General features: G+C 56.0%; 59 protein-coding genes, 1 tRNA gene and 2 pseudogenes (2 of these 62 running past the window's edge). 39 read left to right on the top strand and 23 right to left on the bottom strand.

The features are described 5' to 3' along the window. Positions 1-1,629: the 3' portion of a recombinase family protein gene (locus ACKXF9_RS14300; RefSeq protein ID WP_055262334.1), read on the top strand. It extends 42 nt beyond the left edge of the window; the window shows 1,629 of its 1,671 coding nt (coding positions 43-1,671); its start codon lies beyond the left edge, outside the window; its stop codon occupies positions 1,627-1,629. Between the two features lie 213 nt (positions 1,630-1,842). Here the strand turns inward: ACKXF9_RS14300 and ACKXF9_RS14305 are convergent, their stop codons facing one another. The 4 genes from ACKXF9_RS14305 to ACKXF9_RS14320 all read right to left on the bottom strand — a co-directional run bounded on the left by ACKXF9_RS14305 (position 1,843) and on the right by ACKXF9_RS14320 (position 2,947). Beyond that, positions 1,843-2,091, bottom strand: a complete 249-nt coding sequence (locus ACKXF9_RS14305; RefSeq protein ID WP_249258137.1) for a hypothetical protein — start codon at positions 2,089-2,091, stop codon at positions 1,843-1,845. A 13-nt stretch (positions 2,092-2,104) separates the two neighbouring features. Continuing rightward, the gene (locus ACKXF9_RS14310) at positions 2,105-2,527 is read right to left on the bottom strand and encodes a hypothetical protein (RefSeq protein WP_249258138.1); all 423 of its coding nucleotides are present in this window, start codon (positions 2,525-2,527) and stop codon (positions 2,105-2,107) included. A gap of 72 nt (positions 2,528-2,599) precedes the next feature. Next, positions 2,600-2,758 (bottom strand): hypothetical protein, encoded by a 159-nt coding sequence (locus ACKXF9_RS14315; RefSeq protein WP_154251260.1) that lies wholly within the window; start codon positions 2,756-2,758, stop codon positions 2,600-2,602. Between the two features lie 21 nt (positions 2,759-2,779). Continuing rightward, complete coding sequence (locus tag ACKXF9_RS14320) at positions 2,780-2,947, bottom strand: hypothetical protein (protein ID WP_154251261.1); 168 nt, start codon at positions 2,945-2,947, stop codon at positions 2,780-2,782. Positions 2,948-3,156: 209 nt separating this feature from the next. Here ACKXF9_RS14320 and ACKXF9_RS14325 point away from each other — a divergent pair. Then, a pseudogene (locus ACKXF9_RS14325) lies at positions 3,157-3,921 on the top strand (ADP-ribosylglycohydrolase family protein); the annotation flags it as partial. Between the two features lie 94 nt (positions 3,922-4,015). On the opposite strand, the gene ACKXF9_RS14330 reads toward ACKXF9_RS14325, so the two are convergent. Next, the gene (locus ACKXF9_RS14330; RefSeq protein ID WP_418266575.1) at positions 4,016-4,669 is read right to left on the bottom strand and encodes an NAD(P)H-hydrate epimerase; all 654 of its coding nucleotides are present in this window, start codon (positions 4,667-4,669) and stop codon (positions 4,016-4,018) included. Positions 4,670-4,871: 202 nt separating this feature from the next. Between ACKXF9_RS14330 and ACKXF9_RS14335 the strand changes: the two genes are divergently transcribed. From ACKXF9_RS14335 to ACKXF9_RS14360, 6 genes are all read left to right on the top strand, one after another. Continuing rightward, positions 4,872-5,855 (top strand): Gfo/Idh/MocA family protein, encoded by a 984-nt coding sequence (locus ACKXF9_RS14335; RefSeq protein ID WP_418266576.1) that lies wholly within the window; start codon positions 4,872-4,874, stop codon positions 5,853-5,855. Between the two features lie 95 nt (positions 5,856-5,950). Further along, positions 5,951-6,160, top strand: coding sequence for a hypothetical protein (locus ACKXF9_RS14340; protein ID WP_339395934.1), 210 nt, complete (start codon positions 5,951-5,953; stop codon positions 6,158-6,160). A 587-nt stretch (positions 6,161-6,747) separates the two neighbouring features. Continuing rightward, the gene (locus tag ACKXF9_RS14345; RefSeq protein ID WP_418266577.1) at positions 6,748-7,515 is read left to right on the top strand and encodes an EFR1 family ferrodoxin; all 768 of its coding nucleotides are present in this window, start codon (positions 6,748-6,750) and stop codon (positions 7,513-7,515) included. Positions 7,516-7,549: 34 nt separating this feature from the next. Continuing rightward, positions 7,550-8,176, top strand: coding sequence for an alpha/beta fold hydrolase (locus ACKXF9_RS14350; RefSeq protein ID WP_418266578.1), 627 nt, complete (start codon positions 7,550-7,552; stop codon positions 8,174-8,176). A gap of 377 nt (positions 8,177-8,553) precedes the next feature. Beyond that, entirely contained in the window at positions 8,554-9,312 is a 759-nt protein-coding gene (locus tag ACKXF9_RS14355; protein ID WP_112091591.1) for a cyclase family protein, read from the top strand. 25 nt (positions 9,313-9,337) lie between these two features. Then, on the top strand, positions 9,338-9,667 hold the full coding sequence (locus tag ACKXF9_RS14360) for a YbaK/EbsC family protein (RefSeq protein WP_418266579.1): 330 nt from the start codon (positions 9,338-9,340) through the stop codon (positions 9,665-9,667). A 212-nt stretch (positions 9,668-9,879) separates the two neighbouring features. Here ACKXF9_RS14360 and ACKXF9_RS14365 read toward each other — a convergent pair whose 3' ends face one another. Next, a complete protein-coding gene (locus ACKXF9_RS14365) occupies positions 9,880-10,716 on the bottom strand; it encodes a hypothetical protein (protein ID WP_418266580.1) in 837 nt (278 codons plus the stop codon). Positions 10,717-11,005: 289 nt separating this feature from the next. Here ACKXF9_RS14365 and ACKXF9_RS14370 point away from each other — a divergent pair, with 289 nt between their 5' ends. From ACKXF9_RS14370 to ACKXF9_RS14385, 4 genes are all read left to right on the top strand, one after another. Beyond that, the gene (locus tag ACKXF9_RS14370) at positions 11,006-11,788 is read left to right on the top strand and encodes a ZIP family metal transporter (protein ID WP_418266581.1); all 783 of its coding nucleotides are present in this window, start codon (positions 11,006-11,008) and stop codon (positions 11,786-11,788) included. Positions 11,789-12,034: 246 nt separating this feature from the next. Continuing rightward, positions 12,035-12,646 carry a class I SAM-dependent methyltransferase gene (locus ACKXF9_RS14375; RefSeq protein ID WP_418266582.1) on the top strand — a complete coding sequence of 204 codons (612 nt, stop codon included), beginning with the start codon at positions 12,035-12,037 and terminating at the stop codon, positions 12,644-12,646. A gap of 22 nt (positions 12,647-12,668) precedes the next feature. After that, the gene (locus ACKXF9_RS14380; protein ID WP_418266583.1) at positions 12,669-13,352 is read left to right on the top strand and encodes a class I SAM-dependent methyltransferase; all 684 of its coding nucleotides are present in this window, start codon (positions 12,669-12,671) and stop codon (positions 13,350-13,352) included. A 19-nt stretch (positions 13,353-13,371) separates the two neighbouring features. Then, positions 13,372-14,214 (top strand): class I SAM-dependent methyltransferase, encoded by an 843-nt coding sequence (locus ACKXF9_RS14385; RefSeq protein WP_418266584.1) that lies wholly within the window; start codon positions 13,372-13,374, stop codon positions 14,212-14,214. A gap of 83 nt (positions 14,215-14,297) precedes the next feature. On the opposite strand, the gene ACKXF9_RS14390 is transcribed toward ACKXF9_RS14385, so the two are convergent. Next, complete coding sequence (locus tag ACKXF9_RS14390) at positions 14,298-15,689, bottom strand: sodium-dependent transporter (protein WP_418266585.1); 1,392 nt, start codon at positions 15,687-15,689, stop codon at positions 14,298-14,300. A 149-nt stretch (positions 15,690-15,838) separates the two neighbouring features. On the opposite strand from ACKXF9_RS14390, the gene ACKXF9_RS14395 reads away from it, so the two are divergent. The 6 genes from ACKXF9_RS14395 (at position 15,839) to ACKXF9_RS14420 (ending at position 19,257) form a co-directional block, all read left to right on the top strand. Next, entirely contained in the window at positions 15,839-16,678 is an 840-nt protein-coding gene (locus ACKXF9_RS14395) for a LysR family transcriptional regulator (RefSeq protein ID WP_418266586.1), read from the top strand. 303 nt (positions 16,679-16,981) lie between these two features. Then, complete coding sequence (locus ACKXF9_RS14400; RefSeq protein WP_418266587.1) at positions 16,982-17,359, top strand: desulfoferrodoxin family protein; 378 nt, start codon at positions 16,982-16,984, stop codon at positions 17,357-17,359. Between the two features lie 184 nt (positions 17,360-17,543). Then, positions 17,544-18,071 (top strand): O-acetyl-ADP-ribose deacetylase, encoded by a 528-nt coding sequence (locus ACKXF9_RS14405; protein ID WP_418266588.1) that lies wholly within the window; start codon positions 17,544-17,546, stop codon positions 18,069-18,071. 3 nt (positions 18,072-18,074) lie between these two features. Beyond that, positions 18,075-18,740 carry a DNA/RNA nuclease SfsA gene (sfsA, locus tag ACKXF9_RS14410; protein ID WP_418266589.1) on the top strand — a complete coding sequence of 222 codons (666 nt, stop codon included), beginning with the start codon at positions 18,075-18,077 and terminating at the stop codon, positions 18,738-18,740. Next, the gene (locus tag ACKXF9_RS14415; RefSeq protein WP_418266590.1) at positions 18,737-18,925 is read left to right on the top strand and encodes a hypothetical protein; all 189 of its coding nucleotides are present in this window, start codon (positions 18,737-18,739) and stop codon (positions 18,923-18,925) included. Before sfsA ends, ACKXF9_RS14415 begins: the two co-directional genes overlap by 4 nt. Before the next feature lie 59 nt (positions 18,926-18,984). After that, on the top strand, positions 18,985-19,257 hold the full coding sequence (locus ACKXF9_RS14420) for a hypothetical protein (protein WP_044960098.1): 273 nt from the start codon (positions 18,985-18,987) through the stop codon (positions 19,255-19,257). 511 nt (positions 19,258-19,768) lie between these two features. On the opposite strand, the gene ACKXF9_RS14425 is transcribed toward ACKXF9_RS14420, so the two are convergent. Beyond that, positions 19,769-20,896: an SLC13 family permease gene (locus tag ACKXF9_RS14425; RefSeq protein WP_418266591.1), complete on the bottom strand. Its 1,128-nt coding sequence runs from the start codon at positions 20,894-20,896 to the stop codon at positions 19,769-19,771. Between the two features lie 93 nt (positions 20,897-20,989). On the opposite strand from ACKXF9_RS14425, the gene ACKXF9_RS14430 reads away from it, so the two are divergent. The 5 genes from ACKXF9_RS14430 to ACKXF9_RS14450 all read left to right on the top strand — a co-directional run bounded on the left by ACKXF9_RS14430 (position 20,990) and on the right by ACKXF9_RS14450 (position 24,138). Beyond that, the gene (locus ACKXF9_RS14430; RefSeq protein WP_418266592.1) at positions 20,990-21,148 is read left to right on the top strand and encodes a hypothetical protein; all 159 of its coding nucleotides are present in this window, start codon (positions 20,990-20,992) and stop codon (positions 21,146-21,148) included. A 326-nt stretch (positions 21,149-21,474) separates the two neighbouring features. Beyond that, positions 21,475-21,822 (top strand): DUF6054 family protein, encoded by a 348-nt coding sequence (locus tag ACKXF9_RS14435; RefSeq protein ID WP_339395950.1) that lies wholly within the window; start codon positions 21,475-21,477, stop codon positions 21,820-21,822. A gap of 1 nt (position 21,823) precedes the next feature. Beyond that, positions 21,824-22,183, top strand: coding sequence for a DUF2500 domain-containing protein (locus ACKXF9_RS14440; RefSeq protein WP_418266593.1), 360 nt, complete (start codon positions 21,824-21,826; stop codon positions 22,181-22,183). A gap of 137 nt (positions 22,184-22,320) precedes the next feature. Next, positions 22,321-23,256 carry a hypothetical protein gene (locus tag ACKXF9_RS14445; protein WP_418266594.1) on the top strand — a complete coding sequence of 312 codons (936 nt, stop codon included), beginning with the start codon at positions 22,321-22,323 and terminating at the stop codon, positions 23,254-23,256. Between the two features lie 66 nt (positions 23,257-23,322). Further along, positions 23,323-24,138, top strand: coding sequence for an alpha/beta fold hydrolase (locus ACKXF9_RS14450; protein ID WP_418266595.1), 816 nt, complete (start codon positions 23,323-23,325; stop codon positions 24,136-24,138). 144 nt (positions 24,139-24,282) lie between these two features. Here ACKXF9_RS14450 and ACKXF9_RS14455 read toward each other — a convergent pair whose 3' ends face one another. After that, positions 24,283-24,948 carry a Crp/Fnr family transcriptional regulator gene (locus ACKXF9_RS14455; protein ID WP_097772291.1) on the bottom strand — a complete coding sequence of 222 codons (666 nt, stop codon included), beginning with the start codon at positions 24,946-24,948 and terminating at the stop codon, positions 24,283-24,285. Positions 24,949-25,047: 99 nt separating this feature from the next. On the opposite strand from ACKXF9_RS14455, the gene ACKXF9_RS14460 reads away from it, so the two are divergent. The 8 genes from ACKXF9_RS14460 (at position 25,048) to ACKXF9_RS14495 (ending at position 33,113) form a co-directional block, all read left to right on the top strand. After that, positions 25,048-25,770 carry a 4Fe-4S binding protein gene (locus ACKXF9_RS14460; protein ID WP_418266596.1) on the top strand — a complete coding sequence of 241 codons (723 nt, stop codon included), beginning with the start codon at positions 25,048-25,050 and terminating at the stop codon, positions 25,768-25,770. Positions 25,771-26,143: 373 nt separating this feature from the next. After that, positions 26,144-28,990, top strand: a complete 2,847-nt coding sequence (locus tag ACKXF9_RS14465) for an ATP-binding protein (RefSeq protein WP_418266597.1) — start codon at positions 26,144-26,146, stop codon at positions 28,988-28,990. 88 nt (positions 28,991-29,078) lie between these two features. Continuing rightward, a complete protein-coding gene (locus ACKXF9_RS14470) occupies positions 29,079-29,468 on the top strand; it encodes a C-GCAxxG-C-C family protein (RefSeq protein ID WP_418266598.1) in 390 nt (129 codons plus the stop codon). A gap of 36 nt (positions 29,469-29,504) precedes the next feature. After that, positions 29,505-30,443 carry a GNAT family N-acetyltransferase gene (locus ACKXF9_RS14475; protein ID WP_418266599.1) on the top strand — a complete coding sequence of 313 codons (939 nt, stop codon included), beginning with the start codon at positions 29,505-29,507 and terminating at the stop codon, positions 30,441-30,443. A 72-nt stretch (positions 30,444-30,515) separates the two neighbouring features. Further along, on the top strand, positions 30,516-30,662 hold the full coding sequence (locus ACKXF9_RS14480) for a hypothetical protein (protein WP_418266600.1): 147 nt from the start codon (positions 30,516-30,518) through the stop codon (positions 30,660-30,662). A gap of 62 nt (positions 30,663-30,724) precedes the next feature. Beyond that, entirely contained in the window at positions 30,725-31,126 is a 402-nt protein-coding gene (locus tag ACKXF9_RS14485) for an MmcQ/YjbR family DNA-binding protein (RefSeq protein ID WP_418266601.1), read from the top strand. Positions 31,127-31,177: 51 nt separating this feature from the next. Next, a complete protein-coding gene (locus tag ACKXF9_RS14490; RefSeq protein WP_418266602.1) occupies positions 31,178-32,212 on the top strand; it encodes an alcohol dehydrogenase in 1,035 nt (344 codons plus the stop codon). A gap of 430 nt (positions 32,213-32,642) precedes the next feature. Beyond that, positions 32,643-33,113: an Hsp20/alpha crystallin family protein gene (locus tag ACKXF9_RS14495; protein ID WP_418266603.1), complete on the top strand. Its 471-nt coding sequence runs from the start codon at positions 32,643-32,645 to the stop codon at positions 33,111-33,113. Positions 33,114-33,284: 171 nt separating this feature from the next. Here ACKXF9_RS14495 and fabZ read toward each other — a convergent pair whose 3' ends face one another. From fabZ to acpP, 10 genes and pseudogenes are all read right to left on the bottom strand, one after another. Further along, positions 33,285-33,761 carry a 3-hydroxyacyl-ACP dehydratase FabZ gene (gene fabZ / locus ACKXF9_RS14500; RefSeq protein ID WP_339395225.1) on the bottom strand — a complete coding sequence of 159 codons (477 nt, stop codon included), beginning with the start codon at positions 33,759-33,761 and terminating at the stop codon, positions 33,285-33,287. A gap of 3 nt (positions 33,762-33,764) precedes the next feature. After that, the gene (fabF, locus tag ACKXF9_RS14505) at positions 33,765-35,003 is read right to left on the bottom strand and encodes a beta-ketoacyl-ACP synthase II (protein WP_097774745.1); all 1,239 of its coding nucleotides are present in this window, start codon (positions 35,001-35,003) and stop codon (positions 33,765-33,767) included. A 15-nt stretch (positions 35,004-35,018) separates the two neighbouring features. Then, a complete protein-coding gene (fabG, locus tag ACKXF9_RS14510; protein WP_097774746.1) occupies positions 35,019-35,768 on the bottom strand; it encodes a 3-oxoacyl-[acyl-carrier-protein] reductase in 750 nt (249 codons plus the stop codon). Positions 35,769-35,774: 6 nt separating this feature from the next. Further along, positions 35,775-36,698, bottom strand: a pseudogene (fabD, locus tag ACKXF9_RS14515) (ACP S-malonyltransferase); the annotation flags it as partial. Then, positions 36,695-37,762, bottom strand: coding sequence for an NAD(P)H-dependent flavin oxidoreductase (locus ACKXF9_RS14520; RefSeq protein ID WP_418266604.1), 1,068 nt, complete (start codon positions 37,760-37,762; stop codon positions 36,695-36,697). The gene ACKXF9_RS14520 and the pseudogene fabD, both read right to left, overlap by 4 nt. Continuing rightward, positions 37,756-38,691, bottom strand: a complete 936-nt coding sequence (locus ACKXF9_RS14525; protein ID WP_249237037.1) for a DUF561 domain-containing protein — start codon at positions 38,689-38,691, stop codon at positions 37,756-37,758. Before ACKXF9_RS14525 ends, ACKXF9_RS14520 begins: the two co-directional genes overlap by 7 nt. A 148-nt stretch (positions 38,692-38,839) precedes the next feature. Further along, positions 38,840-39,802: a beta-ketoacyl-ACP synthase 3 gene (locus ACKXF9_RS14530; protein WP_418266605.1), complete on the bottom strand. Its 963-nt coding sequence runs from the start codon at positions 39,800-39,802 to the stop codon at positions 38,840-38,842. Next, entirely contained in the window at positions 39,799-40,752 is a 954-nt protein-coding gene (locus ACKXF9_RS14535) for an acetyl-CoA carboxylase carboxyltransferase subunit alpha (RefSeq protein ID WP_249237035.1), read from the bottom strand. Before ACKXF9_RS14535 ends, ACKXF9_RS14530 begins: the two co-directional genes overlap by 4 nt. After that, positions 40,749-41,621 (bottom strand): acetyl-CoA carboxylase, carboxyltransferase subunit beta, encoded by an 873-nt coding sequence (accD, locus tag ACKXF9_RS14540; RefSeq protein WP_339395219.1) that lies wholly within the window; start codon positions 41,619-41,621, stop codon positions 40,749-40,751. The genes ACKXF9_RS14535 and accD overlap by 4 nt, the downstream gene beginning before the upstream one ends. Positions 41,622-41,632: 11 nt before the next feature. Further along, positions 41,633-41,860: an acyl carrier protein gene (acpP, locus tag ACKXF9_RS14545; protein WP_249237033.1), complete on the bottom strand. Its 228-nt coding sequence runs from the start codon at positions 41,858-41,860 to the stop codon at positions 41,633-41,635. 340 nt (positions 41,861-42,200) lie between these two features. On the opposite strand from acpP, the gene ACKXF9_RS14550 reads away from it, so the two are divergent. Together ACKXF9_RS14550 and ACKXF9_RS14555 are read left to right on the top strand one after the other, a co-directional pair. After that, entirely contained in the window at positions 42,201-43,109 is a 909-nt protein-coding gene (locus tag ACKXF9_RS14550; RefSeq protein ID WP_418266606.1) for a hypothetical protein, read from the top strand. 98 nt (positions 43,110-43,207) lie between these two features. Beyond that, positions 43,208-43,723, top strand: coding sequence for a nitroreductase family protein (locus tag ACKXF9_RS14555; protein WP_348583126.1), 516 nt, complete (start codon positions 43,208-43,210; stop codon positions 43,721-43,723). A 118-nt stretch (positions 43,724-43,841) separates the two neighbouring features. On the opposite strand, the gene ACKXF9_RS14560 is transcribed toward ACKXF9_RS14555, so the two are convergent. The 3 genes from ACKXF9_RS14560 to ACKXF9_RS14570 all read right to left on the bottom strand — a co-directional run bounded on the left by ACKXF9_RS14560 (position 43,842) and on the right by ACKXF9_RS14570 (position 48,232). Next, a tRNA-Ala gene (locus tag ACKXF9_RS14560) sits at positions 43,842-43,915 on the bottom strand. Positions 43,916-43,977: 62 nt separating this feature from the next. Then, the gene (locus ACKXF9_RS14565) at positions 43,978-44,805 is read right to left on the bottom strand and encodes a TrmH family RNA methyltransferase (RefSeq protein WP_418266607.1); all 828 of its coding nucleotides are present in this window, start codon (positions 44,803-44,805) and stop codon (positions 43,978-43,980) included. Between the two features lie 121 nt (positions 44,806-44,926). Then, entirely contained in the window at positions 44,927-48,232 is a 3,306-nt protein-coding gene (locus ACKXF9_RS14570; RefSeq protein ID WP_418266608.1) for an ATP-binding cassette domain-containing protein, read from the bottom strand. Positions 48,233-48,458: 226 nt separating this feature from the next. Here ACKXF9_RS14570 and ACKXF9_RS14575 point away from each other — a divergent pair, with 226 nt between their 5' ends. The 6 genes from ACKXF9_RS14575 to ACKXF9_RS14600 all read left to right on the top strand — a co-directional run bounded on the left by ACKXF9_RS14575 (position 48,459) and on the right by ACKXF9_RS14600 (position 55,354). Further along, positions 48,459-48,599, top strand: coding sequence for a hypothetical protein (locus ACKXF9_RS14575; protein ID WP_418266609.1), 141 nt, complete (start codon positions 48,459-48,461; stop codon positions 48,597-48,599). Between the two features lie 182 nt (positions 48,600-48,781). Continuing rightward, on the top strand, positions 48,782-49,087 hold the full coding sequence (locus ACKXF9_RS14580) for a hypothetical protein (RefSeq protein ID WP_418266610.1): 306 nt from the start codon (positions 48,782-48,784) through the stop codon (positions 49,085-49,087). After that, a complete protein-coding gene (locus ACKXF9_RS14585) occupies positions 49,077-49,814 on the top strand; it encodes a response regulator (protein WP_418266611.1) in 738 nt (245 codons plus the stop codon). The genes ACKXF9_RS14580 and ACKXF9_RS14585 overlap by 11 nt, the downstream gene beginning before the upstream one ends. 26 nt (positions 49,815-49,840) lie before the next feature. Further along, positions 49,841-50,686 carry a sensor histidine kinase gene (locus ACKXF9_RS14590; protein WP_418266612.1) on the top strand — a complete coding sequence of 282 codons (846 nt, stop codon included), beginning with the start codon at positions 49,841-49,843 and terminating at the stop codon, positions 50,684-50,686. 361 nt (positions 50,687-51,047) lie between these two features. After that, positions 51,048-53,987, top strand: coding sequence for an acyl-CoA dehydratase activase (locus ACKXF9_RS14595; RefSeq protein ID WP_418266613.1), 2,940 nt, complete (start codon positions 51,048-51,050; stop codon positions 53,985-53,987). 50 nt (positions 53,988-54,037) lie between these two features. After that, positions 54,038-55,354 (top strand): 2-hydroxyglutaryl-CoA dehydratase, encoded by a 1,317-nt coding sequence (locus tag ACKXF9_RS14600; RefSeq protein ID WP_418266614.1) that lies wholly within the window; start codon positions 54,038-54,040, stop codon positions 55,352-55,354. A gap of 99 nt (positions 55,355-55,453) precedes the next feature. Here ACKXF9_RS14600 and ACKXF9_RS14605 read toward each other — a convergent pair whose 3' ends face one another. Further along, a protein-coding gene (locus ACKXF9_RS14605) for a 6-phosphofructokinase (RefSeq protein ID WP_418266615.1) crosses the window boundary here: on the bottom strand, positions 55,454-55,661 show its final stretch. It continues 1,025 nt past the right edge of the window; 208 of the gene's 1,233 nt are visible here — the last part of the coding sequence; its start codon lies off the right edge, out of view; the stop codon is at positions 55,454-55,456.

Consider the following 55,661-nt stretch of genomic DNA (forward strand, 5'->3'; position numbering starts at 1 on the left):
GCACTTGCCGGGGGCTATCGTGCGGCGGTCTATTGCAGGCTGTCAAAGGACGATGACCTGCAAGGCGAAAGTGCCAGTATCGCCAACCAGCGGGATATGCTGGAAAAATACTGCGAAAAGCAGGGATGGGAGGTTGTGGCAGTCTATCAGGACGATGGCTTCACAGGTCTTAATATGGAGCGTCCTGATTTACAGAGGATGTTGAGAGCTATTGAGCGCAGGCAAATCAACCTTGTCATCACGAAAGACCTCAGCCGACTGGGGCGGAACTATCTGCAAACCGGGCATTTGATTGAGGACTTTTTCCCAAGAAACGGTGTCCGCTATATTGCCATGAATGACGGTATCGACACCCTGCGGGATAACAACGACATCGCCCCGTTCAAGAATATCCTGAATGAGATGTACAGCAAGGATATTTCCAAGAAAGTCCATTCCTCTTATCTTCTGAAAGCGCAGAAAGGACAGTTTACCGGGTGTCTTGCCCCGTTTGGGTATCGGAAAGACCCGGAGGACAAAAACCATCTGCTCATTGACGAGGAAACCGCCCCGATTGTGCGGCTGATTTTCGGATATGCCCTGAACGGTCATGGTCCGAACTATATCCGCAGACGGCTGGAGGAAGAAAAAATCCCCTGCCCCACATGGTGGAACCGGGAACGGGGGCTTCGCAACACCCGAACCAAATGGGAAAAGAAAGACCCGGAAAACGGGCGGTATATGTGGGACTTCTCCGTTATCAAAGACCTTTTGATGAATCCCGTCTACACCGGTGCGATTGCTTCCCAGAAAAAAGACTACCGTTTCAAAATCGGCACAATTGGGGAAAAGAAGCCGGAGGACTGGATTGTGGTGGAGGGACAGCATGAACCGCTGATTGACCGCATGAGCTTTGACATTGTGCAGAACAAGCTGAAATCCCGCCAGCGTCCGGGGCAGACCGATGAAATCAGCCTGTTTGCCGGATTGTTAAAATGCGGCGAGTGTGGGAAGTCGCTGACGGTACGCTACACAAACGCAAAACATCCCCAGCGGATTTATTCCTGCAAGACCTACAACGCCTTTGGAAAGAACCACTGCACCCAGCACCGGATTGACTATGACACCCTTTACAGCCATGTGCTGCGGAAAATCCGGGAATGTGCCAGAGCTGCCCTGATGGACGGGGAAGCGGTTGCCGACCGCCTGACCAATACCTGTGAAGCAGAGCAGCGGGAACAGCGGGAAGCAATGGAACGCTCCCTTACAAGGGACGAGGAACGGATTGAGGTTCTGGACAAAATGGTCATGCGGCTTTATGAGGATATGATTGCAGGGCGTATCAGTGAGCAGAATTTCAACACCATGCTGGAAAAGACACAGACCGAGCAGACGGAGCTTAAAGCAAAAGTGTCCGAGGGCAGAAAGCGGCTGTCTGATGAAGTCCAGCTTGCCAATGACGCAAAACAATGGGTGGAAGCCATTCAGGAATATGCCAACATCACAGAGCTGGACGCAGCCACCCTTAACCGCTTAATCAAAGAAATCGTCGTGCATGAACGCATTGACGAAGATAAAACAAGACACATTTCTATCGAAATTCATTTTAATCTCAAACCCATCCCGGAGGTGGAACAGGTCACTGCCTGACCTGTCCCGCCGGGACGGTTCTCTAAAAAACACCATATAGATTTTTTGTACGCCGCCGCCCGCCATCGAGCAGAGTTTTACACCTAATTGGGGATAAAACAGATTGTAGCCGGAGCGGGAGTTGCCGATGAAAAGTTCCCCGAAATCGTTCAGCCCACACGAGACACCGGTACGGCTGTCCTCTTTGAAAATAAGCATGAGACGAACCCTCCTTTACTGCACCTCTGCGACGCTCTCGTAACCCCAGCAGAAAACCCTGCGGCCCATCTTCTCGCAGCGGGATTTCAGTTCCCTCGCTGCGCTGTCGGCGGAGCTGATGCTCTTGTAACCGCACTCCACAACAGAACCGGCCGGAACCTTGCTCCCAAACGTGGAGCCGTTCTTTCCGGCGTACATCTTGAACTGGTTACCCGTCCAAGGCTCCTCGGCCTTGACGAACCCGAAATACCTTACCTGCGTCATAACGCGCACCTCCTTAATCTCTGTTCTCACGCTTCCACATGAGGAAGTTCTGGTAATCATCTTGACCCATCGAGACCGGCTTGCTCGTGTTGATGAAGTCGGGGCAACCGAAGCAGACGAGCTCGTCGGGGTTGCTGCGGGTCTGCGTCAGAACTTTGGCAGGGACGACGGTCTTCAGCGCCTTTCCGGACGGGACGCCCGGAACCTCAATGCGCCGGAGCAGCATATTGAAGTCGTAGTACCAGTCGAGATTCATGTACCGCTCCTCGCTGTCCGTGCTCTCGATTTCCTTGATGTACTCGGCCAGAGCACCGCGCACATCAAGACGAACCGGAGCGACGCTGTCGTCGTAGCTGTCGTAGAGGGTGATGGTCTCGGCCTTGCCGAAACGAACGGTCAGGGCGGCAACGCTGCCGGTGTACTTGTAGAGCTCCATAAAAACCTCCTACCCGAAACGGGTCTTACTGCTTGCTTGACGTCCCTAAAAGGGACACACGAAAGCAAATAATTAAGCGACCTCAACCATACCAGCCAGACCGTAGAGGAGCTCGTGGTCCTCAAAGGAGATGCGCTCTTCCTCGAATGCACGGTCAATCTGCCAGTAGCACTCGTCGCGGTCGTTTTCGTTCTGGATTGCGGCGATTGCCTTGACCAACTTTTTGAACATATCGTTACCCCCTATCGACCATCAACCGAAATACTTGCTTGCGAACTGAGCCTTGCTGAGGGTCTTCATGTCGTAGACGTACTCGACAGCGTCTGCAACGTCCATGTCGGCACCGGTGACGAGCTCATTGACCAGAGCGGTAAAATTGTTTTCGCGGATGAACTGCTTCATGGATTCGAGAGTTTTCATAATCTTCCTCCTACCCTTTTCGGGTCACGTTCGTTCTTACACCCTTATTATAGACCCTAAAAGGGACAATGTCAAGTAAAATCTGGCAATTTGTGGCAAAAAGTTTTCGAGAATGACGCTTTTTGCGGCATTATGCACGAAACGGCGGCAGAACAGAAAGAAAGCAGGAGCCCGGAGGCTCCTGCTGATATAGTTATCCTGTTTATCCTAATGAGTTTGACCGGAACAATCACAAGAGCAAGGACTTTCCGCTGCTGAGCGAAAAATCGCACTTCACCGATGATACGGTCATGACGGTCGCAGTGGCACGGGGCTTGATGGCAGGGCAAGGGGATGCACCGAAAACCTTTGCCGAGGTGCAGCACGAAATGCGGCGTTTGGGCAAGGCATATCCCGATGCCGGTTACGGCGGGATGTTCCGCCGGTGGCTGCGTGCGGAGCATCCGCAGCCCTACGGCAGCTTTGGCAACGGCTCCGCCATGCGGGTGGCGGCGGCAGGCTGGCTGTTCGATACGCTGGACAAAACGCTGGAGATGGCGAAGGTGACTGCCGAGGTCACCCACAATCACCCGGAGGGCATCAAGGGCGCACAGGCCACGGCGGCAGCGATTTTTCTGGCACGCACCGGCCATAGCAAGCCGGAGATCCGGCAGTATGTGGAGCAGACTTTCGGCTACGATTTGAGCCGCACCTGCGATGAAATTCGCCCGGGCTATCGCCATGTGGAGACCTGTCAGCAGACCGTGCCGGAGGCCATCATTGCCTTTCTGGAAAGCACCGGCTTTGAGGATGCCCTGCGCAATGCTGTTTCCCTCGGCGGTGACAGCGACACCCTTGCCTGCATTACCGGCGGCATTGCCGAAGCCTTTTACGGGATGCCGTCTGAATTGCAGCAGGAAACCTTGAAGCGCCTGCCGGAGGAGATGCGGGCAGCGTATGAGCTGTTCCGGCAGAACCTTGAGCGCAAGGTGTGACACCGTCGGTGCTGAGAGCTAGAGAGCCGCCGCACAGTGATTTGTGCGGCGGCTCTTTTGTGCACAGGTGCTTTTCCGCAGCGGCAAGCCCTCGTCAAAACTCCGGGTGCCATTCATCCCGGATGCCAATGTCGGCACAGACGATTTTTCCGCACAGCGGCGCAGAAGCTTCTGCGATATGCAAAGGCTTATAGCTGTCGAAGGTTACGGTCAAATCTGCATGGGCAGCACCTTCGGCAACCTCCCCGGTATCCGTATTGATGCCGCTGGGCAGGTCTACGGCCAACACAAAGGCACCGCCATTGTGCAGACGGCGTATCAGCCCGCAGGCGGCAAGGCCGGAAGGCCGCAATTCACCATGGAACCCGGTGCCGTAGAGGGCATCCACAACGGCAGCAAAGCGCTGAGTTTCCAGTACAGAACCGTCAGTGCAGATGTGCACCGGCAGGAAGTGCAGACGCTCAAAATTGCGGATGGCGTCAGCGGTTTTCGGCTCGCCCTCGGCCAGAAAAACGGTCACGTTCCAGTCGTCTTTTGCAGCGGCACGGGCAATCACGAACCCATCGCCGCCGTTGTTGCCCTTTCCACAGACCACCAGCAGCCTGCCGGGATGCGGGAACTGCTTTTGCAGTTCAGCGTAAGCAGCCAGTCCGGCATTTTCCATCATTTGCAGGTAAGGCAGACCGTGAGCATCCCCGGCCCGTTCGATTTCCTTCATCTGCGCAGCCGTCACAATGCGATGTTTCATGTTGGCACCTTCTTTCTATCTCTATTATAATGGATGCGATTTTTTGGAACAAGATGAAAGATACCGGTGCATAGAATCGTCCCCGGAGAGTTGGAACAAGCCCTCCGGGGGGCATTTTTGTTTTTCACTATCTTTTCCGCAGGGGAAAACCATGGTATACTGAACGCAACGAATCCAGAGGAATAAACCGGGAGGTACCGTTATGAAGTGGGGAATTTTAGCGACCGGCACCATTGCCAAAAAGTTTGCATCTACGGTGGAACAGATGGGCGCAGAGGGAGAGCAGCTTGTTGCCGTGGGGTCACGGCACATGGAAAGCGCACAGGCGTTTGCGCAGCAGTACGGCATTCCCAGCTGCTATGACTCCTACGAAGCCCTTGCCGCCGACCCGGAGGTGGAGGCCATCTATATCGCCACCCCCAACACCCTGCACTACGAAAACTGCAAGCTCTGTCTGGAGCAGGGCAAGCACGTTTTGTGCGAAAAGCCCTTTACCATCAGCCCGGAACAGGCGCAGGAGCTGTACCGTCTGGCAGAGGAAAAGCACCTCTTTCTCATGGAGGCATTCTGGATCTGGCTGCTGCCGCTGTACGACCGCCTGCGCGAGATCCTTGCGGCGGGCACCATCGGGGAACTGAAGCAGATCACCTGTCAGTACGGCTTTGTGGCCTCCGGTGCCCGGAAGGACCGCAAGTTTGATTCCGGTCTGGGCGGCGGTGCGCTGCTGGATATCGGCATCTACAATCTGGGCTTTCTGCGCATTCTCACCGGACAGGACCCGGAGAAGGTGGAGACCAAAGAGGTCCACATCAACGAGTACGGCACCGACGATTACAGCCGCCTTGTGCTGACCTACCCCGGCGGCTGCAAGGCGGAGTCTGTCCAGACCATCGGGCAGGAGCTGGAGCGCAATGCCCGTATCGTTGGCACCAAGGGCAGTATTTTCCTGCCGGATTTCCAGCACGCCGAGACCATGACGCTGGAAGTGGAGGGCAAAGAGCCGGAGGTCATCCGCTGCCCGGTGGACATCAACGGCTTTGAGTATGAGATCCGGGAAGCAAGCCGCTGCGTCAAGCAGGGACGTACCGGCAGCGACCGCTACACCCCGCAGGACAGCCTTGCCTTGACCCGCCTGATGTACGACACCCGCATGAGCTGGGGCATGAAGTTTGCGGGTGAGGTGTAAGCACACACCTTGCCGCAAAGGGCTTTTTGCGTGCGGAGACTATGGCATACGGAGAGCGGCAACTCGGAATTGATATAAAAAAGAAGGACACATAGATGAAAACAGTGGTTCTTTATAATATTATTTCTTTTATCATCCTCGTTGCTTTGATTTTTGTCTTAAGGATTGTTAGTAAGAGTAATTTAAGACAAAATCAACAACTTGTTATTAAAGTCATTGCAACTATTTTAATTGTTCGTGTGATAGCGTTCGTGCTTTTTATTGATGCAATAGCATTTGGCATTATAGGACCAGTTCAAGATTAACAATTCCAGTTTGACAAGGAAGTGCTTTGCATGAAAAAGCGTATATCAATGATTCTCGGCTTAATAATGCTAATTATAGCTATTGCATTTATAGTGTTTGCATTGAACCATCCAGAAATGAGTTTTCCTTGGAACAATACCATTACTTGGTTACTGTATGGTTTATATATTCTTGTGACAGTCATGTTGCTTATTGCGCCTAAGACGAAGAAGTAAACAATTCGCGTTTGTGGAGCGAAGCGGAACAATGAAAGCCCCAGTGGGGCTTTCAAGCGACCGAACGGTCCTGCGGCAGCAAGATGGAGGGGCCTCGCCCCGACAAGTTCGCGTTTGTGGAGCGAAGCGGAACAATGAAAGCCCCAGTGGGGCTTTTAAGTGACGGAATGGTCTTGCGTTAGCAAGATGGAGGGGCCTCGCCCCGACAAGTTCGCGTTTGTGGAGCAAAGTGGAACAATGAAAGCCCCAGTGGGGCTTTTAAGTGACGGAACGGTCTTGCGTTAGCAAGATGGAGGGGCCTCGCCCCGACAAGTTCCAGTTTTCCGGGCAGACAGGCAACTGAAAACCACACAAAAAACGAAGGAGCAGCCATGGTACTATATTTTTCGGGAACCGGCAACAGCCGGTATCTGGCGCGGCGCATTGCCGAAGGGTTGGAGATGCCGCTTTACGACCTGAACGCCTGCATCAAGGCAGGGAATACCGCCCCGGTGCAGACCGGGCGTGACGTGGTGCTGGTGACGCCTACCTACGCATGGCGTATCCCCTGGGTGGTGTCCGAGTGGCTGGGCAAGACCACGCTGACCGGGGCAGAGCGCATCTGGTTTGTGATGGATTGCGGCAGCGAGATTGGCAATGCGGCAGGCTATAACCGGCAGCTTGCAGCGCAAAAGCAGCTGCAGTATATGGGCACAGCTCAGATCATCATGCCGGAAAACTACATTGCCATGTTCAATGCACCCCAAAAGGAGCAGGCACGAAGCATCGTGGAGCAGGCAGAGCCTGCGCTTCAGAAGGTGCTGGCGCAGCTCAAGGCCGGGCAGGAATTTCCTCCGCCGAGAGAGAACCTCTACGACCGCTTTATGAGCGGCCCGGTGAACCCGGTGTTCTATCGCTTCTTTGTAAAAGCGGATGCCTTCCGGGCAACGGACGCCTGCATCGGCTGCGGTAAGTGCGTGGAGCTGTGCCCCTTGAACAACATCCGTCTGGAAAACGGAAAGCCGGTCTGGGACAAAAACTGCACCCACTGCATGGCGTGCATCTGCTACTGCCCCAAAGAAGCCATCGAGTACGGCAAAAAGAGCAAAGGCAAGCCCCGGTATCACTTTGAAGCGCTGGAAAAGCAGCAGGATGTATGAAGAAAAAAGGAAAAACGATGATGGTAAAAAGTAGATGAAGTATTTATACTTACATGGATTAGGACAAAAACCAGACAGTTGGGATAGAGTGATAAAAGAAACGACGGTCTCGGATAGAAGCGCCAGCTTGAGCTTGGCAGAGATGCTGGAAGGAAAAGCGGCCACCTATAGGGAGCTGTATTCTGCATTCTCAGAAGAGTGCAATAAGGAAAATGACGAAATCGTCTTATGTGGGCTCTCTCTGGGTGCTGTTTTGGCACTTAATTATGCAATAGACCATCCGGATAAAGTAAAGGCACTTGTGTTAATTGCGGCACAATACAAAATGCCTAAAAAATTATTGAAATTCCAGAATATGCTGTTCCGCTTTATGCCAAATGCAACGTTCAAGCAATTTGGATTCAAAAAAGCAGATGTGATCAGTTTGTGCGGCACGATGGCAGAATTGGATTTCAGAGATTCATTGTGTAAGGTGTCTTGTCCTGTATTGATCGTTTGTGGCGAAAAAGACGATGCAAATAAAAAAGCCTCAAAGGAACTTGTCAGCTATTTGAGCAATTCCTGCTATCGTGAACTTTTGAAAACGGGTCATGAAGCAAACATAGAAGCTCCGGAGGGATTAGCGGCAGTGTTACAGAGATTTTATGACAATATCGAATAAATCTGATTTATCAAAAGAGAGACGAAGACTGTCAAGCAAACTCGAAGAACAGGCAGCGCAGGCTGTTGCTTGGAAAGACCTGCGGTGCACGAATCAGCGCGGTGATGGCGGCAGGCAACCGGCGGACGAAAGGGCAGAGGTGTCTTTGAAAGTATAAACCTATTGACATGGTGCGAAAATAGGTTTATACTATCCCCAACACAAGGAAGGGAGCGCAGACAGATGAAACGTACAACAGATGCCCGGCACAGGCTGCCCGGGCGAATGCGCTGCTCCCAGACAAATTCCCGGCAGACAGACTGAGAAAAAACAGGAAGATGCCGTTGTCTGGGAGAAGTGCCCAAACATACATCGTTACAATAAAAGGAGAACCGACAATGGCTGATTATAAACTGTGGAACGCACTGAAGGATGCTAAAAAATATCGCTGGGTGGAACTTTCTCACTCGCTGAACAACGAAAGCCCCTACTGGTCCGGCATCCCGGAAGGCTCTGTGGAGCTGGCAAAGACCGTGTGGGACTGGGGCAAGCCGGAACTGGAATGCCTGATCCAGACCTTCAAATTCCCCGGACAGTTCGGTACCCATATCGACTTCCCGGGGCACTTCATCAAGGGCAAAGCATTGTCCGAAAAGTATGATGTGAACGACCTGATCTTCCCGCTGGTGGTCATCGATATTTCTGAGCAGGCCAAGAAAGACCCTCGCTACGCTGTGACAGTGGAGGACATCAAGGCCTATGAAGCAAAGTACGGTCCTATCCCGGATGGTGCGCTGGTGGCTCTGCGCAGCGACTGGTATAAGAAGTGGCCGGATATGGATGCGCTGTCCGGCATCGACGCAGAGGGCAAAGAAAATGCTCCCGGCTGGTCGCTGGAAGCATTGGAGTATATCTACAAGGTGCGCAATGCCGCCGCCAACGGCCACGAAACGCTGGATACCGATTCCTCTGCGGTGGCGGAGGAAAAGGGCGACCTTGCCTGCGAGCGCTATGTTCTGGACAACGACAAGCTGCAGGTGGAGGTGCTTGCAAATCTGGATAAAGTGCAGCCGGCCGGTGCAGTGGTCATCGTTTCTTATCCCCGCATTGAAGGTGCAACTGGTCTGCCTGCGCGGGTCTGGGCCATTACCGAATAAGAGCGGAGAAGTGGGAAAATGTCCTTTGAAAAAGCAAAAGCCGGTGCTCATTGTCACCGAGGGCACGGCAAAGCTGGACAACCACAAGTACAAGAGCCTGTTCCACATGAAGGCCAAAATGATCCCCTACGATGAGGTGGAAGCCTATGTGGGGCATGCACCCGGCGGTGTGTGCCCCTTTGGAGTGAACGAGGGCGTGGCGGTCTATCTGGACGAGAGCCTGCGCAAGTTTGATACCGTCTACCCGGCGGCGGGCAATGGTCACACCGCCGTCAAGCTGACCTTGCAGGAGCTGGAAGTAGCCGCCGGAGCCGAGGGCTGGGTGGATGTCTGCAAGGAGCCGGAAGGCGAATAAAAAGGGCCCATCCCGCAGTATTGCTGTTGGATGGACCCTTTTGTGATTCGCAGAGTAATGCCGGCAATATTGATTCCATATTGCAGACGTAAAAACTGTTGACCCTGCGATTGGGCTCCATCTGCAATAAAAAAGGGCAAAGCCGCCTGCATTCAGGAGACCTTGCCGTTTTGTATTATATTTTACAATAAATTAGGCAGTTTCCCGTGTATTCACAGCGCCACATTGACCGGCAGGACATACACGCCGTCGGCGGCGTAGAAGGTGATCTGAGTAATCGTCTTGCCGATGATGGATGCAAAGTAAGGATCATCGGCATTGAAGCCCAGTTTGGTACCATGCCAGATGTTGGTCACATGATGCAGGCCGTACTCACTGCCATCGGCGGTGGTCAGAACTACGCCGTAGACCTTGTTGGCCTTGTAGTCCAGATCAAAACCGGAGATTTTCATCTCGTAGGTGGCGCGGTGACCGTTGGTATTCAGCTCCACAGTGGTGCCCTCTACGGTGGTCTCGGTGGCGTGGACCTTGCCAAACTCCCACTTGCCGCTCAGCAGGTTATACCATGAGGTGATATAGTAGGCAGGGGTCTCACTGAGCTTGTAGTAAGCGTAGCTCTCGTTCTCAAACAAGGCATCTGCGCCGGTGTAGGTGGTGGTGGATTCCTTGCCCTTCAGGGTAACGGTAATGTCGTAGCTGTCGGCATCGGTGACCTGCTTTGCATTCTTCAGCGCCCACGGGGTCAGCACCTTGACCGGGAAGGAAACGCCGGTGATGTCGGAGCCGTCCGCGTTGACGTGGTAGGAACCGGCGGCAAGGTTGCCCGCACGGGTCTTGTTCTTGGTGGCGCTGGTCACAGCGTCGATCTCAGATGCGTTGTCCACACCGGCAGCCTTGTAGAAGTCGGCGTAGGGGATGTTCATCTGGACATAGCTGGAGGGCAGGCAGTTTTCCTGTTCCACCTCTTCCGCAGCGAAGGCAGGGACTGCCACAGCGCATACCAGCATAGCGGCCGCAATTGCACCTGCAAATACTTTTTTCAACCTCATTGTAACACACCTCTATCTCAGTTTTGAAAAAAACAGTTAGCTCTGCCTAACAATTGGCGCAAAAAATGCAGGGGAAAAACCCCTCAGATGGTTAGGTAAAACAAATTCGCGAAGTAAAAATAGCACTCCCACCGGGCGTTGTCAAGTAGAAACCGGAAAGTTTGCAGAGGTGAATTTTTCGATGCAGGAAACGATCTGCATCCTCTATACCGCAAAGCCCTTGACCTTTTTGCCGGAGCGCAGTATACTGCTTGTGAGGTTAGTTATATTTAACCGCAGGAGGTACTACATGATACAAGGCGCATTCTGGGGGATTTTGATCCCCTTTCTGGGCACAAGCCTTGGGGCGGGCTGTGTGTTCTTTTTGAAAAACTCTCTGCGTGACGGCATCCAGCGCGCCCTCACCGGCTTTGCCGCCGGAGTGATGGTGGCGGCATCGGTATGGAGTTTGCTGATCCCGGCTATGGAGCAGGCCGCAGATCTGGGCAGGCTGGCGTTTTTCCCGGCGGCGGTGGGTTTCTGGCTGGGCATCCTGTTTTTGCTGCTGCTGGACCATCTCATCCCGCATCTGCACCAGAACAGTTTGCAGGCCGAAGGGCCAAAAAGCCAGCTCCAGCGCACCACCATGATGGTTCTGGCGGTGACGCTGCACAACATCCCGGAGGGCATGGCGGTGGGCGTGGTTTATGCCGGTTACCTTGCCGGAACGGCTCAGATCACCGCCGCCGGGGCGCTGGCACTTTCCCTTGGCATTGCCATCCAGAACTTCCCGGAGGGTGCCATCATCTCCATGCCACTGCGGGCGGAAGGAATGAAAAAAGGCCGGGCGTTCTGGGGCGGCGTGCTGTCCGGCATCGTAGAGCCCATCGGGGCAGTGCTGACGATTCTGGCGGCAGGCATCGTGGTGCCCGCGTTGCCCTATCTGCTCAGCTTTGCCGCCGGAGCCATGCTGTATGTGGTGGTGGAGGAACTGATCCCGGAAATGTCGCAGGGGCAGCACTCCAACGTTGGCACAGTATTTTTTGCGGTGGGCTTCAGCGTGATGATGGTGCTGGACGTAGCACTGGGGTGACGGTTGGAGTCCCCGAAAACGAAATCTCTTTCGGAATACCCGAAAATGCCTAAACTTCTTGACAGAGGAGACGGCAGGGCGTATTATTTTGGCAGAAGGACCGCTGAGAAGCGGCTTTTTATAGAATAAAAAGTTAGCTCTATCTAACTTTTGGCACGAGGAATTGCTGGCCTGTCATCCGGTGCAGTGGGCGCATCTGGTAAAAAGCATTGCATTGTGAACGGTAAACAGAAAGAGGGGGGCATTATGTCCTTTTTTGAAAACACCCGAAAGCCCGTAGGCCTTGGCGGGAAGATCATGGTTGCTATGATGAACTTTGGACACAGCGCAATGGCAGAATGGGGGCTGCGCTTTTTACAGCCTGCCCCGGATGCCATGGTACTGGACTGCGGCTGCGGCGGTGGAGCGAACATTAAGACACTGCTGAAACTGTGCCCCAACGGCAAGGTGCAGGGCATCGACTACTCAGCCGTCAGCGTGGAAAAAGCGCGAAAGGTCAATGCCAGAGCCATTGCGGCAGGACGGTGTACCGTGCAACAGGCAAGTGTGGCAGAACTGCCGTTTGAAGCGGAGCAGTTTGATGTGGTGACCGCCTTTGAAACGGTCTATTTCTGGCCGGAACTTGCGCAGAATTTCAGAGAGGTTTATCGAGTGCTGAAGCCCGGCGGAATCTTTTTCATCTGTAACGAAGCAAACGGCGAAACAACAAAAGACGACAGATGGACACAAATTATCAATGGGATGACCATCTATACGGATATTGCACTGAAAGAGTGTCTGGAAAAAGCAGGATTTTGTCAGATCAAAAGCCACAAAAATAAAAAGGGCTGGCTTTGCGTTACGGCGCAAAAGCGGTGAAATAGTGTAAGAAGGACGGAGCATGGAACGAAAAGAAGCAATCCGCGGTGCCTATCGGCTGACAGGTGGAAACAGCTTTTATGACGGCATGATCACCTGCTCCACCCTGAGCGGGGAAGCGGTGTGCCGTCTGGTGTGGGACATGAACAAGGCGGAAAACGACGCCTATCTGGAAAAGGCACTGTCCGGCATCCCAGAGCATTTTTCAGGCAAGCTGCTGGAGGTGCCGGTGGGCACCGGCATTCTGACCATGCCGCTTTACAAGACGCTGCCCAAAGCGGACATCACCTGTCTGGATTACTCGGCGGATATGATGGGGCAGGCGCAGGAAAAGGCAGACCGCCTGCACCTGAAGAATGTGACCTTTCAGCAGGGGGATGTGGGTGCACTTCCGTATGCGGATGGCGCGTTTGATATTGTTTTGTCGCTGAACGGCTTTCACGCGTTCCCGGATAAAGAGGCCGCTTACCGGAAGGCCTATCGGGTGCTGAAACCCGGCGGAATCTTTTGCGGCTGCTTCTATGTGAAGGGCGAGCAGAAGCGGACGGACTGGTTTGTCCGGCACATTTATGAAAGGACGGGGTTCTTCACACCGCCCTACGAGACGGCCTTCAGTTTGAAAAAACGGCTGGAGAAATGGTACGCAACCGTAACACTTGGAACAGTGAAGAGTATGGCATGGTTTGCCTGCCGGAAAGCAGAATAAGGAGAACAGGAAGGAACCTATGAAATACAAAATCGAGAAAAACACCGTGCAGGAGACGCTGATTCTCCCACTGTATTCCCGGAAGCTGTGTACCGAGCTGTATCCGAACCTTTACCAAGACGAAACGGCGGTGCGTCTGCTCGACCAGATCGACTACGACTTTTCGCAGGCGGAGAAAAACTCCCGCAGCCTGATGCAGCGCTTTGGTGCGCTGGAGGTCGCCATGCGGCAGAATGACCTTGCCTTTGAGGTGCGGGCATACCTGAAAACGCACCCCTGTGCGGCAGTGGTCAATCTGGGCTGTTGGCTGGATAACACCGGCAGAGCCTGCGACAACGGCAGATGCAAGATCTACAATCTGGACTTCCCGGATGTCATTGCCTTGCGGCAGCAGCTGCTGCCCGCCGGGGAGCGGGAGCAAAACATCCCCTGCGACCTGAAAGACCCCGCATGGTTTGACAAGATCGATGCCTCCGGCGGGGCGGTGTTCTTTGCCTCCGGGGTGTTCTATTACTTCCTGACGGAGCAGGTCCGGGAACTGGTGCAGGGGATGGCGGACGCTTTCCCCGGCGGCGTGTTGGTATTTGATGCAGCCAACCGAACGGCGGTAAAGATGATCGCCAAAACGTGGCTCAGGACGGCGAAAATCAAGGATGTGGGCGCATATTTTGCTGTTTCGGACGCTTGCAAGGAAATCGGCGCGTGGGACAGCCGTCTGCAGGTCACAAGCCGCGGCTATATGCTGGGGTACAACGATTTGAAAGATCCTTCTGTCAGCGGCTTTTTCAGGTTTCTCGCAAGGGTCGGGGACAACGGGATGAAAATGCAGATCGTGAAGATCGGATTTGGAGACAGAAAATGAAATATGCCAGAATACGATAAAACCAAAGGGAGCTCTGCCCGGATCTTCGTCCGTGACAGAGCTCCCTTTTTTACTTTAGCCTTTTATGCAAGAATCCCGGTGGACTGCAAAAACAGCACCAGCATCATCACCGGGGCAACATAGCGGATCATCACCCGGTAGAGCTTCTTGCGGCGGAAGGTCTCGCCGTTGCGCTGCATCTCGTCAATGACGTAATCCGGTGTCATGACCCAGCCGATCAGGATGGTGGACAGCAGGGCAATGAAAGGCATCATGACACTGTTGCTGACGTAGTCCATGATATCCAGCAGCTGAGCCGCAGAGCCGTTGGGCAGCTGTACCTCAAAATAGAAGACGCTGTAACCCAGCGCAATGATAGCGGAAGCGGCCAGATAAATGACCGCCAGCACAAGCACCGTCTTTTTGCGGCCCGAGTGGAAGATCTCCATGCAGTTGGCGGTGATGGATTCCAGCACCGAGATGCAGGAGGTCAGGGTGGCAAAAATGGCGGTAACGAAGAACAGGATGCCCACGAAAGTGCCGGCCTTGCCCATAGCGGCAAACACCTTGGGCAGCGAGACGAACATCAGGCTGGGGCCGGCGCTCATGCCCTCGGTGCCGGAGAACACATACACGGCGGGGATGATCATAGCACCGGCCAGCAGAGCTACACCGGTATCGAAGATCTCGATCTGATTCACCGCCTTGTTCAGGTCTACGTCCGGTTTGACGTAGGAACCGTAGGTGATCATAATGCCCATGGACACGCTGAGGGAGAAGAACAGCTGGCTCATGGCGTCCAGCAAGATCTGCAAAAAGCGGCTGACGGTCAGCCCTTCCATGTGCGGGGTCAGGTAGTAGCGCAGCCCTTCCATACCGGTGCGCATCTGGCCGGAAGCGTCCTCGTGGCGCAGGGTGAGGGCGTAACCCGCAATCACGACCACCAGCACCAGCAGAATGGGCATCATGTAGCGGGACACCCGCTCAATGCCGCCCTCCACGCCGTTGTACACGATGAAGGCCGTCACCCCCATGAACAGCAGAGCGAACACCACGGGGGAAACCGGTGAAGTGATGAAACTGGTGAAATAGCCGTCCTCAGCAGCGGCGGCAGACTGCCCGGTGAGGTAGACCACCGCATATTTCGTGATCCACCCGCCGATGACGGCATAGTAGGTCATGATCAGAACCGGCACCAGAAAGGTCAGGATGCCGAGAAATTTCCACTTGGGGCGCATCGTCTCGTAGGCGCGGATGGCACTCTGCTTGGTGCGGCGTCCGATGGCGATATCCGAGGTGAGCAGGGTAAAACCGAAGGTCAGCACCAGCACCAGATACACCAGCAAAAACAAACCGCCGCCATCCTTTGCGGCAAGGTACGGGAACCGCCACAGGTTGCCGACACCCACCGCACTTCCGGCGGCAGCAAGGACAAATCCGATTTGTCCGGAGAAACTGCTTGCTTTCTTTTCCATGATTCTTAAACTCCTATCCTAAAAACCTATTGTAATATAGGATAACATGAAGTATCATATCAGTAAACCCAATAAAATTACTACGACCTATAAATTTTACTTATGGAGCGTTTGCAATGCGGGAACAGAAAGACCGATACGAGATATTCTTGAAAGTATGCGAAACGGGCAGTTTTTCCAAAGCAGCGGAGGCACTGAACTATACCCAATCCGGCATCAGCCAGATGATGGCGGGGTTGGAAGAAGAACTGGGCGTGCAGTTGTTCGCCCGCATCAACCGGGGCGTGACCCTGACCGATAACGGCACCCGCCTTTTGCCCTATATCCGGGAGCTGGCCAACCAGAAGACCCGGCTGCGGCAGGCGGCGTTCAATATCAACCACAAGGTGGAGGGCAAGCTGCGGGTGGGCAGCTTTTCCAGCATCACAACGCTCTGGATGCCGGAAGTCGTGCATTATTTCAAGGAAAACTACCCGAAGGTGAAGATAGAAATTCTGGACGGCAACTATGATGAGATCCGGGAATGGATCATCCATGGGCAGGTGGATTGCGGTTTCCTCTCGTCCATTGTGGCAGACGACCTGAAATTCTACCCGCTCCGGGACGACCCGCTGTGCGCTGTGTTCCCGGAGGGGCATCCACTGGCTACACGACCCAGCGTAACGCTGTCGCAGCTGTTTCAGTATCCGCTCATCATTGAAACGCCCGGCTGTGATAATGACATTCAGCACCTGATGCTCAAATGCCCGGTGAAGCCGAATATTTCATACAGCTTCCGGGACGATACCCTCATCATGGCGTTCGTGCGCAGCGGGCTGGGCGTGACCATCTCGCAGGAGCTGGTGATGCAGGCATTCGGCTGCCCCGGTGTGGTGTCCCGCCCACTGGAGCCTGCCTGTTGCCGGACATTGGGGCTGGCGTTTTCCAAGACGGCAAGCTCGGTGGTGAGCCGGACACTGCTGGAATATCTGAGATCCACCCGGCAGTGAAAGGATACACCGCAGATAAAATAAGAACAAATAGCAGTCATATTGAAAGACGTCCCGTCTGAAAGTGAAGGCTTTATTTTCAGGCGGGACTTTTTGTCCCCACGGTACAGGGCTGCTTGCGGCAGGCCAACTACGATATAAAGGCCATCTTCTGCTGCTTTGATGCCCGGACGGTGCGGGTGTGTCAGGAAAAGCCGTAAGAGGAACACAGGAAAACGTGACCCGGTCACAGAAAATCTAATTAGGAAATGTTATCATATAGTCACAGAAAACACCAACAACATTCCGATGGAGGATTTTAATATGAAGGCAAAGTTTTATATCTGTGAGCACTGTGGCAACCTGATCACCACCATCCACAACGCAGGCGTTCCGCTGGTCTGCTGCGGCGAGAAGATGAAGGAGCTGCTCCCCAACACGGTGGAAGCCAGCGGCGAAAAGCATCTGCCGGTGGCCCAGCTTTCCGGCAGCACCCTCACGGTTACGGTGGGTGCAGTGGAGCATCCCATGGTGGATGTACACCACATCCAGTGGCTCTTTGTGGAGACCGAAAACGGCGGACAGCTCCGCTACCTCGCCCCCGGTCAGGCACCCAAGGCGGTGTTTGAACTGGGCAGCGAAAAACCGGTGGCGGTCTACGCCTACTGCAACCTGCATGGTCTGTGGATGACGAAACTTTAAGAAATAAACGGGCTCCTGCCAGTGGTTAAACGCTTGCAGGAGTCTGTTTTTTTGCGTGCAACCAGAGGATTGATGCAGCGTTAAAAATATTCTGCTTGACCTTGTGCAGAGGATGAAGTAATATACTCGCAAGAAACCGACTTCCGAGTATAGTTTATGCAAGTACGCTTTGAGGAGGAATACCATGCGTTCCGAACAGATAAGAAATCAACTGGAAATCGTGCAGGGAGACATTACCAGGCTGGACTGTGACTGCATCGTGAATGCAGCCAACCGCAGTCTGCTGGGCGGCGGTGGCGTGGATGGGGCCATTCACCGGGCAGCAGGGCCGGAACTGCTTGCCGAGTGCCGCACCCTGCACGGCTGCCACACCGGTGAAGCGAAGATCACCAAGGGCTACCGGCTGAAGGCAAAGTACATCATCCATACGGTGGGTCCCATCTACTCCGGCACCCCGGAGGACGCTGTGCAGTTGGCAGACTGCTACCGCAATTCGCTGGAGCTGGCAAAGTCCTGCGATATCCACAGCATCGCCTTCCCGGCAATTTCTACGGGCGTGTATGGCTATCCGCTGGATGCCGCCACCCAAATTGCGGTGGATACAGTGACCGATTGGCTGCAAAACCACGCCGACTACGATATGAGGGTCATCTTCTGCTGCTTTGATGCCCGGACGGCGCAGGCGTATCAGACAAAAATGAAAATGGGGTAAACATTGAAATACAGAGAAATCGTGGACGGCATTTTTCTTGACCGCCCCAACCGTTTTATTGCCCATGTAGATGTGAACGGCACGGTGGAAACCGTCCATGTCAAAAACACCGGACGGTGCAGGGAACTGCTGCTGCCCGGTGCGGCGGTGCGTCTGGAAGTGTCAGACAACCCGAAACGCAAGACAAAATACGACCTTGTGGCGGTACGCAAGCAGGAACTTGGCTGGGTCAACATGGACAGTCAGGCACCCAACAAGGTGGTAGGAGAATGGCTCTCAAAGCAGGAGTTTGACCTTGTCAGGCCGGAGTTTGCATACGGAAAATCCCGCATTGATTTTTACATGGAAAAGGGCGAACAGAAATACCTGCTGGAAGTCAAAGGCTGCACATTGGAAGTGGGCGGTATCGGTTATTTCCCGGATGCGCCCACCGAACGGGGCGTGAAGCACTTGCACGAGTTAGCGCAGGCACAGCGGGCAGGGTATCGGTGTGCGGTAGCCTTTGTGATCCAGATGGAAGGTGTCACCGAGGTGAGGCCGAATGTTGGCACGCAGCCGGAGTTTGGCACAGCGCTGGCTGAAGCGAAAGTCGCAGGCGTGAGCGTGCTGTTCCTGCTTTGCCATGTCGGGCGGGACAGTCTGGAAATCGTGGAGCAGCGGGAAGCGTGAAAAAGGAAGGAAATGACACTCTGTTTGTGTTTGTTGAATGCGGTCTCACTGACACCCTTGCCTGCATCACCGGCGGAATTGCCGAAGCCTTTTACGGGATGCCGCAGGAGCTGCGGAACGAAACCTTGAAGTGCTTGCCGGAGGATCTGTGGGCGGCTCTTTTTCGTGCAGGTGCTTTTCTGTAAGGTGGGGAAACGTGGTATACTGAAGGCGGCAAATCGGAATTTGATGGAGGGATGTTTCTATGAAATCTTTTGTTTGCAGTTTGTGTCACAATGGCATAGTTGGAGGAGGTCTGTACCTCGATAGTCAGTCGCTTACTTACAAGACAAACAAGCTTACAGTTGGCAAAAAATACAGAAATTTAGTTTTGCCGATGCAGGAAATAAAAGAAATCTCTTGGAAGTGGATAGTCTTTCCAATTGCAACAGTTAATATGAAAAATGGAGAACTATATAAATTCATTATTTTCAATAAATCACGCTTTGCAAAATGGTTTCAAGAGTATTCTCGATAAATACAAAGTGTCAAATTCGCGTTTGTGGAGCAAAGTGGAACAATGAAAGCCCCATTGGGGCAGCGAAATCGGCAATGCGGCAGGCTATAACCGGAAGCTTGCGGCGCAAAAGCAGCTGAGGAATCCCGACAGGGGCAAAAAAGGAACAGATGCCGTGGATTCAGCGCAGCCAGAGGTAGTAGAACGAACGCGGATAGATTTGTTAGAAAAAGATATACTGCCATCTTCAGGGAGACAAAAGAGGACTTTTCGAAGATTGTAGATTTTTTGAAGTAGTAAAATGCTGAAGCGTTTGGAGCTGACTGCTTACGATTTGAGCCTTGTAGTGGTTGCTTTGCAAAATTTTTATTCTTTACTTGATAACTGTATACGATAAAACCAAAGGGAGTTCTGCCCGGACCTTCGTCCGTGACAGAGCTCCCTTTTTGCCTCATAAAACTTATTGCGAAGTGGGTGGTGGTCTGCCGGGCAGCAGGAAAAAAGATGTTCATAGCGCTGCCTGATACCGCGATTAGCGGAGCAAGAACCACACGCCCAGCAGGATCGCAAGGAAGATCAGGTTGGATAGGGTGAACAGCCCAAAATACTGCTTCTTCCCCTGTGGCAGCTCCCGTGCGATCTGCCGGTAGGAAATAAGACTGGCCATGGATGCGATCAGAGTGCCAAGACCGCCCAGATTGGTGCCGATGATGAGGGCTTGTGTCTCTGCCGTGAACCCGGACAGCAGCAGGGCGGCGGGAACATTACTGGTGACCTGCGAAGCAAGAACTGCCACCAGAACTTCCCGGCCGGTCAAAAACTCCTGCAGCCAGCCGGAAAAGGCTGGAATGCGGCCCAGATTGCCAATAAAGATGAAAAAAGCCACAAAGGTCAGAAGCAGGGAATAGTCCACCGTCCGTAAGGTGTGTGGGTCTGCAAAAAGGGCGCAGACGAGTACAGCGGCAAAGGCAATGCCATAGGGCAGCACCCGGATCACGGACAGCAGGCAGACGGCAAACAGAACCAGATACAGCAGGATGATCTTCTGATCCCCCTGAGATGCAGAAGAAACAAGCTCATCCACGGAAAGGGCGGCAGAGGCTTTCCGGCAGACCAGCGCTGCCCAAGCCAGCAGCAGGAGCAGAGAGACCAGTGTGTAGGGCAGCATAAGAAGCACAAGTCCCCCGATGCTCATGCCGCTTTTTCCGTAAAGATAGAGGTTCTGGGGGTTGCCGATGGGGGTCAGCATACTGCCAAGGTTTGCTGCAATGGTCTGCATACAGACCACCGGGATCAGAAGGGAGCGGCGGACATCCGCTCCCAGACGGCTCAGAACCACGAACGTAAAGGGAACGAAGGTCAGCAGGGAAACATCGTTGGTGATGAACATGCTTCCGAAAAAGCACAGCCCGACCAGTACCAGCGTCAGCTGAAAGGTGCTGTGGGTGCGGGACAGCAATGCCCGTCCCAGTCCATCAAAAAAGCCCTGCCGCCGCAGCCCGGCCATGACCGTCATCAGGGAAAACAGGATCGCCAGCGTGCGCAGGTCGATGTAGCCGAGATACTGCATATCCGGCGGAACAAAGAAGGCGGAGACAACGGCCAGCACAGCGGCTGCGGTGAGGACCGTTTCCTGCTGAATGAATTGTTTGAGTTTCATAGAGACACATCCTTGTAGTTGTAAAGGCAGCCCTGCTGCGATGCCGGGCGGCCTTTTTCCGTATTTCAGAGCAACAGCTTCTGCAATCTTTTTTTGCAGCACCATCCTACTCCATTAGCGGGGCATCGTCAAGAGAAAACAGAAAAAATGCAATCTGAATATGAAAAAACGGATGGCTCCGCAGAACCATCCGATAAAACTGGTATCATCAGTCTTTCCGATACTTATGAGTATGCTGGAAAGCTTTTTTGACATCCGCAAAGATAGCAGAAAGCTGCCGCTTTCCAGATGAAGCGCCAGAACCAGAAACTTTGTGGCAAAAAATTGCAGAAGAGATAAAAACATGCCGACCCCTCCCCAAAGCGTCATAAACGGTTACTGTAATTTATGAAGGAGGGCTTGCCTTTTTTCCTGACTGCGGGCGGCGTACATAAAGTATTTTGTTTTCCCAAAAGATATGCTATAATCAGATCAGACAAAATTCCTCTCTTCAAGCGATTTCTCTGCAATTTCCCGGTGTCTCTGCTCGTATCAAAAATAAGGGACTGAATTTTAATTGTCAGAACGGAGGAACCATTATGGCAATCTTTGAAAAGACCATCCGAAACAAAAACTTTGACAAGCTGCTTCGGAAGCTGGAAAAGGAGATCCCGGACAGCAGTTGGTCTGCAGATTTAGAGGCAGGCAGTGATTTCAAAGAGGGCGATGCCCGGTGCAGTGTCCGTGTGTTTGAACGGTACAGCATGATGGGCGGCAACCGCCTGAGTCTGACGCTGACCATGTTCCAGAATGCGGACAGTCCGATCCGGCTGTCTGCCATCACCGCAGGAGGCAGTCAAGCGGTGATCTTTAAGGTGAACACCCTCGGAGAAGAATCTTTTCTGGATGATGTAAAGGACCTGCTGGAAGAAATTTTGGAGGAGTGAAATGTTTTACGCGGGATTTGATCTGTTGTTCAGCATCCTGTTTCCCATCCTGTTCCTTGTGGTTTTGGGCATGATCCTATACACCATCATCGGAAATATCAGCACATGGAATAAAAACAACCATTCGCCGCGGCTGACCGTGCCGGCAACGGTGGTGGCAAAGCGCACGGAAGTTTCTCGCCACCATACAGACAATACGATGATGCATACGTTCACGACCTATTATGTGACCTTTCAGGTAGAGAGCGGCGACCGCATGGAACTTACCGTAAGTGGTTCGGACTACGGAATGCTTGTAGAGGGCGACATTGGAAAGCTGAATTTTCAGGGTACCCGCTATCTTGGGTTCCAGCGGAACTAAGCGTTTCCTACATTATGCAGCAAGGAGTGTTGTACGGACAGCTACGTTATCGCCAAAACATTTGTAAATGATCGGCAGCATTTTTTTTGAACCGGCTTCTGAACGAAGAAACGTAATGCCGGGAAAGGACATTCCATATGAGTGATTCTACGTTGAAAGAGCTTTGGCAGCAGGTCGCAGAAAAGAAAAGCTGTGAAGCAAAACAGAAAGAACTGACCGCCCAGCGAAATGCGCTTGCTGATCGTCTGAAAAAGCTGGAAAAATCCAAGCTGGCGGAACAGGCTGATGTTGACCGTCTGGAAGGTCACAGCCTTGCCGCATTTTTCTATCAGGTCATCGGAAAAATGGATGAAAAGCTGGACAAAGAACGGCAGGAAGCCTATGCAGCCCGTGTCAAGTACGATGCGGCTCTCCATGACCTTTCTTCCGTTGATGCCGACTTGGAGCAGATTCAAAATAGGCTGGTAAGGCTGTCCGATTGCGAAAGGCGGTATCAGGCTGCTCTTTCTGAAAAGATCAAAAGCATCAAAGCCTCTGCCCACCCGGCCGCACAGCAGGTTGCGGAAAGCGAAAGCCGCATTGCCGCGCTGAAAGTCCAAAAGCGGGAGCTGCTGGAGGCCATCAACGCAGGAAAGACCGCCCTGCACACGGTCAACGAAGTTCTGGAAACCCTCGACAATGCCGAGGGCTGGAGCACATGGGACGTAATGGGCGGCGGTTTGATGGCCGATCTTGCCAAGTATGAGGAACTGGACAATGCACAGAAGCAGGTTGAACAGCTCCAAGTGGAACTGCGGCGGTTCAAAACCGAACTTTCCGATGTCGAGATCACCGCAGATCTTCAGGTCACGGTAGACAGCTTTTTGAAATTTGCCGATTTCTTCTTTGATGGCCTCTTTGCAGACTGGGCGGTTCTGGACCATATCAATCAGGCACAGAGCAGAGTAGAAAACACCAAGGGTCAAATCAAGCGAGTCCTTGCACTTCTGAAAAAGATGCGCGAAGATGTTGATGTCCAAATCGCTGACGAAAAAGAAAAGCAGGAGCAGCTTGCGGTGGAAACCGAGCTGTAAGGTTAGAGCGTTCGCTTATGTGATATACTCAATTCAATAACTCGGAAGTTATGGGAGGAAAGCTCAATGGAGGAACGGACATATCAGACCCGTTGCGGAACGATTCACTATTGGGTGAGTGTGTCAAACCCGGATACAATTACTCTTGCTTTTCTGCCGGGATTGACTGCGGACCATCGATTGTTTGATAAGCAGATTCAGTATTTCGAGAGCAGATATAATGTTATCGTCTGGGATGCGCCGGCACATGGCTCCTCATGGCCGTTTCGATTTGATTTTGATCTGTTCGATAAGGCAAAATGGCTGAACGATATCTTAAGCCGTGAAGGAGTCACAAAGCCTGTTATTATCGGGCAGTCTATGGGCGGATATGTGGGACAGGCTTATGCGCAGCTTTACCCAGACAAAATGACAGGCTTTGTCGCCATTGACTCTGCACCGCTGCAACGAAGCTATGTGACGGCAGTTGAACTTTGGCTTTTGAAACGGATGGAACCGGTATATGCTTACTATCCGTGGAAATGGCTCCTGAAATCGGGGTCGGAAGGCGTTGCCACGTCTGATTACGGTAGAAACCTCATGCGTGAAATGATGCTGACCTATGACGGCAATCAGAAACGCTATGCACAGATTGCCGGACATGGTTTTCGTATTCTGGCAGCGGCTATGGAGAAGGACCTGCCGTATGAGATCAAGTGTCCGGCGTTGCTGATATGCGGCACACAAGATCACGCTGGTTCGTGTATACGATACAACAAAGCATGGCATCGCAATACGAATATTCCTTTGACGTGGATCGAAGGAGCAGGACACAATTCCAATACAGACAAACCCGAACAGGTGAATCGTTTGATAGAGGAATTTGTTGCTGATATTTTATAACAGGCAATTTCCATTATTCGACCAACAAAATCAAACCATCCTTTCAGCGGACTACCCCAAAACGGTTGTCCGCTCTTTTCATGCCCGCGCATCCTGACAGGAGAACTGCCCGGCGAAACCGCCTGCGGGCGGCGTATGGAATGGTCAACGGGTCAACAGCTCAAAATGATTCCGCTTTGTGACCAGCAGCCCTTCCTTTTGCAGCTTGGAAAGTTCCACCGACATGGCGGCACGTTCCACGCAGAGAAAATCTGCCAGCTGCTGACGGTCAAAGGGGATGTCAAAGGAGAGGGATGACTGCCGGATGGACTCGGCGGACAGGTAGGACAGCAGCTTTTCCCGGGTGGTGCGCTTGCTGACATGGGTGATCTTATCGTTAAAAAGCAATATTTTGTTTGCCAGAACGCTGACCAGATTGCGGATGAGCTTCTGGTGATGGTCGCAGGCGGTGGGGCAGGAGGTGAGCAGCCGCTTGACGTTCAGCAGCAGGATCTCGCAATCCTCCTCTGCCACCACGCTGATGTTCAGGATGGCACCGGGGGTGGCGGCGTAAGGCTCCCCGAAAAAATCCCCGGTGTTGCACTTGGACAGGATGTTGCGGTGTCCCCAAAGGTCCTCCTGAATCACAAGGGTGGAGCCGGACAGCATGAGCCCCATGACCTCTGTGGAATCTCCGGCACGGAAGATGTAGGAACCCCGGGGCCGGGTGATTTTTGCCGCACTGACACAGTGCAGGATGGACAAGATCTCATCGTCGGTAAGCCCGGTAAAGAAGGGACAGTTCCGCAGAACAGGCAGATATTTTTGCATAAAGGCTCTCCTTGTTGGAATTCAAACATACAAGCTGCCTTTAGTATACTATAATAAGGCTGCAAATGCAAAAAACACCCCAAATTGGAGGAAATAGATATGATTCGGAAGATCATCCATATTGACGAAGAAAAATGCAACGGCTGTGGGCTGTGCGCAACCGCCTGCCACGAGGGAGCTATCGACATCATCAACGGCAAGGCAAAGCTGGTGCGGGAAAATTTCTGCGATGGCTTTGGTGACTGCCTGCCAGGCTGTCCCACCGGCGCGATCACCTTTGAGGAGCGGGAAGCCCCCGCCTACGATGAGGCAGCAGTGCAGGAGAACAAAAAGAAGAAGGAGCTGCAGGAGAAGATGAAACACCTCCATGAGGGCGGCTGCCCCGGCTCCCGGATGCGGATGCTGGAACAGCCGGAGGTCACTGCCGAAAGCGCAGTTTCTGCCCCCGTGCAGCCGGTCTCCCGCCTGCGCAACTGGCCGGTGCAGATCAAGCTGGCACCCGTCCATGCGCCCTACTTTGAGGGCGCAAAGCTCCTGATCGCAGCGGACTGCACGGCATACGCCTACGCCAATTTCCATCAGGAGTTTATGCGCGGCAAGGTGACTCTCATCGGCTGCCCGAAGCTGGACGCTGTGGATTACAGCGAAAAGCTCACCGAGATCCTGCGCAATAACGATATCCAGAGCGTGACCATCCTCCGCATGGAGGTGCCCTGCTGCGGCGGCTTGGAGATGGCAGCGAAAAAGGCGCTTCAGGTCAGTGGAAAGTTCATTCCGTGGCAGGTGGTCACCATCTCCATTGACGGAAAAATTCTGGATTAAAAGCACAGGGCAGAGCTATACCGCCTTTTAATGCTTCACGCATTTCCTGCCTTGCGGTAAAATACCATAGATTCCATAAGCGGGCGACCTGAAAAAGGCTGCTCGCTTTTTTATCGTCATCGCAGTATTTTTGCGGGAACAGCTTTTTGCCGGTAAGGGACAAAACTGTTCCGTAAAAATAGGTGCTCTTTACGAGAAAAAATCTTGAAACGCTTCTGTTATAATGTTACAATATGTGCTATATAATGGCATATATATTCAAAAAAGCTGCTGACAACCTGACGCGATCAATGCTGCAATGAACTTCTTGAAACTTGTGCAATGGAAATGAAACCGGAATGAGGCCGTCTGGGGCGGAGAAAGATTGGATAAAATGAAAAACTCTGGAATGAGCGAAACCATGCAGACCTTGACGCGGAAAAGCGCCTGTGTGGTGCTGAGCCTGCTGTTGCTACTGTCAGCCGTGCTCCCTGTGAAAGCTGCCGCGGAAACCGCCCCTGCAAAGGTTGTTCGTGTCGGCTCGTTTGAGGACACCTTCAACTATGTCAACGAGAAGGGTGCAAGAAAGGGCTACGGCTACGAATTGCTGGAGACCTTGTCCGGCTACACAGGCTGGCAGTTCGAGTATGTGACCTGCGACTGGTCAGACTGCTTCGAAAAACTCAAAAACGGCGAGATCGACATTATGGGCGGTATCTCTTATACGGAGGACCGCACCGAGGAGATGCTGTTTTCAGACGAGCCGATGGGAGTGGAAAAATATTACCTCTACGCCGATCTCTCACGCGCAGACATCTCCGCCTCCGACTTCAAAACGCTGAACGGCAAAAAGATCGGCGTTCTGATGGGAACGGAGCCGGAAGTGATGCTGACCGAGTGGGAAGAAAAATACGGCCTGGAAACGGAACACGTCAACATCTCCAACAACGATGATGTGAAGCAAAAGCTGGCAAATCACGAGATCGACTGCTTTGTTTCGCTGGAAGAATCCTTCTGGGCAGAGCGTGGCATCTCGACCATAACCCGTGTGGGAGAATCCGGCATCTACTATGCAATCAACAAAAACCGGCCTGATATCAAGGAAGAACTGGACGATGCAATGCGCGCGTTGGACGAAGCTGTGCCTTTTTATACGGCGGATCTGTATAAACGGTATTTCTCAATGGATTATACGCCCATCCTTACAGGGGAGGAAAAGGCGTGGCTCAAAGAGCACGGCACCATCAAGATGGGCTTTCTGACGAGTGACAGCGGCGTCAGCACCTTTGACCCTGCCACCGGGGAGTTTACCGGGGTAATCACGGACTATATTCAGTTTGCAGCAAATTGTCTGGGCAATCAGGAACTGGAATTCCAGCTGGTCGGCTATGACAGCAAGGAAGCAGAACTGGATGCGCTGAAATCGGGCGAGATCGACATGATCTTCCATTTCGACCAGAACCCCAATCTGGTGGAAGAGTATCACTTTGCCCGTACCAACACAACGTGGACCTCCAACCTGATGGCGGTCACGAACAAACAGCACTTTAACGAAAACAGTGTAAACCGCATTGCCGTTCCCCAAAACAAACTCTCCCTGAAAAAGTACCTTGCGTTTTATTACCCGCAGTGGGAGATCGTGGACTGCGATACACAGGAGGATGCGGCAAGGCTGATCGAAACCGGACAGGCAGATTGCTTTGTTACCGGGATCAGCAGTGAGGAAAATTACAGTAAGAAATACGGGTTTTACAGCGTTCCGCTGTTGAACCCTGTCAAATCCTGCTTTGCGGTCAATAGCGGAAACCGCAGCCTGTTGTCCATCCTGAACAAAACGATCAAGGCAATGCCTGTTAATATGCTTGCCGGCGCGCTTGCGATGTATAAGAGCTCCGCGCGGAAGGTTACCCTGAGCGATTTTATAAAGGATAACTTCTTTAAGGTTCTGCTGATCAGCAGCATTGCTGTTGCAGTTGTTCTGCTCACGATTTTGATGCTGCTCCAGAAGGCGCGTAAAGCCGAAGCTGCTGCAAGGAAAGCGGCAAACGATACGCAGGAACTGAATGCAAAATTGCAGGTCGCCGTGGAAAAAGCAGAGAGCGCGAACCGCGCCAAGTCCACCTTCCTGTTCAATATGTCTCATGATATCCGTACCCCCATGAACGCCATTATCGGTTACGCAGACCTTGCCTCCCGGCATCTGGACGCCCCTGCAAAGCTGGAAAAATACATGGAGAACATTCAGATATGCGGACAGAACCTGCTGGTGCTGCTGAACAATGTGCTGGACCTTGCCCGAATTGAGAACGACAGGACGGAGATCGAATATTCTGTTTCGGATGTCGAAAAAGATTTTCGTAACTGCATTGCGATGTTCCAGAATCAGGCAGACAGCAAGGGGCAGACGCTTACGGTGACAACACATCTGCTGTATCCGTATATCTATGCGGATGTTCCGCATCTGACCGAGATCTGCACGAACCTCGTCAGCAACGCGGTCAAATACACAGGTGCCTGCGGCACGATCCACTGTGATGTCACGCAGAAACCCGGCAAAAAAGAGGGTTGGTGCGACACGGTGATCACGGTTGCCGATAACGGTATCGGGATGTCGCAGGAGTTCCAGAAGCATATCTTTGAACCCTTTGAACGGGAACGCACTTCCACCGTCAGCAAAGTGGAGGGCAGCGGCATCGGAATGGGCATCGTGAAAAAGCTGGTCGAGCTGATGAGCGGCACCGTGGAAGTGGAGAGCAAGATCGGTGTGGGCTCCACATTTACTGTCACCATTCCCAGCCGCATTGCACCGCAGGAGGAAACACATGCGAAACGGGATACCACTTCTTCGGACAAAAAGAGCCTGCTCGGTGTGAAGATCCTGCTGACCGAGGACAACGACCTCAATGCAGAGATTGCCGCCGAACTGCTGCAGGAAGAGGGCTGCACGGTAGACCGCGCCAAAGACGGCGTGGAATGTGTGGATATGCTGGAAAAAGCTGCGAACGGAACGTATCAGCTGATCCTTATGGACATCCAGATGCCTGTGATGAACGGCTACGATGCAGCAAAGAAGATCCGGAGAATGGAAGACCCCCAAAAAGCGGATATTCCCATCATTGCCATGACTGCAAATGCCTTTTCCGAAGACAGGCAGGCGGCACTGGATGCCGGGATGAACGACCATGTTGCAAAGCCGATCAATATGAATGTCCTTGTGCCGACCATCCGGAAATACCTTTGATGCGGACAGAAAGCTGTGTATCAGGACGATACCGTATTGTGGAGCGTAAAAGCGAGTTGTGGATACTTTGAAGAAAGAGGATCGTAAAATGAACATTGAAGAACGGGCAGCGCAGGCTGCCGCATGGAAAGCCGCCGGACAGTGCAACTGCGCACAGGCGGTGCTGGAGGCATTTGAGGACAGGCTGCCGGTGGATACCGACACCCTGATGAAGCTGGGCGCAGGCTATGCCGCCGGCATGGGCTGCATGGAAAGCACCTGCGGCGCACTGATCGGCGCTGTGATGGTGGCGGGCGTTGCTACAGACGGCAAGGGCACGCCACGCATTTCCAAAGAACTGCTGCAAAACTTTCAGGATAAGTGCGGTGCCACCCTCTGCAAGGATCTGAAGGGTATGGAGACCGGCGCACCGCTGTGCCCCTGCCCGGAGTGCGTCCGCAACGCCGTGCTGGCATTGGGCGAGGTGCTGGGAGAGTAAGACGAAGAAAGTCTTGTTTGAAGGAGATATTTTGCGATGGAATACAAACGCTTTGGCAGTAAGATCCTTGTCCGCATCGACAAGGACGAGGAGATCCTTGAAAAAGTAAAGGAGCTTGCTCTGAAGGAAAAGATCCGCCTTGCCGCCGTTCAGGCGCTGGGGGCCACCAACAGCTTTACGGTGGGCGTATACAATGTGGCCGAAAAGAAATACTACGCCAACACCTTCAGCGGCAGCTTTGAGATCGTTTCGCTGACCGGAACCATCAACACCATGAACGGTGAATTTTACACCCATCTGCACATGAGCGCAGGAAATGACAAGGGTGAGGTGTTCGGCGGGCATCTGAACCGGGCGGTGGTCAGCGCCACCTGCGAAATGGTGGTCGATGTTCTGGACGGAACGGTAGACCGTGCATATGATCCGGTCACCGGGCTGAACCTGTTCAAATTCCCGTCTGTCAAAGAAAATGACTGCGCTGAAAGTGTTTTGAAGGAAAGTAAAATGAAGATCCGTAAGGCAGAGGAAAAAGATATTCCCCGACTTCTTGCGCTGCTGGGGCAGGTATTGCAGATCCATGCAGAGATCCGCCCGGATATTTTTATCTCCGGCACCACCAAATACACTGTCGGCCAGTTGGCAGAGCTTTTGAAGCAGGAGGATAAACCCATCTATGTTGCGGTGGACGAGGACGATGTGTGCATGGGCTACGCCTTCTGTCAGCTCAAAGAGCAGCCCTTTTCCACCAACATGGTGCCCTTCAAGTCCTTGTTTATTGATGACCTTTGCGTTGACCGGCAGGCACGGGGACAGCACATCGGAGAAAGTCTGTTTGAATATGTGAAGCAGCAGGCAAAAGAGCTGGGCTGCTATGAGGTGACCCTGAACGTCTGGGCGGGAAACACCCCGGCAGAGCACTTCTACGAAAAGATGGGCATGAAAACAAAGGAACGGCAGATGGAATATATCCTGTGAATGCGGACGCAGGAAGATGACCCGTTGGTAGAATTGTCGGAAAGAAATTGATGATAGAGATGAGGACAGAAAATGCCTATCAGACTGATCTGCAGCGACATTGACGGTACGCTGCTGCAATACGGCAGGAAAGAGCTGGAAGGATCTGCGCACCGAACCACACGGAAAACGGTTGCCCTGAGCGTTCCGGGCGCCTGTTTCAAGGGCATTGCGCTTTGACTACAGCATCAGCCCCAAGGTCTGGTCGCCGGAAAAAACGCCCTGGGAGGAGGAAAATATCAATGGATCGCAAAAAACTGGAACAGCTGATTTTTGACACCTGCAGTGTGGAGCCGGACTATCCCTGGATGGACACCCCGGAATCGGCGGTGTTCCGCCACCCGGGCAATCGCAAATGGTTCGCGCTGGTCACCACGGTGTCCCGCAGCAAGCTGGGGCTGCCCGGGCAGCAGCCGGTGGACATCGTAAACCTGAAATGTGCCCCCCTCCTCATTGGTTCCCTGCGGATGGAGCCGGGCTTTTACCCGGCCTACCATATGAACAAGGACAACTGGATCACGGCAGCGTTGGACGGCAGTGCACCGGATGACACGATCCGGATGTTGCTGGAAATGAGCTATGCGGCAACCGCGCCGAAGCTGCGGAAAAAGCCCCGGCCTTCTGCGGCTTGCCCCCTGCCATGACTGCGTGGGATGCGCAGTCCGGAAAAAATAAAGTACACGGAGGAAAAAAGCATGCTGACCTACACCTATGTTTCAAAGGGCAAGTTTGTCCTGATGGAAAAACCAAAGCCGGTGCTGCAGCACGAGCGAGATGCCATTGTGAAGGTGACACTTGCCAGCATCTGCTCCAGCGACCTGCACATCAAGCACGGCAGCGTGCCCCGGGCCGTGCCCGGCATCACGGTAGGCCATGAGATGGTGGGCATCGTGGAAGAAGTGGGCAGTGCAGTGACCAACGTGAAGCCCGGCGACCGGGTGACGGTGAACGTGGAGACCTTCTGCGGAGAGTGCTTTTTCTGCAAAAAAGGCTTCGTGAACAACTGCACCGATCAAAACGGCGGCTGGGCGCTGGGCTGCCGCATCGACGGCGGGCAGGCAGAGTATGTCCGGGTGCCTTTTGCGGATCAGGGACTGAACAAGATCCCGGACGGCGTTACCGACCGGCAGGCGCTGCTGGTGGGCGATGTCCTTGCCACCGGCTATTGGGCAGCGCGCATCTCTGAGATCACCCCCGAGGATACTGTGCTGATCCTCGGCGCAGGGCCGACCGGCATCTGCACCCTGCTGTGCGTTATGCTGCACAGCCCCAAGCGCATCATCGTGTGTGAAAAGGACGCAAGCCGCCTGCAGTTCATCCGTCGGCACTACCCGCAGGTGCTCACCGTGCAGCCGGAGGACTGCACCGCCTTTGTGCGGGCCAACAGCGACCACGGCGGGGCAGATGTGGTGCTGGAAGTGGCAGGGGCGGACTCCACCTTCCGGCTGGCGTGGGAGTGCGCAAGACCCAACGCCATTGTGACCGTGGTGGCACTGTACGATAAGGCGCAGACCCTGCCGCTGCCGGAGATGTATGGCAAAAATCTCACCTTCAAGACAGGCGGCGTGGACGGCTGCGACTGTGAAGAAACGCTGCGTCTCATTGCAGAAGGCAGGATCGATACCGAACCGCTCATCACCCATACCTATCCTCTGCGCCGGATCGAAGAGGGCTACGACCTCTTTGAACACAAGCGGGACGGCGTGATCAAGGTGGCAGTGGAATGCTGACAGCTGCCGTTAAGGCGAAGCACCAGCGCTCTGCACGATGCCTGCAGACGGGACCGTGAGACGATGGCTCCCAAAAACGTGGCAGCACGCGGAACCATTACCGTGGCCCATAGCATGTGAACCGATAAAGCGCCCCCGGAGAGCTTTTGAACTGTACTCTCCGGGGGCGTTGTTTTATTGCAGATCATATTTTGCATGAGGTTATTGTGGTGACGGGGGAAGGTGAACACAAGATATTGTTGCAAAAGTGTTATCTTTCCGTGAATTTTAGCACTCTACTATTGACAGTGCTAAAACTGTGTGCTATAACAAAGGCGTGCTCAGGAGAAAGGGGCATGAGGGAACCGCAAGGCTCCCGGGAAGACTCCGCTCCTGATGCACGATCTTGATTTTATACCCGACCCGAACGCCGGGATTGGAGGGTTGTTTTATGTTTATGCCTGCTGTTTTTCATGAGAACCTGTTCGATGATTTCTTTGATCCGTTCTGGAACGATGCTGCACTGGAGCGTGCAATGAACCGTGAGGCTCATGACACCTTTGGCAAGCGTGGCGCGAACATGATGAAGACCGATGTGAAGCAGACCGCTGATGGCAATTATGATGTTGCAGTGGATCTGCCCGGCTGCAAGAAGGAAGACGTTCAGATGGAGCTGAACGACGGCTACCTGACCATTCAGGCTGTCCGCAGCCACAGCAACGATGAGAAGGACGAGAAAGGCCGCTATCTGCGCCGTGAGACCTTCTCCGGCACCTGCGCCCGCAGCTTCTACGTGGGCGATGCAGTGAAGAAGGAAGACATCCACGCAAAGTTCGAGGATGGCATCCTGCACATCCAGCTGCCCGCTCCTCAGCAGCAGAAGGCTCTGCCGGAAAACCCCAACCTGATCGCAATTGAGTAAAACGCCGCGCGTGTGCACCAAGGCACAACGCGTATTTGCTGATCTTCTCAGCGCTTTCGGAATATAACAAAACCTCCCCGTGCGGCTTTATCCTGCACGGGGAGGTTTTTTGTTGATCGTCTGTTTTTACCGGCCGGTCTGCTGAGACATGCGGACAGGGAACGTCCGGGTTCAGCGGTTGTCGGCTGCTTCGGTCAGAACAAAGGTCAGCTCGGCGGTGGCGGCGCACTTGCCGTCCACCCACGCCGAAGCCTTGCCCACGCCCACCGGGCCGTGCTGCTCTACCAGTTCACAGTGCAGGGTGAGCACATCACCGGGGGTGACCTGTTTGCGGAAGCGGGCATTCTTGATGCCGCCGAAGAGGGCGAGTTTGCCCTTGTTCTCCGGCAGGCTCAGCGCTGCTACTGCGCCGGTCTGGGCCAGTGCTTCCAGAATGAGCACTCCCGGCATCACTGGCTGACCGGGAAAATGTCCGCAGAAAAATTCCTCATTGCGGCTCACGCACTTGCGGCCGATGGCCCACTGGCCCGGCTCGTAGTCCAGAATGCGGTCCACAAGGGCAAAGGGATAGCGGTGCGGCAGAAGCGCCGCGATCTCCTCGCTGTTCAGGGCGTTTGCGTCTGCACGCACGGTGCGGGGTTCTGCCATGGGTCAGCCCTCCCATCTGCGCAGGGCGATGCAGGCGTTGTGCCCGCCAAAGCCCAGACTGTTGCTCAGTGCGTAGGTCATGGCCTGCGCACGGCCAGTGTTCGGCACATAGTCCAGATCACATTCGGGATCGGGCTGCTCATAGTGGATGGTGGGCGGCGCAAACTGGTCATGCAGGGCCAGCGCCGTAAATACGGCTTCAATGCCGCCCGCACCGCCCAGCAGATGACCGGTCATGCTCTTGGTGCTCACCACGGTCAGCTGCTTTGCGTGTTCGCCGAACACCGCATGGATGGCGGCGGTCTCGCAGGCATCGTTCATGTGGGTGCCGGTGCCGTGGGCGTTGATGTGGTCCACCTGCTCCGGTGCGATGCCTGCATCCGCCAGCGTCAGCGCCATGCAGTCGATGGCACCTGCGCCACCGGGGGCGGGGGCGGTGAAGTGGTAGGCGTCGCAGTTGGCACCGTAGCCCACCACCTCAGCGTAAATGTGCGCACCGCGGGCACGGGCATGCTCCAGCTCTTCCAGCACCAGCACACCGCTGCCTTCGCCCATCACGAAGCCGCCGCGCCGCGCGTCAAAGGGCAGGCTGGCTGCATCCGGATCGGTCGCAGTGGAAAGCGCTTTCATGCTGGTAAAGCCGCCGATGCCCAGAGGGCTGATGCAGCTCTCTGCACCGCCGCAGACCATGGCGGTCTCATAGCCGTCACGGATGCGGTGGAAGGCATCGCCTACGGCATTGGTGCCGCCGGCGCAGGCCGTCACCGGGCAGGTGCACATGCCCTTCAGGCCAAAGCGGATGGCCACCTGTGCCGCCGCCATGTTGGCAATGGACATGGGCACGAAATAGGGGCTTACCTTTTCCATGCCCTTTTCTTCACCGCGGGTGTGCTGCTCCTCAATGGTGGGCAGACCGCCAATGCCGCTGGAAAGGATGACACCGATCTGTTTGGCTTCCGCTTCGGTGTCCAGACCGCTGTCTGCAACCGCTTCAGCGGCAGCAGCAAGGGCCAGAACGGTAAAGCGGGCCATCTTGCGGGCTTCCTTTTTGTCCACGATGGTTTCCGGGTCAAAGCCCTTCACCTCGCCTGCCAGCTTGCATTTGAAATCGGTGGTATCGAACTGGGTAATGGGGCCGATGCCGCATTTGCCCGCTTTGGCAGCGGCCCAGCTGTCGGCGGTGTTGTTGCCCAGCGGGTTCACGGTGCCAAGGCCGGTGATCACGACTCTGCGTTTTTCCATGAGAGTTTTCTCCTTTTACATTGCCATGCCGCCGTCTGCACAGAGCACCTGCCCGGTGAGATAGCTGCTTTGTTCTGCGGCAAAAAATGCCACTGCATTTGCCACATCCTCCGGCTTTCCTGCGCGGCCTGCGGGGATGCCCTTTGCCATTTCGGCACGGACGGCTTCCGGCAGGGCGGCGGTCATGTCGGTCTCGATAAAGCCCGGCGCGACCGCGTTCACGGTCACATTGCGGCTTGCCAGCTCGCGGGCAAGGCTTTTGGTCAGTCCGATCAGGCCCGCCTTGCTGGCGGCGTAATTGGTCTGGCCGGCGTTGCCCCGCAGGGCCACCACACTGGAAAGGTTCACGATGCGGCCCCAGCGCTGGCGCACCATGCGGCGGGCGGCCTCCTTGCAGCAGAGGAACGCGCCCTTGAGGTTTGCGTTCAGCACTGCATCAAAGTCCTCTTCGCTCATGCGCAGGATCAGATTATCGCGGGTAATGCCCGCGTTGTTCACAAGGATATCCACCCGGCCAAAGGCGTTCACCGCCTGTTCAAAGAGTGCTTTGCAGCCCTCGGCAGTGGAAACATCGGCCTGCACAGCCACGGCATTTGCGTTTTCGGCCTTGCACAGAGCCACTGTCTCGGCAGCTGCAGCTTCGCCGTGGCAGTAGTTCACCACCACATTGCAGCCCTGCTTTGCAAGCTGGATGCACACAGCCCGGCCAATGCCCCGGCTTCCGCCGGTGACAACGGCGGTGCGGATGATCGTTTCTTCGCTCATAGCCTCTTCCTTCCATGCTGTCAGTGCGGCGTTCAGCTGCTCCGGGGTCTCCACCGAAGCGCAGACCACGCCGGGCAGGGTCTTTTTCACAAAGCCAGCCAGAGCACTGCCCGGGCCGACTTCCAGAATATGGTCTACACCCAGCTCACCAAGGCGGCGGAGTGTATCTTCCATGTAAACGCTGCTCTGCACCTGCTTCACCAGCAGCGCCGGGATGCTGTCGGCGTCAGCCTTTTCACGGCCAAGGCAGTTGAACAGCACCGGCACCTGCATCTCGCCAAAGGACTCAGAGGCAAAACGCTTTGCCAGTGCATCCCCGGCGGGGGCCATGAGACGGGTGTGGAACGGGCCGCTCACCTTGAGCGGGATGCAGCGGCGGGCACCGGCTTCTTTGGCCAGTGCGGCGGCTTTGTCCACAGCGGCTTTCTCGCCGCCGATGACCAGCTGGCCCGGGCAGTTGTAGTTGCAGATCTGCACACAGCCCAGCTGTGCAGCCTGCTCACAGCAGGCTGCAAGTGCCTGCCGGTCAAGGTTCAGCACGGCGGTCATGCCGCAGTCGATGCCTTTTGCGGCTTCGGCCATGGCTTTGCCGCGGTAAGCGGCCAGCTCGATGGCCTGTTTTGCGGTGAACACTCCGGCAGCTTCCAGCGCGGAGTATTCGCCCAGCGAAAGCCCGGCCACATAAGCGGGCTTTACGCCCTGCTGTGCCAGCACTGCGGTCACGCCGCAGGCAAAGGCCACCATGCAGGGCTGGGTGTATTCGGTCTGATTCAGAAGGCCGTCCGGGTCCTCAAAGCAGACGCGGTGCAGGTCGAAGTCCAGCTCGGCACTGTCAAATGCCGCCCGGAACGCGGGAGAGCCTTCGTAAAATTCTTTGCCCATGCCGGGGTGCTGTGCCCCCTGACCGGCATATAAAACGGCAAGCTTCATTGATTTTGCCTCCATTCGGTCACAAGTTCGTCCATCAGCTCCTGTACCGTGCGCATCCGGTCCAGCCTGCCCACGTTGGCTCCGCAGAAGAACAGGCCCTCCTCCACATTGCCCTTTACGGCTTCGATGAGCGCGTGGGTGATGCAGTAGGGCACCTTGGCGGGGTCGCAGGTCTTCAGGCAGCGGGCACAGTGCCGGGGAGGGAAGCGGGTCCCCTCTGCCAGCGCCTGCACCAGCGGGGTGTTCAGTGCACGGCCCGGCATTCCCACCGGGCTGTGGATGATCCGCACATCCTCGGGCCGGGCGTTCAGCAGAACGTCCTTGTAGCCCTGGGATGCGTCGCACTCGTAGGTGGTGATAAAGCGGGTGGCAAGCTGTACGCCTGCAGCGCCCATTGCGGTAAAGTGGGCCATGTCGGCACCGGTGTACACGCCGCCTGCCACAAACACGGGGATGCTGTGGCCAAACTGTGCTTCAAAGGGCTTTACCTCGGCCAGCACCTCGGGCAGGATGTCGTCGAGGGTCTGGCATTTGCCTGCCAGCAGGTCATCTTCGGCAAAGCCGAGGTGTCCGCCTGCCTTGCAGCCTTCGATCACCACAAAATCAGCGGTGCGGCCAAACTCTTTGGCCCAGCGGCGCAGGATGAGCTTTGCGGCCCGTCCGCTGGAAACGATGGGCGCAATGGCAACATCCGTTGTGTCCACGATGCCGGGCAGCTCCAACGGCAGGCCTGCGCCGGACACCACCGCGTCCACGCCCGCTTCCACAGCGGTGCGGATCGCGGCCGCATAATCCTGCGTTGCCACCATGGCGTTGATGGCTACCATACCGGCACCCTTTGCGATCTCCTTCGCCTTCCGGATCTCGGCGGTCAGGGCACGGTGATTGGCGCTTGCCGGGTCGCGGGCAAAGTCCGGCTCCCGGTAGCCTGCATCGGCGGTGGAGATGCACCCCATGCCGCCGCAGGCTGCAACAGCACCGGCCAGCCCGCCAAGGGAAACGCCCACACCCATGCCGCCCTGTAAGATGGGCACAGACAGGGCCTTTCTGCCGAGGGTCAGCATTCGGTGCTCAGCGCGGCAATGCGCTGCCTCCCGCCGTCCCACAGGTCTGCAAGAATATCCGCTACCGGGCGCACCTCGTGCAGCATGCCTGCCACCTGACCGGCCATCAGGCTTCCGGTGGTGGTGTCGCCCTCAAACACGGCGCGGCGCAGGCTGCCAAGGGTGTACTTTTCCAGCTCCATCTTGTCGGCACCGGCGTTCTCCTGCCGGACATATTCGCGGCTCATGCGGTTTTTCAGCACCCGCACCGGCGCACCCACGCTGCGGCCGGTCACGATGGTATCGCTGTCCTTGGCCTTGAGCAGGGCGGCTTTGTAGTTGGGGTGGATGGGGCATTCCTCGCTTGCCAGCAGGCAGGTGCCCACCTGCACGCCGCAGGCGCCCAGAGCCAGAGCTGCTGCCAGCTGACGGCCATCGGCGATGCCGCCTGCCGCAATGACCGGAATGCTGACGGCATCCACGACCTGCGGCACCAGCGCCATGGTGGTCATTTCGCCCACATGGCCGCCGCTCTCGGTGCCTTCGGCGATGACGGCGTCGATGCCCAGCGGTTCCAGATGCTTCGCCAGCACCGCAGCTGCCACCACCGGGATCACCTTGATGCCGGCAGCTTTCCACATGGGCACGTATTTGCCCGGGTTGCCTGCACCGGTGGTCACAACGGACACGCCCTCGTCCACCACGATCTGCGCAAAAACATCTGCCTGCGGATGCATGAGCATGATGTTCACGCCGAAAGGCTTGTCGGTCAACTGCTTGCAGCGGCGGATGTTCTGGCGCAGGGTGTCGGCATCCATGCCGCCCGCACCGATGATGCCCAGTGCTCCCGCATTGGAGCAGGCAGCGGCAAACTCGCCGGTGGCGATGTTGGCCATGCCGCCCTGAATGATGGGGTATTTTGTGCCTAGAATTTCATTTAAAAGTTTCATTGAAAACCCTCTCAGTCAATGCCGTAAGGCATTGCCAGCTCCCCCTTCGGGGGAGCTTTTTTCTGCTTTTCTGTCAGCTAGACCTTCTCTTGGAAAGCACGCTGACCCTACCCGCCCATAAAGCTCCCCCTTCGGGGGAGCTGGCGCGTCAGCGCCTGAGAGGGTCATATTCCACGATCATTCCGCCCCATGTCAGGCCGCCGCCAAAGCCGATGCAGGCCAGCAGCTGGCCCGGCTTCAGCTGCCCGTTCTCGGCCAGCTCGTTGAGGGCGACCGGGATGCTGGCGGCGCTGGTGTTGCCGTGGCGCTCCATGTTCTTGTAGAACTTTGCCGGGTCGGCCTTCAGCGCCCGCACGCAGTGGTCGATGATGCGGCTGTTGGCCTGATGGCAGACCACCCAGTCCAGTTCATCCAGTGTTTTGCCGGTTTCTTCCAGCACAGCGTGCAGACATCTGGGCAGAGCATCCACTGCAAAGCGGAACACCGCTTTGCCATCCATCGTGATGGGGGCAGAGCCTTCGCGGCTGGGCCCGCCGGCGTGAATAGCGGCATCACCCCGGGCACCCAGTGTTACGGCAAAGGGCACGGAGGCTGCAGTCAGCTCAAAGACGGCTGCACCGGCCCCATCGCCAAACAATACGCAGGTGGAACGGTCGGTTGGGTCTATCAGGCGGGAGAGAGCTTCACAGCCCACCACAAGGGCATGCCGCCCGCCCATCGTTGCCAGCAGCCCGCGTGCCACGGCGGTGCCATACAAAAAGCCGGAGCAGGCCGCGTTTACGTCCAGCGCCGGGCAGTTTTCCGGCAGGCTCAGCGCTGCCTGGATCTGGCAGGCAACGCTGGGGGTCGCATCCGGTGCCGAAAGGGTGGCACAAATGCAGCAGCCGATGTCTGCCGGGGCAAGGCCGCTGCGGCTGAGCGCCTGCTTTGCAGCAGCAATGGCAAGGGTGGCAGCGGATTCGTTCTCGCCGCACCAGTGCCGGGCACGGATGCCGGTGCGGGTGGTGATCCACTCGTCGCTGGTGTCCACCATGCGGCTCAGATCTTCGTTCGTGACAGTCCGGCCGGGCAGTGCCCCGCCGGTGGCTATCAAGCGCAAAGCAGCGTTCATGGGTTCCTCGTTTCTCCGATCTGACGGTATTTTTTATAGCGCTGATCGGCCAGCGCCCGGCCGCTCATGCGGCACAGCTCTCTCAGGTTTGCACGCAGAGCTTCGTCCAGCGTCTCAAACAGGGCGGCATGGCCGCGCTGTGCGCCGCCCACCGGCTCCGGGATCACCTGTTCCACAATGCCGCCGCGGTACAGATCCTGCGCCGTCAGCTTCATCATCTCACAGGCTTCGCCGCTGCGGGAAGAATCTTTCCACAGGATGCTGGCAAAACCCTCGGGGCTGAGGACAGAGTAGACGGCGTTTTCCAGCATGAGGATGCGGTTTGCCACACCCAGAGCCAGCGCGCCGCCGGAAGAGCCTTCGCCGGTAACGACGGCGATGACCGGCACAGTCAGGCCGCTCATTTCCATCAGGTTCCGTGCGATCGCTTCGCCCTGACCACGCTCCTCGGCGTCCTTTCCGGGGTAAGCGCCCGGGGTGTCGATAAAGGTGATGATGGGGCGGCCGAACTTTTCCGCCTGTTTCATCAGGCGCAGAGCCTTGCGGTAGCCCTCCGGCCCCGGCATACCAAAGTTGCAGGCCAGATTTTCTTCCAGCGTAGCACCCTTCCGGTGGCCGATGACCGTCACCGGCAATCCGTGAAAACGGGCGATGCCGCCCAGAATGGCAGGGTCTTCCTTGCACTGACGGTCGCCGCGCTGCTCAAAGAAATCGGTGAACAATGCGTTCACGATCTCATCGATGTGGGGGCGTTCCGGATGCCGGGCCAGAAACACCCGGTCCTCAGCGGTCAGCGGGCCGCAGGTGCGCAGGATCTCGTCCTCCTCCACGGCCAGCTCAGCCAGTTCGGACGCATGAGCCGTGATGGCTTCCATGTCATTGCCGCGGCCCTTCAGCGCGGCGATCTGGGCGTCCAGCGGAGCCAGCTGTTCCAGAATTTCTTTGATCATTCGTGCTTTCCTCCTGTGTGGAGCTGTAAGATCTGGATCAGGGTATCCCGCAGCTGGCTGCGGGGGATCACCTGATCCACAAAGCCGTGCTCCATCTGGAACTCGCTGCGCTGGAATCCGGCAGGCAGCTTTTCGCCGATGGTCTGTTCAATGACCCGGGGCCCGGCAAAACCGATCAGCGCACCGGGCTCTGCCAGCATGATGTCGCCAAGGCTGGCAAAGCTGGCGGTCACGCCGCCGGTGGTGGGATGGGTGAGCACACTGATGTACAACCCGCCCTTTGCGGAGAATCGCTGGATGGCGGCGCTGGTCTTGGCCATCTGCATCAGGCTGAAAATGCCCTCCTGCATCCGCGCACCGCCGCTGGCTGAAAAGATGACCAGCGGGAGCCGCTTGGCGGCGGCGTATTCCACTGCACGGGTGATCTTTTCGCCCACAGCAGTGCTCATGCTGCCCATGAAAAAGCGGCTGTCCAGCACGGCTGCCACGCAGGCCACCCCGCCGATGCGGCCGGTGGCTGTGACAGCGGCTTCGCGCAGGCCGGTCTTGTTCTGGGCGGCAGCAAGCTTCTCGCTGTAGTCCGGAAAGCTGAGCACATCCTGCGGAGGCAGGTCTGCATCCAGTTCCCGGAAGCTGCCGTGATCCAATACCAGACTCAGCCGGTAGTATCCGCCGATGGGCATGTGATAGCCGCAGTTGGGGCAGACGAAAAGGCTTTTGGTCCACAGGGTGCGTGCTGCACGGCGGCCGCACTGCTTGCACTCCACGAACTGGGGCTCGTGCCAGACGGCCCCGGCGTCCCGCTTGGCTTTCAGCTGGAAGGTGCGCTCCCGCATCCGGCCGGGGAACAGATCTCGGATATCGTTCATCGCTTTTTGCCTCAGACGTGTGCGGTGATGTAGTTGAAGATGTCGCCCACGGTCTTGAGCTTTGCCAGCTCCTCGTCCGGGATGGACACGCCGCAGGCATCCTCCAGAGCCATGTTCAGCTCCACAGCGTCCAGACTGTCAGCCTCCAGATCCTCGGTCAGGCTGGCCTCCATCGTGACCTTGTCCTCGTCGCAGTTCAGGGTATCGACAACGATCTTCTTCATTTCTTCAAACGTCATGGTAGTAGTCTCCTTTGTTTTGTTAAGTTTGTATTTTTAACTAAATATTTTGATGTTTCTTGCGAACACGACTATTATAGCCGAACTGTTGGATAAGTCAAGAATAATAGTTAAAATAATTTATCTTTTACAATTTTGACACAGTTCTCTTCCTTTTTATAAAGAGGGCGGCGGAACACGGAGATCGATCTTCCACACAAAGGCTTTCGCTCCGGGTTCGGCTGCAAAAGCTGATTTCCGTGAGGGGGGCAGACCCCCCTCTTTTCTGTTTTGGCGAAGCGTGGTACAATAAAAGCAGATCATGGCCCTTGGTCGGCCTGTTGGAGGAGAGCGCAAAACGATGAACGATCTTGGCGGCAAGGCATACTATCATCTGCCCGGCCTGTTTGAATTTTATGAGCTGTACCGTGTGTTTCTGCCCCTGTTCCGGGAGCACCGCGCGTATTTCTACGACTGGTGCGAGATCGGTTCCATCTACGGAGCCCCGGCAGACTGCATCTGGGGCGGGGGCCGTGCAGGCTTTGGCGACCAGAGCGCAAAAGAGGTGCGGGCGCTGCTGCGGGAGTACGGCATCTCTGCCCGGCTCACCTTCAGCAATTCACTGCTGCAGAAGGAGCACCTGCGCGACCCGAAATGCAATGCCCTGTGTGCGCTGTTTGAAGCGGGCAGCGGCGTGCAGAATGGGGTCATCGTACACTCGGAGCTGCTGCTGGAGTACCTGAAAGCGCGGTACCCGGGTTTTTACTTTGTGTCCTCCACCACCAAGGTCCTGACGGAGTTTGCCCAGCTGCGCAGGGAACTGGAACGGGAGGAGTTCCGCTTTGTGGTGCCGGATTTCCGGCTGAACAAAGCGTTTGACCAGCTCAAAGGACTGCCGCAGCCCCAGAAGGATAAGGTGGAATTTCTCTGCAATGAGTGCTGCTGGCCCGGCTGCAAAGACCGGAAGCTGTGCTATGAGACCGTCAGCCGCAAAAACCTTGGCGAAGCCTGCCCGGAGCACGTATGTACCGCACCCGATGCACAGGAGGGCTACCGCTTTTCCAGAGCAATGCAGAGCCCGGCGTTTATCGGGACGGAGGAGATCTGCAGGACCTACCTGCCCATGGGCTTTTCCCATTTCAAGATCGAAGGCAGAGGCCTTGGCAGCGCGCTGATCCTGGAATTTCTGCTGTACTACATGACAAAGCCGGAATATCAGCTGCAGGTGCGGGAAGCGATCTATCTGGACAGTATGCTGGATCTGTTCTGAGCTAAAGCGGCGGAAAAATATGCGCAGCGGCTTTTCTTCAGTGCAGTGATGTGCTATAATGAGCGCAGAAAACCGAACAAACAGGAGGGAACACGAGCATGGAATTTACAGAAGTAGTCCGGAACCGGTATTCCTGCAAAAATTTTGATGCAGGCAAGGCGGTGGACGCCGCAAAGCTGACCGAGATCCTGGAGGCAGGCCGCGTGGCACCGACTGCCAAGAATTTTCAGGAGCAGAAGATCTATGTGATCCAGTCGGCAGAGGGGCTTGCAAAGATCGACAAGGCAACGCCCTGCCGCTACAATGCACCCACCTGTCTGGTGGTGGCGTTTGACCGTACCAATGTGTTCACCTACCCCGGCGGCAGGCGGGACTCCGGTGTGGAGGATGCCACCATCGTGGCCACCCACATGATCCTGGCCGCTGCCAATGCAGGCGTGGACAGCTGCTGGGTCAACTTTTTTGATCCGGAGCAGCTGGCAAAAGAGCTGGGCCTGCCCGAAAATGAAGAGATCCTGATGATCATGGATCTGGGCCATGCCGCACCGGGCGCTGTGCCGCTGCCGAACCATGGCTCCCGCAAGCCACTTGCGGATACGGTAGCATATCTGTGATCGGATAATACAATACCGGCAGGGCCTTCTGATACGGGCTCTGCCGGTATTTTTCTGCAGGACAAAAAAGAAAGCCTCCATGCGGTTGAACATGGAGGCTTTCTCTTTTTATAAACTATGGACCTGGAGGGAGTCGAACCCTTGACCTTTCGGATGCGAACCGAACGCTCATCCCAACTGAGCTACAGGCCCATATGATGACGCTGTTAGTGTAACTCTGTTCGGATGATTTGTCAAGAGAATTATGTGCTGTTTCAGCGGCGGCCCAGCTGCCAGAAGGCCACAGCACTGGCGGCGGCAACGTTCAGCGAGTCCACGCCGTGGGACATGGGAATCTTCACGGTGTGGTCGCAGGCGGCAATGGTGCTGGGGGCAAGGCCATCGCCCTCGGTGCCCAGAACGATGGCGAGCTTGGGCTCAGCAGCAAGGGCGGCATCATCGATGCTCACGGAACGGTCGCTCAGGGCCATGGCGGCAGTCCGGAAGCCCAGAGCGTGCAGCTGTGCGATGCCGTTCTCCGGCCAGTCGGCAGGGGACGCACCGATCTGTGCCCATGGCACCTGAAACACGGTGCCCATGCTCACGCGCACCGCCCGGCGGCACAGGGGGTCGCAGCAGGAGGGGGTGATGAGCACCGCGTCCATATTCAGCGCGGCGGCACTGCGGAAGATGGCCCCCACATTGGTGGAGTCCACAATGCCTTCCAGCACGGCCACCCGGCGCGCATTGCGGCAGACCTCTTCCACACTGCGGGGCAGCGGACGGCGGAACGCGCACAGCACACCCCGGGTCAGCTCAAAGCCGGTCAGGCTGGCCAGCGTGTCACGGTCAGCGGTGTACACCGGCGCATCGCCGCAGCGGGTCAGGATCTCTGCCGCAGGGCCGGTGATCTGTCGGCGCTCCATGAGCAGGGAGAGCGGCGTGTACCCGGCATCCAGTGCGCGGGCGATCACCTTGGGGCTTTCGGCAATGAAGATACCTTTTTCCGGCTCCAGACGGCTGCGCAGCTGCGCCTGCGTCAGGCGGGCGTAGATGTCTAGCTCCGGCGCGGAAAGGTCGGTGATCTCAATGATATTCGGCATAAGGAAATCTCCTTTGGAAAAGCTTTTTTCTTATTCTAGCACAACCCGGGCGGGAATGCAAAACTCCATACCCAAAACAGGCCGGCATCCCACGCGGGGACACCGGCCTGCAAGGAAAAATTTATTCGGAGCGCAGTGCGGTAACGGGGTTGCACTTGGCTGCGCTGCGGGCGGGGAGCAGGCCGCCGAGGATGGTAAGCAGGGTGGCCAGTACGATCAGGATCAATGCGGCCTTGGGCGGCAGCACGGCAGTGACGCTGTTGGTACCGGCAATGGAATGGATGAGCATGTTGCCGGGGATCAGCAGCAGCAGGCACAGGCCCACGCCGATCACGCCGGAGCACAGACCGATGATGAAGGTCTCGGCGTTGAACACCTGCGAGACATTGTGCTTGGAAGCACCAATGGCACGCAGAATGCCGATTTCCTTGCGGCGCTCCAGCACGCTGATATAGGTGATGACGCCGATCATGATGGAGGAGACCACCAGCGAGATGGCCACAAAGGCCACCAGTACGTTGCTGACCATGCCCACGATCTTGGTCACGGCGCTCATCAGGGTGCCGACCGTGTCGGAGAAAACGATCACCTTGTCGTCCTGTCCCTGCTCGCGCATGGAGGCGTTGTAGGCGTTCAGGTTTTCCACGATGCGGTTCTTGGCCTCAAAGCTGTTGGGATAGATCCAGATGGCTCCGGGCGATGCGTAATCAGAGTAGCCCAGCGAGCCCAGTACGCTGTTGTAGGTGGTGGAGCCGGACTGCAGGTTCAGCTTGACCAGATCCACCAGATCGTCGGTGCTCATGTTCAGTCGCACGGCATTCTGGAACACCGCAGCGTCGATCTGCAGTGCGTCCTCCACCTGACTGCTGAGCTTGGAAATGTTCTTCTGGATCGCGGTCTGCAGCTGCTGGCTGAACTGCGTAGTCAGCTGGCGCATCAGCTGCTGCATCACGGTGCCGATCTGAGCCTGAATGGCGGCAGTGAGCTTTTCCTGCAAGGCTTCGCCCAGCTTCTGGGTGAGCTGCTGGGAATAGCTTTCCAGATAGCGGGCCATGATGCCCTGCAGGTTCTGCTGCAGCGAAGCAGTGAACTGATCCTGCAGGCCGGAGGTATCCAGCAGGCTGCCCATGGACTCGGCAAGAATCTGCTTGAATATGTCGCTCTCCATATAGGAAGAGAAACCGATCTTGTCCAGATTCAGGATGCCGTTGCCGATGATGTAGCGCTTGTAGCCGTTCATGACGTTCTTCATCAGTTCCTGCAGCGCATCCTGCGAAATGGACATGTCCATATCCGCGAACAGCTGGCTCAGATCCAGCGAATCCATCTCCGGCAGCTGCACATCGCTCAGGTCGATGTCGCTCAGGTCAAGATCGTTCATATCCAGCTGGAAGGAGGACGGATCGATGATGGACGCAAGGTCGAAGGAGCCGTTCGTCAAATTGAACGCGCCGCTCAGGTCAAACTGCAGCTTGCTGGCGTCGAACTGGAAGGCATCCTTCAGCGCATCGGTGTCCACAGAGAACAGGGAGGAAAAATCAAGGCTGCTCTTGTCCTGCTGCTCCGTGTCAAAGGGTTCACCGGTGAGCACGTTGGTATCCGGGTGGGCAAGCTGCTGCTTTACGACCTCGCTCTCGGCGGCATGGTCGATGGCGTAATAGGTCAGCGCATGGGAATAGGCAACGCCGGTGGGCAGGATGGTGGAGCTGGCGTCCGGCTTGGGCTGGACGACGCCCACGATGGTCAGATCCGGGCTGTCGGCAACGGCCTGTTCCATGAAGGCTTCATCGCCGGACTGGTTGCGCCAGATCTGACGTTCCTCGTCATAGGCATAAAGGTCGGAAAGGGTCAGTATCTTGAACTTCAGCCCCACAAAGGTTTCGTAGGGATAGGTGCTGTAACCGGTGGGCGCAGGAGTGTTTTTGTCTCTGGAATATGCTTCCAGAAAACGCAGCATCACGTTTTCATCCTCAATGCCCATCAGGTAAAGCGCATAGTCGCTGACACTGCCGTCTGCGTTCAGCACCAGAATGGCTTCGTTGGCACCATTCGGCCAGCGGCCTGCCTTGACGTCGTACTGGTTCTCGTACAGAGAAGGTGCCTCGGCCATTTCGGTGAACACATTCTGGTTGGTCATGGAGGAGACGATACCGGCAGCAGAGGCGGTGTTGCTCAGGGAAGAGATGGTGCTGTCCGGATACACCTGACGCACGGTGCCGTCCTTATTCTGGCGGTAGATGAGCGGGTAGGAGCCGTAGGTGTACTCGATGGAAGCAGCGTCCTCCGGGATAGGGCAGTCCGGGCTGTCCAGATAGGCTTTCAGGGAGGCAAGGTCGTTGGAATTGGAGGTGTCCTCGGTCAGCTGGGAAAGCAGCTCCCGCACTGTGACCATTCCCTCCGGGGCGGAAGAGGACGATACACTGCCGACGCCGGTGGTATCGGCAACGGCAGTGGTATAACTCTCCGGGTTCAGCAGGGCGGCAAGGTCAATGCCGTTATAGGTGATCTGCAGCGGATACTCCGAAAGGGTGGAACGCTCCATGTCCTGGATATAATTGCTCACACCGGCCGAGAGTGAGAGGATCAGCGCGATGCCGATGATGCCGATGGAACCGGCAAATGCGGTGAGCAGGGTGCGGGCCTTTTTGGTGAGCAGATTGTTGAAGCTCAGGGAAAGGGCCGTCAGCAAAGACATGGAGGAATGGCCCAGATTCCTGTGCACCGGCGGGGCCAGCACGGCATCGTCCGGCAGGAAGGGGGCCGTGTCGGACTGGATGATGCCGTCGCGCAGACGGACGATGCGGGTGGCATACCGTTCGGCCAGCTCCGGGTTGTGGGTGACCATGACCACAAGGCGGTCTTTGGCCACCTCCTTTAGCAGCTCCATGACCTGAATGCTGGTCTCGCTGTCCAGTGCACCGGTGGGCTCGTCCGCCAGCAGGATATCGGGATTGTTCACCAGAGCGCGGGCAATGGCCACACGCTGCATCTGACCGCCGGACATCTCGCTGGGATGCTTGTGCAGCTGGTCTCCCAGACCCACCTGTTCCAGTGCCTTGGCGGCCCGGCTGCGGCGCTCCGCACCCGAAATACCGGAAATGGTCAGTGCCAGCTCCACGTTGGAGAGCACCGTCTGGTGGGGGATCAGATTGTAGCTCTGGAACACAAAACCAATGGTGTGGTTGCGGTAGGAGTCCCAGTCGCGGTCGGTGTATTTTTTGGTGGAAACACCGTTGATGATCAGATCACCGCTGTCGTAGCGGTCCAGGCCGCCGATGATGTTCAGCAGGGTGGTCTTGCCGGAACCGCTGGGGCCGAGAATGGCAACAAATTCATTGTCCCGCAGGTTCAGGCTGACGTCATCCAGTGCTTTCTGGATCAGATCGCCGGTCTTGTATTCTTTTTTGATGTGTTTGAGTTGGAGCATGTGCAAGCCTTTCCGGCCGCTCCCCACAGGAACGGTGCCGCTCTTTCCAATGAACTATCAAAAGCTGCGCTCTGCGCAGAATGTCATACTCTTTTATTTTACCGTAATAATATGAAAAAACTGTGTATAACCGGGTGAGAATTTCTGCGGAATGGATAAAATTATGTGCTGTTGGCAGAGGCTGGCTGTCCAAAACGGGAAAAGACCGGGAAAATGAGTCGAAAAGTTGAATTTGCGTCGCATTCGTGCTATTTTAGGAGCAGGAGATGCCGCTGAAAAAGCAAAAAGCGGCATGGCCGGGCCGGACAAAAGCGACCAGATGCTAAAAACCGTGGTAAATTCTGGTCAAAATGGACATGCGTTGTAAAAAAGTTGTAAAAAATAAAGTATGGCGTAAAGATGCAGCCTGATGAAAATAGACGCTTCTTCGGGGTTGTACCACTCCCTTCTTGCTCTTTAAAATAAACTCGGGAAAGCTTTTACAGCAAAACAGGAAAAATAGGGAATACAGTAAAATACTGCGGAACCCTGTAGCAAGGAGGAAGAATTATGGAACGTGCATTTTCACCTATGATCCGTCAGTTTTCGGCAATTGACGGGCTGCAGAAGGCATATACGCTGGTGTATTCGATGGATGCGGACGATGAAAGCGGCTGTCGTCTGACCCTTTGCCGCACCGGGAGCCGACAGTGCATGGAAAGCCGGTACATCGCGGCGGCACCGGAATTCGGCTACCGGATCCTGCGGTATCTGTGTGAGAATGGCGTCCAGCCGGAGATCTGGCAGGATGTGGTAGAGGAACTGGCCGGCACAGACCAGCTCAGGCAGAAAGGCGGCGCGTTGTGTGGAGAATGAGAACACAGACAGAACGCTGCAGATCGCCCTTGGAAGCTACGACCGCAAGGAACTGCGGGTACAAAAGAATTACATACAGGAGCAATGCGCCGGGTCAGAGTGCACCTGCTTTCAGAACGGCAGCCGCCTGCTGGAGCAGCTGCAGCAGGGCCGGAGATTCGACGCAGTGATTCTTTGCAGCCAGCTGGAAGATATGAGCGGGCTGGAACTTCTGACGGAGCTCCGCACCACGGAAGCAAGGCCCCCGGTATTGATGATCGATGAAGCCCGGCGGCAGAACAGCAGCATCCTCTGCCCGGAGTCCGGCGAAGGCCTGTGTTATGTTGGCCGTACGGAGCTCAGAAGCCTGCTGTGGGAGCTGTACCGGATGCCGGGACGGCAGAACCGGCAGATGGAACGCAGGTGTCAGGAATTGTACGAGGGCTGGGGAATCCGGCAGCCGGACATGAATAGCCGCTATCTGTCCAGCGCAGTGGGCGTGGTGTATGGCACCATCCAGAAGCTGGCGATCCGCAAGGAGATCCTGCAGGCGGTGGGCGAACAGTATGAGGTGTCGGTCTCTGCCGTGGACAGCGGGATCCGGCGCATGGTCGATCAGCTGGAAGCCAGACCCACCGCAGAATGGCTGGCGTTCAAAGAAAAAAGCGGCTTTACAGACGAAAAGCCCACGACCGGCAAATTGATCTATGCAATCAAAAACTATCTTCAGCATCGGAAAGGCGGCTGAGCAGGAGGCTTTGGAGGCGTAAAGATATGGAGCAAGAGTGGCAAAATGACGCGGGAGCACTGACGGCACAGGCAATCCCGCAGAAAGATGTGGAACAGGCCTGCTTCCATGCATTGGGACTGGTCGGGCGCAACTGCGAATATCTGGAGCAGCACCTTGCACGGGTCGGAGCCGATGAGCAGACGCGGCAGGCTGTGAATGACATCAGCGCCGCTGCGGCACGGCTGGACCGCACGATGAACGAAGTGATGACCCTGCTGGATTTTCTGCGCGCAGAAGAGCCCCCGCAGCTTTCCCCGCTGGACCTGTGCCAGATGCTGCAGCAGATCGCAGCGCAGGCCGATATGGTGCAGGAGCAGCTGGATGTGGAGCTGACGCTGGACTATGGCGGCTTGACGTCCTGCCGTGTGATGGCCGACTGCAGCGATGCAGAGCTGCTGTGCCTGCATCTGCTCTCCAATGCGCTGCGTGCCTGCGGCACAGGCGGCAAAGTGCAGCTGACGCTGCGCCGGTGCGAGAGCTTCTGGCAGCTGACCGTGCTGGATGACGGCTGCGGTCTGCCGGAAACAAGCAGAGAAGCATGGCTGGAAAACCGCCGCTGCTTTCTGGGCGGAGCCGGGCTTGGCCTGCTGCTCTGCCGCGAGTGCTGCCGCCGTATGGGCTGGGACCTGCGGGTAGAACAGCGTGCACCGGAAAAAGGCACCCGGGCCGTCGTGACCATCCCGCTGTGCGATGAACCGATGCCGGAACCGACCGTGGAATTGCGTTCGGACTGCAGCTCGGTGCGGACGCAGCAGCAATACCAGCTGCGCAATATGCTGGTGCGGGAGCTGCGCACCATGCCGGAGCGCGGCGGCACGGAAGACCTGTGAGGAACCGGTGCTGAAGCCTGCTCTATAAATAGGAAGAAGACACTGCTGCATGATAAATAGGAAGAAGATACTGCTGCATGGGAGAGCGCCTGTGCAGCAGTTTTTGTTTGCAGACTGAGCTGCAGATGCCGCCGTTTCAATCTGGACAAGTTCACAAAATGTTTAACTTTTTGCGCGGAAAATACTATTTTTTCCGTGTAAAATGAAGCACATGCATTGATTGCACCACAGAATTGGATTATAATACAGCTGTATGCGATTCAATGAATGATTCGTTACCAAACTAATTTTTGGTAAAGAAATTGCTTTGCCTTTTACCGGGGACGTCGTCTCCGGCATTTGTCCTTAGGAGGAAAACGACGTGAGAGTAGGTCTTGACATCGGCAGCACCACCATCAAGTGTGTGGTGCTGGATGAACATGATACGCTGCTGTATTCTACATACGAACGGCACTACAGCCATATTCTGGAAAAGGCGCAGGAGCTGCTGCGCCGCATCGATGCCGAGCAGATGCACGGTCAGAAGGCGCTGCTGAGCATTTCCGGTTCGGCTGGCATGGGTCTGGCCGACAGCTGCGGCGTGCCCTTTGTACAGGAGGTGTTCTCCACCCGCGTGGCGGTCAAGCGCTTTGTGCCCCAGACGGACTGTGTCATTGAGCTGGGCGGCGAGGATGCCAAGATCCTGTTCCTGACCAATGGCACCGAGGTGCGCATGAACGGCAGCTGCGCCGGCGGCACCGGCGCCTTCATCGACCAGATGGCGACTTTGCTGAAGATGGGTGCCGACGAGATGAACAAAGCGGCAGAGAATGCCCAGCGCACCTACACCATCGCCTCCCGCTGCGGCGTGTTCGCCAAAAGTGACGTGCAGCCGCTGATCAATCAGGGTGCCCGCACCGAGGACATTGCTGCCAGCATTTATAAAGCTGTGGTCAACCAGACCATTGCAGGCCTTGCACAGGGCCGTCCCATCAAGGGAAATATCCTGTATCTGGGCGGCCCGCTCACCTTCAGCAGCGTGCTGCGCAAAAGCTTTGACGAAGCGCTGAACGTGACCGGCACCTGCCCGGAGAACAGCCTGCTGTATGTGGCACTGGGTGCTGCCCTCTATGCCGACAAGTCTTTTGTTCTGTCCGAGGTGGCGGATGCGCTGGACCAGTATGCTGCCACTGCCACCTATGCCAGTGAACCGCCGCTGTTCGCCAGCAAGGAGGAATACGAGGCCTTCCACGCCCGCCACATGTCCCACAGCGTGCCCCGCGTGCCCTTCAGTGCCCAGTGCGGCCCGGTGCATATCGGCATCGACTCCGGCTCCACCACCGTCAAGCTGGTGGTGGTGGACGAGAAGAGCCAGATCCTCTACACCAACTATCAGCCGAATCTGGGCAACCCGCTGCCCCTGATCCGGGAGCAGCTGCTCAAAATTTACAAGGAGCACCCGGGCCTGCAGGTGGCCAGCGTCACCACCACCGGCTACGGCGAAGACCTGGTGAAGAACGCCTTCCGCTGCGACTACGGTCTGGTGGAGACGGTGGCACACTTTACCGCCGCCAAATACTTCATGCCGGATGTGGATTTCATCATCGATATCGGCGGGCAGGATATGAAGTGCTTCAAGATCGAGGATGGAGCCATCAGCAACATCTTCCTGAACGAAGCCTGCTCCTCCGGCTGCGGCAGCTTTCTGCAGACCTTTGCGCAGGCGCTGGGCTACGATGTGAAGAAATTTGCCAGCCTTGGCCTGTTCGCAGACCGTCCGGTGGATCTGGGCAGCCGCTGCACCGTGTTCATGAACAGCTCGGTCAAGCAGGCCCAGAAGGACGGTGCCAGCATCGAGAACATCTCGGCAGGCCTGTCCATCAGCGTGGTCAAGAACGCACTGTACAAGGTCATCCGCGCTTCCAGCCCGGAAGAGCTGGGCCGCAAGATCGTGGTGCAGGGCGGTACCTTCTATAATGAAGCCGTGCTCCGCGCCTTTGAAAAGGAGATGGGGGTGGAGGTCATCCGCCCGGACATCGCCGGTCTGATGGGCGCTTACGGTGCGGCGCTGTACGGCCTGCGCCAGAGCCATAAGAGCGGACGGACCGCCTCTGCCATGATGAACGAGCAGGAGCTGGAAGCCTTTGCGCAGAAGGTGGTCAGCGTCAAGTGCGGCGGCTGCGGCAACCATTGCCAGCTCACCGTCAACACCTTTGCGGACGGCCGCAAGTACATCTCCGGCAACCGCTGCGACAAGCCCGTGACCGGCAAGAGCGCCGACGACAGCCTGAACCTCTACGCCTACAAGCAGCAGCTGCTGGCAGAGTATAAGCCGGTGCCCGGCAGCCGCGGCTCCATCGGCATCCCGCTGTGTCTGGGCTTCTACGAGCTGCTGCCCTTCTGGTGGGCCTTCTGGACAAAGCTTGGCTTTGCGGTGCACACCAGTCCGGTGTCCAGCCGCGGGCTGTATCTGGCCGGTCAGGCCACCATCCCCAGCGACACCGCCTGCTTCCCGGCAAAGCTGAGCCACGGCCACATCAAGGCGCTGAGCCAGATGCAGCTGGACGCCATTTTCTATCCCTGCCTGACCTACAATGTGGACGAGGGACTGGGCGACAACCACTATAACTGCCCGGTGGTGGCCTACTACCCCGAGGTTCTGGCAGGCAACTGCCCGGAGCTGGAAGGTACCAAATTCATTTATGACTATGTGGGCATCCACCGCCCCAAGGACTTTGTGCACAAGATGGCAAAGAACATCCTGCCCAAGTACTTCGGCGGCATCTCTGAAAAAGAGGTGCAGGCCGCAGCGGATGCCGCCTATGCGGAATACGAGTCCCACATGGCAAAAATCCGGGTGAAGGGCAGCGAGATCATCGATGAAGCCCGCCGTCAGGGCAAGCGCATCATCGTGCTGGCAGGCCGCCCCTACCATGTGGACCCCGAGGTGAACCACGGCATCGACCGCCTTATCACCCGCCACGGCGCTGCCGTTGTTACCGAGGACAGCATCTCCAACCGGGTGCAGAAGTTCCCCACCAGCGTGCTGAACCAGTGGACCTACCACAGCCGCCTGTATGCCGCCGCCAAATACTGCACTACCCAGAAGGATATGGATCTGGTGCAGCTGGTGTCCTTTGGCTGCGGCGTGGATGCCATCACTACCGATGAGACCCGCGAGATCCTGCAGGAGGGCGGCAAGCTCTACACCCAGCTCAAGATCGACGAGATCACCAATCTGGGTGCCGTGAATATCCGCCTGCGCAGTCTGTTCGCCGCTCTGGACGAGCGGGACGAGGTGGCCGCAGAAAAGGCAGAATAAAATAGAGAGAGCGCAAAAGGCTTTTTAAAAAAGCAACATAGGAGGAACCTATGGAATACAATTATCCCAAATTTACCCCGGAGATGAAGAAGACCCATACCATCCTCATCCCCAACATGGCCATTACCCAGTTCCGCCTGCTGGAGTACGCCCTACGTTACGACGGCTACAAGTGCGAGATCCTGGGCAACTGCGGTAGTGCTGTGGCACAGCTGGGCCTGAAATACGTCCACAACGACACCTGCTATCCGGCCCTGCTGGTCATTGGCCAGTTTCTGGACGCACTGAACAGCGGCAAGTATGATCTGGACCACACCGCTCTGCTCATCACCCAGACCGGCGGCGGCTGCCGTGCCTCCAACTACATCCATCTGCTGCGCAAGGCACTGGTGAAGGCCGGATATCCGCAGATCCCGGTGGCCAGCCTGAACTTCTCGGGTCTGGAAAAGGACAGCGGCTTCCAGATGACCCTGCCGCTGGCCCGCCGTGCACTGGCCTGCATCTTCTACGGCGACATGCTGTGCGCTCTGCGCAATCAGGTGGCACCTTACGAGAACGAGAAGGGTGCCGCCGATAAGATGGTAGACCTGTGGGTGGAACGTCTGGGCCGTGTGCTGCTGGCGGGCAAGGGCTACACCGCCGGGGAGATGAAGCACACCTTCCCCCTCATCGCAAAGGACTTTGCCGCCATTCCCGTTACCCGGGTGCCCAAGGTCAAGGTGGGCGTTGTGGGCGAGATCTATGTCAAGTACAGCCCGCTGGGCAACAACGACCTGCAGAAGTTTCTGGAAAGTCAGGACTGTGAGGTGAACTTCCCGGGCCTGATGGGCTTTGTGCAGTACTGCGCCTTCAACATGGGCGAGGATCATGTGCTGTACGGCGGCAAGCTGGCGGTGAAGATCGGCATCGATCAGTTCCTCAACTGGCTGGATGGCATCGAGCGCGCCATGCTCAAGGCCGAGGCCGACGCAGGCTTCTACGCCCCCGGCCCCTTCAAGGAGCTGGTGGGAAAGCCCAAGGGCATCATTTCGCTGGGTGCCAAGATGGGCGAGGGCTGGCTGCTGACCGCCGAGATGATCGAGCTGGTGCAGGGCGGCTACGGCAATATCGTGTGCGCCCAGCCCTTCGGCTGCCTGCCCAACCACATCGTGGGCAAGGGCATGGTGAACAAGATCCGCGCCCTGTACCCCAGTGCCAACATCACCCCCATCGATTACGACCCCAGTGCCACCAAGGTCAATCAGGAGAACCGCATCAAGCTGATGCTGGCGGTGGCCAAGGAACGCCTGAATGCCCCGGTGGAGGCAAAGCCCCTGACGGCAGAGGAGATCGCAGGCGGCGCACCCAAAGTCGGCGCAGTGGTCTGAGCTTCTGAAGCGGAAAATACCGAAATGCAAAAAGCCCGTCCGGGCGTAAAACTCGGACGGGCTTTTATCATGCCTTGAGAAAAATCAATGCGGGAGAGATCACTTCTGATTCTTCATGTAGATATGGTGGGGCAGACCGGCAATGTACAGCGGGGTCAGCTCGGCCTGGATCAGCGGGCGGGCATAAGCCAGAAACTCATCGGTCATCTGGGTGTGGTTGGCGTTCATCCAGCTCAGCGGCACCTTCTTTTCGAGGTTTGCAACCTCGCTGATGGGGTGCAGCTCGGTGGTGCACTGGTACGGGCTG

It is taken from the genome of Faecalibacterium sp. 9 (assembly GCF_048320955.1).
Lineage (GTDB): Bacteria > Bacillota > Clostridia > Oscillospirales > Ruminococcaceae > Faecalibacterium > Faecalibacterium wellingii.

Bases quoted from the DNA above. Each gene is read 5' to 3' on its own strand.
- ACKXF9_RS14570 (WP_418266608.1), bottom strand. From the start codon at position 48,232: ATGCTCCAACTCAAACACATCAAAAAAGAATACAAGACCGGCGATCTG.
- ACKXF9_RS14385 (WP_418266584.1), top strand. From the start codon at position 13,372: ATGAAATACAAAATCGAGAAAAACACCGTGCAGGAGACGCTGATTCTC.
- ACKXF9_RS14495 (WP_418266603.1), top strand. From the start codon at position 32,643: ATGTTTATGCCTGCTGTTTTTCATGAGAACCTGTTCGATGATTTCTTT.
- ACKXF9_RS14365 (WP_418266580.1), bottom strand. From the start codon at position 10,716: ATGAGGTTGAAAAAAGTATTTGCAGGTGCAATTGCGGCCGCTATGCTG.
- ACKXF9_RS14550 (WP_418266606.1), top strand. From the start codon at position 42,201: ATGAACGATCTTGGCGGCAAGGCATACTATCATCTGCCCGGCCTGTTT.
- ACKXF9_RS14445 (WP_418266594.1), top strand. From the start codon at position 22,321: ATGAGTGATTCTACGTTGAAAGAGCTTTGGCAGCAGGTCGCAGAAAAG.
- fabG (WP_097774746.1), bottom strand. From the start codon at position 35,768: ATGAGCGAAGAAACGATCATCCGCACCGCCGTTGTCACCGGCGGAAGC.
- ACKXF9_RS14465 (WP_418266597.1), top strand. From the start codon at position 26,144: ATGAAAAACTCTGGAATGAGCGAAACCATGCAGACCTTGACGCGGAAA.
- ACKXF9_RS14590 (WP_418266612.1), top strand. From the start codon at position 49,841: ATGGAGCAAGAGTGGCAAAATGACGCGGGAGCACTGACGGCACAGGCA.
- ACKXF9_RS14310 (WP_249258138.1), bottom strand. From the start codon at position 2,527: ATGGAGCTCTACAAGTACACCGGCAGCGTTGCCGCCCTGACCGTTCGT.
- ACKXF9_RS14420 (WP_044960098.1), top strand. From the start codon at position 18,985: ATGAAATCTTTTGTTTGCAGTTTGTGTCACAATGGCATAGTTGGAGGA.
- ACKXF9_RS14330 (WP_418266575.1), bottom strand. From the start codon at position 4,669: ATGAAACATCGCATTGTGACGGCTGCGCAGATGAAGGAAATCGAACGG.
- ACKXF9_RS14485 (WP_418266601.1), top strand. From the start codon at position 30,725: ATGGATCGCAAAAAACTGGAACAGCTGATTTTTGACACCTGCAGTGTG.
- ACKXF9_RS14320 (WP_154251261.1), bottom strand. From the start codon at position 2,947: ATGAAAACTCTCGAATCCATGAAGCAGTTCATCCGCGAAAACAATTTT.
- ACKXF9_RS14580 (WP_418266610.1), top strand. From the start codon at position 48,782: ATGGAACGTGCATTTTCACCTATGATCCGTCAGTTTTCGGCAATTGAC.
- ACKXF9_RS14480 (WP_418266600.1), top strand. From the start codon at position 30,516: ATGCCTATCAGACTGATCTGCAGCGACATTGACGGTACGCTGCTGCAA.
- ACKXF9_RS14340 (WP_339395934.1), top strand. From the start codon at position 5,951: ATGAAAACAGTGGTTCTTTATAATATTATTTCTTTTATCATCCTCGTT.
- ACKXF9_RS14520 (WP_418266604.1), bottom strand. From the start codon at position 37,762: ATGCTGACCCTCGGCAGAAAGGCCCTGTCTGTGCCCATCTTACAGGGC.
- ACKXF9_RS14355 (WP_112091591.1), top strand. From the start codon at position 8,554: ATGGCTGATTATAAACTGTGGAACGCACTGAAGGATGCTAAAAAATAT.
- acpP (WP_249237033.1), bottom strand. From the start codon at position 41,860: ATGACGTTTGAAGAAATGAAGAAGATCGTTGTCGATACCCTGAACTGC.
- ACKXF9_RS14345 (WP_418266577.1), top strand. From the start codon at position 6,748: ATGGTACTATATTTTTCGGGAACCGGCAACAGCCGGTATCTGGCGCGG.
- ACKXF9_RS14350 (WP_418266578.1), top strand. From the start codon at position 7,550: ATGAAGTATTTATACTTACATGGATTAGGACAAAAACCAGACAGTTGG.
- ACKXF9_RS14335 (WP_418266576.1), top strand. From the start codon at position 4,872: ATGAAGTGGGGAATTTTAGCGACCGGCACCATTGCCAAAAAGTTTGCA.
- ACKXF9_RS14370 (WP_418266581.1), top strand. From the start codon at position 11,006: ATGATACAAGGCGCATTCTGGGGGATTTTGATCCCCTTTCTGGGCACA.
- ACKXF9_RS14405 (WP_418266588.1), top strand. From the start codon at position 17,544: ATGCGTTCCGAACAGATAAGAAATCAACTGGAAATCGTGCAGGGAGAC.
- ACKXF9_RS14490 (WP_418266602.1), top strand. From the start codon at position 31,178: ATGCTGACCTACACCTATGTTTCAAAGGGCAAGTTTGTCCTGATGGAA.
- ACKXF9_RS14525 (WP_249237037.1), bottom strand. From the start codon at position 38,691: ATGAAACTTTTAAATGAAATTCTAGGCACAAAATACCCCATCATTCAG.
- ACKXF9_RS14535 (WP_249237035.1), bottom strand. From the start codon at position 40,752: ATGATCAAAGAAATTCTGGAACAGCTGGCTCCGCTGGACGCCCAGATC.
- ACKXF9_RS14555 (WP_348583126.1), top strand. From the start codon at position 43,208: ATGGAATTTACAGAAGTAGTCCGGAACCGGTATTCCTGCAAAAATTTT.
- ACKXF9_RS14315 (WP_154251260.1), bottom strand. From the start codon at position 2,758: ATGTTCAAAAAGTTGGTCAAGGCAATCGCCGCAATCCAGAACGAAAAC.
- fabZ (WP_339395225.1), bottom strand. From the start codon at position 33,761: ATGGCAGAACCCCGCACCGTGCGTGCAGACGCAAACGCCCTGAACAGC.
- ACKXF9_RS14440 (WP_418266593.1), top strand. From the start codon at position 21,824: ATGTTTTACGCGGGATTTGATCTGTTGTTCAGCATCCTGTTTCCCATC.
- ACKXF9_RS14460 (WP_418266596.1), top strand. From the start codon at position 25,048: ATGATTCGGAAGATCATCCATATTGACGAAGAAAAATGCAACGGCTGT.
- ACKXF9_RS14530 (WP_418266605.1), bottom strand. From the start codon at position 39,802: ATGAACGCTGCTTTGCGCTTGATAGCCACCGGCGGGGCACTGCCCGGC.
- ACKXF9_RS14565 (WP_418266607.1), bottom strand. From the start codon at position 44,805: ATGCCGAATATCATTGAGATCACCGACCTTTCCGCGCCGGAGCTAGAC.
- ACKXF9_RS14475 (WP_418266599.1), top strand. From the start codon at position 29,505: ATGGAATACAAACGCTTTGGCAGTAAGATCCTTGTCCGCATCGACAAG.
- ACKXF9_RS14435 (WP_339395950.1), top strand. From the start codon at position 21,475: ATGGCAATCTTTGAAAAGACCATCCGAAACAAAAACTTTGACAAGCTG.
- ACKXF9_RS14425 (WP_418266591.1), bottom strand. From the start codon at position 20,896: ATGAAACTCAAACAATTCATTCAGCAGGAAACGGTCCTCACCGCAGCC.
- accD (WP_339395219.1), bottom strand. From the start codon at position 41,621: ATGAACGATATCCGAGATCTGTTCCCCGGCCGGATGCGGGAGCGCACC.
- ACKXF9_RS14455 (WP_097772291.1), bottom strand. From the start codon at position 24,948: ATGCAAAAATATCTGCCTGTTCTGCGGAACTGTCCCTTCTTTACCGGG.
- ACKXF9_RS14380 (WP_418266583.1), top strand. From the start codon at position 12,669: ATGGAACGAAAAGAAGCAATCCGCGGTGCCTATCGGCTGACAGGTGGA.
- ACKXF9_RS14450 (WP_418266595.1), top strand. From the start codon at position 23,323: ATGGAGGAACGGACATATCAGACCCGTTGCGGAACGATTCACTATTGG.
- ACKXF9_RS14400 (WP_418266587.1), top strand. From the start codon at position 16,982: ATGAAGGCAAAGTTTTATATCTGTGAGCACTGTGGCAACCTGATCACC.
- ACKXF9_RS14305 (WP_249258137.1), bottom strand. From the start codon at position 2,091: ATGACGCAGGTAAGGTATTTCGGGTTCGTCAAGGCCGAGGAGCCTTGG.
- fabF (WP_097774745.1), bottom strand. From the start codon at position 35,003: ATGGAAAAACGCAGAGTCGTGATCACCGGCCTTGGCACCGTGAACCCG.
- ACKXF9_RS14600 (WP_418266614.1), top strand. From the start codon at position 54,038: ATGGAATACAATTATCCCAAATTTACCCCGGAGATGAAGAAGACCCAT.
- ACKXF9_RS14470 (WP_418266598.1), top strand. From the start codon at position 29,079: ATGAACATTGAAGAACGGGCAGCGCAGGCTGCCGCATGGAAAGCCGCC.
- ACKXF9_RS14375 (WP_418266582.1), top strand. From the start codon at position 12,035: ATGTCCTTTTTTGAAAACACCCGAAAGCCCGTAGGCCTTGGCGGGAAG.
- ACKXF9_RS14390 (WP_418266585.1), bottom strand. From the start codon at position 15,689: ATGGAAAAGAAAGCAAGCAGTTTCTCCGGACAAATCGGATTTGTCCTT.